Annotated in this window: 61 protein-coding genes and 2 tRNA genes (2 of these 63 running past the window's edge); 44 read left to right on the top strand and 19 right to left on the bottom strand. The window is 69.6% G+C overall.

Going from position 1 to position 55,709, the window contains the following annotated elements:
* Positions 1-261, top strand: the end of a protein-coding gene (gene ffh, locus J2X55_RS10035) for a signal recognition particle protein (protein ID WP_309823189.1). Its footprint begins 1,284 nt before the window's first position; only the last 261 of its 1,545 coding nucleotides appear in the window; its start codon lies off the left edge, out of view; its stop codon occupies positions 259-261.
* A gap of 31 nt (positions 262-292) precedes the next feature.
* On the opposite strand, the gene J2X55_RS10030 is transcribed toward ffh, so the two are convergent.
* Complete coding sequence (locus J2X55_RS10030) at positions 293-1,009, bottom strand: SGNH/GDSL hydrolase family protein (RefSeq protein WP_115917983.1); 717 nt, start codon at positions 1,007-1,009, stop codon at positions 293-295.
* 49 nt (positions 1,010-1,058) lie between these two features.
* The gene (locus J2X55_RS10025) at positions 1,059-2,222 is read right to left on the bottom strand and encodes a glutamate--cysteine ligase (protein WP_309823187.1); all 1,164 of its coding nucleotides are present in this window, start codon (positions 2,220-2,222) and stop codon (positions 1,059-1,061) included.
* A gap of 233 nt (positions 2,223-2,455) precedes the next feature.
* Between J2X55_RS10025 and rpsP the strand changes: the two genes are divergently transcribed.
* Genes rpsP through trmD form a run of 4 tightly spaced genes read left to right on the top strand, consistent with a single transcriptional unit; the run spans position 2,456 to position 4,443 of the window.
* On the top strand, positions 2,456-2,869 hold the full coding sequence (rpsP, locus tag J2X55_RS10020; protein ID WP_115917985.1) for a 30S ribosomal protein S16: 414 nt from the start codon (positions 2,456-2,458) through the stop codon (positions 2,867-2,869).
* A 5-nt stretch (positions 2,870-2,874) separates the two neighbouring features.
* Positions 2,875-3,105 (top strand): RNA-binding protein, encoded by a 231-nt coding sequence (locus tag J2X55_RS10015; protein WP_094736438.1) that lies wholly within the window; start codon positions 2,875-2,877, stop codon positions 3,103-3,105.
* Positions 3,105-3,752 carry a ribosome maturation factor RimM gene (gene rimM, locus J2X55_RS10010; protein WP_309823186.1) on the top strand — a complete coding sequence of 216 codons (648 nt, stop codon included), beginning with the start codon at positions 3,105-3,107 and terminating at the stop codon, positions 3,750-3,752. Before J2X55_RS10015 ends, rimM begins: the two co-directional genes overlap by 1 nt.
* A 1-nt stretch (position 3,753) precedes the next feature.
* Positions 3,754-4,443, top strand: coding sequence for a tRNA (guanosine(37)-N1)-methyltransferase TrmD (gene trmD, locus J2X55_RS10005; RefSeq protein ID WP_309823185.1), 690 nt, complete (start codon positions 3,754-3,756; stop codon positions 4,441-4,443).
* A gap of 221 nt (positions 4,444-4,664) precedes the next feature.
* Here trmD and map read toward each other — a convergent pair whose 3' ends face one another.
* Entirely contained in the window at positions 4,665-5,447 is a 783-nt protein-coding gene (gene map / locus J2X55_RS10000; RefSeq protein ID WP_309823184.1) for a type I methionyl aminopeptidase, read from the bottom strand.
* A gap of 118 nt (positions 5,448-5,565) precedes the next feature.
* Here map and J2X55_RS09995 point away from each other — a divergent pair, with 118 nt between their 5' ends.
* From J2X55_RS09995 to J2X55_RS09950, 10 genes are all read left to right on the top strand, one after another.
* A complete protein-coding gene (locus J2X55_RS09995) occupies positions 5,566-6,057 on the top strand; it encodes an MFS transporter permease (RefSeq protein ID WP_309823183.1) in 492 nt (163 codons plus the stop codon).
* 186 nt (positions 6,058-6,243) lie between these two features.
* Positions 6,244-6,591 (top strand): 50S ribosomal protein L19, encoded by a 348-nt coding sequence (gene rplS, locus J2X55_RS09990; RefSeq protein ID WP_094736597.1) that lies wholly within the window; start codon positions 6,244-6,246, stop codon positions 6,589-6,591.
* Between the two features lie 145 nt (positions 6,592-6,736).
* Positions 6,737-7,486: a signal peptidase I gene (gene lepB / locus J2X55_RS09985; protein ID WP_309823182.1), complete on the top strand. Its 750-nt coding sequence runs from the start codon at positions 6,737-6,739 to the stop codon at positions 7,484-7,486.
* Positions 7,483-8,136, top strand: coding sequence for a ribonuclease HII (locus J2X55_RS09980; RefSeq protein ID WP_309823181.1), 654 nt, complete (start codon positions 7,483-7,485; stop codon positions 8,134-8,136). Before lepB ends, J2X55_RS09980 begins: the two co-directional genes overlap by 4 nt.
* A gap of 84 nt (positions 8,137-8,220) precedes the next feature.
* Positions 8,221-8,544: a DUF2469 family protein gene (locus J2X55_RS09975; RefSeq protein WP_055836674.1), complete on the top strand. Its 324-nt coding sequence runs from the start codon at positions 8,221-8,223 to the stop codon at positions 8,542-8,544.
* 92 nt (positions 8,545-8,636) lie between these two features.
* Complete coding sequence (locus tag J2X55_RS09970; protein ID WP_115917991.1) at positions 8,637-8,999, top strand: YraN family protein; 363 nt, start codon at positions 8,637-8,639, stop codon at positions 8,997-8,999.
* Positions 8,996-10,519: a YifB family Mg chelatase-like AAA ATPase gene (locus J2X55_RS09965; RefSeq protein WP_115917992.1), complete on the top strand. Its 1,524-nt coding sequence runs from the start codon at positions 8,996-8,998 to the stop codon at positions 10,517-10,519. The genes J2X55_RS09970 and J2X55_RS09965 overlap by 4 nt, the downstream gene beginning before the upstream one ends.
* Positions 10,516-11,670, top strand: coding sequence for a DNA-processing protein DprA (gene dprA, locus J2X55_RS09960; protein WP_309823178.1), 1,155 nt, complete (start codon positions 10,516-10,518; stop codon positions 11,668-11,670). The genes J2X55_RS09965 and dprA overlap by 4 nt, the downstream gene beginning before the upstream one ends.
* A 66-nt stretch (positions 11,671-11,736) precedes the next feature.
* Positions 11,737-12,738, top strand: a complete 1,002-nt coding sequence (locus J2X55_RS09955; RefSeq protein WP_309823176.1) for a tyrosine recombinase XerC — start codon at positions 11,737-11,739, stop codon at positions 12,736-12,738.
* A gap of 110 nt (positions 12,739-12,848) precedes the next feature.
* Positions 12,849-13,466 (top strand): hypothetical protein, encoded by a 618-nt coding sequence (locus J2X55_RS09950; protein WP_309823174.1) that lies wholly within the window; start codon positions 12,849-12,851, stop codon positions 13,464-13,466.
* A 7-nt stretch (positions 13,467-13,473) separates the two neighbouring features.
* Here J2X55_RS09950 and J2X55_RS09945 read toward each other — a convergent pair whose 3' ends face one another.
* On the bottom strand, positions 13,474-13,971 hold the full coding sequence (locus J2X55_RS09945; protein ID WP_309823172.1) for a M23 family metallopeptidase: 498 nt from the start codon (positions 13,969-13,971) through the stop codon (positions 13,474-13,476).
* A 315-nt stretch (positions 13,972-14,286) separates the two neighbouring features.
* On the opposite strand from J2X55_RS09945, the gene rpsB reads away from it, so the two are divergent.
* The 9 genes from rpsB to J2X55_RS09900 all read left to right on the top strand — a co-directional run bounded on the left by rpsB (position 14,287) and on the right by J2X55_RS09900 (position 21,043).
* Positions 14,287-15,156 (top strand): 30S ribosomal protein S2, encoded by an 870-nt coding sequence (rpsB, locus tag J2X55_RS09940; RefSeq protein ID WP_115917999.1) that lies wholly within the window; start codon positions 14,287-14,289, stop codon positions 15,154-15,156.
* A gap of 153 nt (positions 15,157-15,309) precedes the next feature.
* Positions 15,310-16,137, top strand: coding sequence for a translation elongation factor Ts (gene tsf, locus J2X55_RS09935; RefSeq protein WP_103208967.1), 828 nt, complete (start codon positions 15,310-15,312; stop codon positions 16,135-16,137).
* 144 nt (positions 16,138-16,281) lie between these two features.
* A complete protein-coding gene (gene pyrH, locus J2X55_RS09930) occupies positions 16,282-17,001 on the top strand; it encodes a UMP kinase (RefSeq protein ID WP_115918001.1) in 720 nt (239 codons plus the stop codon).
* 75 nt (positions 17,002-17,076) lie between these two features.
* On the top strand, positions 17,077-17,631 hold the full coding sequence (frr, locus tag J2X55_RS09925; protein ID WP_056230923.1) for a ribosome recycling factor: 555 nt from the start codon (positions 17,077-17,079) through the stop codon (positions 17,629-17,631).
* A gap of 5 nt (positions 17,632-17,636) precedes the next feature.
* Complete coding sequence (locus tag J2X55_RS09920) at positions 17,637-18,689, top strand: phosphatidate cytidylyltransferase (RefSeq protein WP_309823169.1); 1,053 nt, start codon at positions 17,637-17,639, stop codon at positions 18,687-18,689.
* Positions 18,686-19,261 (top strand): DivIVA domain-containing protein, encoded by a 576-nt coding sequence (locus J2X55_RS09915; protein ID WP_309823167.1) that lies wholly within the window; start codon positions 18,686-18,688, stop codon positions 19,259-19,261. Before J2X55_RS09920 ends, J2X55_RS09915 begins: the two co-directional genes overlap by 4 nt.
* A 49-nt stretch (positions 19,262-19,310) precedes the next feature.
* Positions 19,311-20,024, top strand: coding sequence for a transglycosylase SLT domain-containing protein (locus J2X55_RS09910; RefSeq protein ID WP_309823165.1), 714 nt, complete (start codon positions 19,311-19,313; stop codon positions 20,022-20,024).
* Between the two features lie 9 nt (positions 20,025-20,033).
* Positions 20,034-20,321: a hypothetical protein gene (locus J2X55_RS09905; RefSeq protein WP_115918004.1), complete on the top strand. Its 288-nt coding sequence runs from the start codon at positions 20,034-20,036 to the stop codon at positions 20,319-20,321.
* Positions 20,321-21,043 carry an alpha/beta hydrolase gene (locus tag J2X55_RS09900; RefSeq protein WP_309823163.1) on the top strand — a complete coding sequence of 241 codons (723 nt, stop codon included), beginning with the start codon at positions 20,321-20,323 and terminating at the stop codon, positions 21,041-21,043. Before J2X55_RS09905 ends, J2X55_RS09900 begins: the two co-directional genes overlap by 1 nt.
* A gap of 50 nt (positions 21,044-21,093) precedes the next feature.
* On the opposite strand, the gene J2X55_RS09895 is transcribed toward J2X55_RS09900, so the two are convergent.
* Positions 21,094-22,170, bottom strand: a complete 1,077-nt coding sequence (locus J2X55_RS09895) for an AI-2E family transporter (RefSeq protein ID WP_103209927.1) — start codon at positions 22,168-22,170, stop codon at positions 21,094-21,096.
* A 170-nt stretch (positions 22,171-22,340) separates the two neighbouring features.
* On the opposite strand from J2X55_RS09895, the gene J2X55_RS09890 reads away from it, so the two are divergent.
* Both J2X55_RS09890 and J2X55_RS09885 read left to right on the top strand, forming a co-directional pair.
* Positions 22,341-24,158 carry a glycosyl transferase gene (locus tag J2X55_RS09890; protein ID WP_115918006.1) on the top strand — a complete coding sequence of 606 codons (1,818 nt, stop codon included), beginning with the start codon at positions 22,341-22,343 and terminating at the stop codon, positions 24,156-24,158.
* Complete coding sequence (locus J2X55_RS09885; protein WP_309823160.1) at positions 24,155-25,105, top strand: tetratricopeptide repeat protein; 951 nt, start codon at positions 24,155-24,157, stop codon at positions 25,103-25,105. The genes J2X55_RS09890 and J2X55_RS09885 overlap by 4 nt, the downstream gene beginning before the upstream one ends.
* Positions 25,106-25,236: 131 nt before the next feature.
* Here J2X55_RS09885 and glgB read toward each other — a convergent pair whose 3' ends face one another.
* The 3 genes from glgB to glgX all read right to left on the bottom strand — a co-directional run bounded on the left by glgB (position 25,237) and on the right by glgX (position 31,603).
* A complete protein-coding gene (gene glgB, locus J2X55_RS09880; protein WP_115918008.1) occupies positions 25,237-27,375 on the bottom strand; it encodes a 1,4-alpha-glucan branching protein GlgB in 2,139 nt (712 codons plus the stop codon).
* Positions 27,372-29,339 (bottom strand): maltotransferase domain-containing protein, encoded by a 1,968-nt coding sequence (locus J2X55_RS09875; protein ID WP_309823564.1) that lies wholly within the window; start codon positions 29,337-29,339, stop codon positions 27,372-27,374. Before J2X55_RS09875 ends, glgB begins: the two co-directional genes overlap by 4 nt.
* 185 nt (positions 29,340-29,524) lie before the next feature.
* Positions 29,525-31,603 (bottom strand): glycogen debranching protein GlgX, encoded by a 2,079-nt coding sequence (glgX, locus tag J2X55_RS09870; RefSeq protein WP_309823157.1) that lies wholly within the window; start codon positions 31,601-31,603, stop codon positions 29,525-29,527.
* A gap of 46 nt (positions 31,604-31,649) precedes the next feature.
* Here glgX and J2X55_RS09865 point away from each other — a divergent pair, with 46 nt between their 5' ends.
* The 3 genes from J2X55_RS09865 (at position 31,650) to ligA (ending at position 36,454) form a co-directional block, all read left to right on the top strand.
* Positions 31,650-32,834, top strand: coding sequence for a cysteine desulfurase family protein (locus J2X55_RS09865; protein ID WP_309823155.1), 1,185 nt, complete (start codon positions 31,650-31,652; stop codon positions 32,832-32,834).
* Positions 32,835-32,843: 9 nt separating this feature from the next.
* Positions 32,844-33,941, top strand: a complete 1,098-nt coding sequence (gene mnmA / locus J2X55_RS09860; protein ID WP_115918011.1) for a tRNA 2-thiouridine(34) synthase MnmA — start codon at positions 32,844-32,846, stop codon at positions 33,939-33,941.
* Positions 33,942-34,006: 65 nt separating this feature from the next.
* Positions 34,007-36,454, top strand: a complete 2,448-nt coding sequence (gene ligA / locus J2X55_RS09855) for an NAD-dependent DNA ligase LigA (protein ID WP_309823154.1) — start codon at positions 34,007-34,009, stop codon at positions 36,452-36,454.
* A gap of 60 nt (positions 36,455-36,514) precedes the next feature.
* Here the strand turns inward: ligA and J2X55_RS09850 are convergent, their stop codons facing one another.
* On the bottom strand, positions 36,515-37,015 hold the full coding sequence (locus J2X55_RS09850; protein ID WP_115918012.1) for a hypothetical protein: 501 nt from the start codon (positions 37,013-37,015) through the stop codon (positions 36,515-36,517).
* 136 nt (positions 37,016-37,151) lie between these two features.
* A complete protein-coding gene (locus J2X55_RS09845) occupies positions 37,152-38,831 on the bottom strand; it encodes a long-chain-fatty-acid--CoA ligase (RefSeq protein WP_309823151.1) in 1,680 nt (559 codons plus the stop codon).
* 73 nt (positions 38,832-38,904) lie between these two features.
* Between J2X55_RS09845 and gatC the strand changes: the two genes are divergently transcribed.
* The 7 genes from gatC to J2X55_RS09810 all read left to right on the top strand — a co-directional run bounded on the left by gatC (position 38,905) and on the right by J2X55_RS09810 (position 45,077).
* On the top strand, positions 38,905-39,204 hold the full coding sequence (gatC, locus tag J2X55_RS09840; RefSeq protein ID WP_056230955.1) for an Asp-tRNA(Asn)/Glu-tRNA(Gln) amidotransferase subunit GatC: 300 nt from the start codon (positions 38,905-38,907) through the stop codon (positions 39,202-39,204).
* Positions 39,201-40,721, top strand: a complete 1,521-nt coding sequence (gene gatA / locus J2X55_RS09835; RefSeq protein WP_115918014.1) for an Asp-tRNA(Asn)/Glu-tRNA(Gln) amidotransferase subunit GatA — start codon at positions 39,201-39,203, stop codon at positions 40,719-40,721. The genes gatC and gatA overlap by 4 nt, the downstream gene beginning before the upstream one ends.
* Entirely contained in the window at positions 40,721-42,235 is a 1,515-nt protein-coding gene (gatB, locus tag J2X55_RS09830) for an Asp-tRNA(Asn)/Glu-tRNA(Gln) amidotransferase subunit GatB (protein WP_309823150.1), read from the top strand. The genes gatA and gatB overlap by 1 nt, the downstream gene beginning before the upstream one ends.
* Before the next feature lie 118 nt (positions 42,236-42,353).
* Positions 42,354-43,610, top strand: coding sequence for a DNA polymerase IV (locus J2X55_RS09825; protein WP_115918016.1), 1,257 nt, complete (start codon positions 42,354-42,356; stop codon positions 43,608-43,610).
* Between the two features lie 97 nt (positions 43,611-43,707).
* Entirely contained in the window at positions 43,708-44,028 is a 321-nt protein-coding gene (locus tag J2X55_RS09820) for a hypothetical protein (RefSeq protein ID WP_246078284.1), read from the top strand.
* Positions 44,003-44,596, top strand: coding sequence for a hypothetical protein (locus J2X55_RS09815; RefSeq protein ID WP_309823148.1), 594 nt, complete (start codon positions 44,003-44,005; stop codon positions 44,594-44,596). The genes J2X55_RS09820 and J2X55_RS09815 overlap by 26 nt, the downstream gene beginning before the upstream one ends.
* Positions 44,597-44,612: 16 nt before the next feature.
* Positions 44,613-45,077, top strand: coding sequence for a hypothetical protein (locus tag J2X55_RS09810; RefSeq protein WP_309823146.1), 465 nt, complete (start codon positions 44,613-44,615; stop codon positions 45,075-45,077).
* A 12-nt stretch (positions 45,078-45,089) separates the two neighbouring features.
* On the opposite strand, the gene J2X55_RS09805 is transcribed toward J2X55_RS09810, so the two are convergent.
* From J2X55_RS09805 to J2X55_RS09780, 6 genes are all read right to left on the bottom strand, one after another.
* On the bottom strand, positions 45,090-45,572 hold the full coding sequence (locus J2X55_RS09805; RefSeq protein ID WP_309823144.1) for a DUF2017 family protein: 483 nt from the start codon (positions 45,570-45,572) through the stop codon (positions 45,090-45,092).
* A complete protein-coding gene (gene clpS, locus J2X55_RS09800; RefSeq protein ID WP_309823143.1) occupies positions 45,569-45,877 on the bottom strand; it encodes an ATP-dependent Clp protease adapter ClpS in 309 nt (102 codons plus the stop codon). The genes J2X55_RS09805 and clpS overlap by 4 nt, the downstream gene beginning before the upstream one ends.
* Positions 45,868-46,209, bottom strand: coding sequence for a metallopeptidase family protein (locus tag J2X55_RS09795; RefSeq protein WP_210112970.1), 342 nt, complete (start codon positions 46,207-46,209; stop codon positions 45,868-45,870). Before J2X55_RS09795 ends, clpS begins: the two co-directional genes overlap by 10 nt.
* Positions 46,210-46,387: 178 nt before the next feature.
* A tRNA-His gene (locus J2X55_RS09790) sits at positions 46,388-46,463 on the bottom strand.
* Between the two features lie 36 nt (positions 46,464-46,499).
* Positions 46,500-47,126, bottom strand: coding sequence for an oligoribonuclease (gene orn / locus J2X55_RS09785; protein WP_115918021.1), 627 nt, complete (start codon positions 47,124-47,126; stop codon positions 46,500-46,502).
* Positions 47,127-47,161: 35 nt separating this feature from the next.
* Positions 47,162-47,237, bottom strand: a tRNA-Arg gene (locus J2X55_RS09780).
* 101 nt (positions 47,238-47,338) lie between these two features.
* Between J2X55_RS09780 and J2X55_RS09775 the strand changes: the two genes are divergently transcribed.
* Positions 47,339-47,548, top strand: coding sequence for a methyltransferase (locus tag J2X55_RS09775; RefSeq protein WP_115918022.1), 210 nt, complete (start codon positions 47,339-47,341; stop codon positions 47,546-47,548).
* 10 nt (positions 47,549-47,558) lie between these two features.
* Here J2X55_RS09775 and J2X55_RS09770 read toward each other — a convergent pair whose 3' ends face one another.
* Positions 47,559-48,167, bottom strand: coding sequence for a hypothetical protein (locus J2X55_RS09770; protein ID WP_309823140.1), 609 nt, complete (start codon positions 48,165-48,167; stop codon positions 47,559-47,561).
* Between the two features lie 61 nt (positions 48,168-48,228).
* Between J2X55_RS09770 and J2X55_RS09765 the strand changes: the two genes are divergently transcribed.
* On the top strand, positions 48,229-49,647 hold the full coding sequence (locus tag J2X55_RS09765) for a PLP-dependent aminotransferase family protein (protein WP_115918024.1): 1,419 nt from the start codon (positions 48,229-48,231) through the stop codon (positions 49,645-49,647).
* A gap of 52 nt (positions 49,648-49,699) precedes the next feature.
* On the opposite strand, the gene J2X55_RS09760 is transcribed toward J2X55_RS09765, so the two are convergent.
* Positions 49,700-49,957 carry a hypothetical protein gene (locus J2X55_RS09760; RefSeq protein ID WP_103209032.1) on the bottom strand — a complete coding sequence of 86 codons (258 nt, stop codon included), beginning with the start codon at positions 49,955-49,957 and terminating at the stop codon, positions 49,700-49,702.
* Between the two features lie 206 nt (positions 49,958-50,163).
* On the opposite strand from J2X55_RS09760, the gene J2X55_RS09755 reads away from it, so the two are divergent.
* The 4 genes from J2X55_RS09755 (at position 50,164) to J2X55_RS09740 (ending at position 53,561) form a co-directional block, all read left to right on the top strand.
* A complete protein-coding gene (locus tag J2X55_RS09755) occupies positions 50,164-50,697 on the top strand; it encodes a single-stranded DNA-binding protein (RefSeq protein WP_115918026.1) in 534 nt (177 codons plus the stop codon).
* 91 nt (positions 50,698-50,788) lie between these two features.
* Positions 50,789-51,286 (top strand): DUF6993 domain-containing protein, encoded by a 498-nt coding sequence (locus J2X55_RS09750; RefSeq protein WP_210112659.1) that lies wholly within the window; start codon positions 50,789-50,791, stop codon positions 51,284-51,286.
* Positions 51,287-51,343: 57 nt separating this feature from the next.
* A complete protein-coding gene (ettA, locus tag J2X55_RS09745) occupies positions 51,344-53,023 on the top strand; it encodes an energy-dependent translational throttle protein EttA (RefSeq protein ID WP_103209039.1) in 1,680 nt (559 codons plus the stop codon).
* Between the two features lie 10 nt (positions 53,024-53,033).
* Positions 53,034-53,561 carry a thioesterase family protein gene (locus J2X55_RS09740; RefSeq protein WP_309823136.1) on the top strand — a complete coding sequence of 176 codons (528 nt, stop codon included), beginning with the start codon at positions 53,034-53,036 and terminating at the stop codon, positions 53,559-53,561.
* Positions 53,562-53,616: 55 nt separating this feature from the next.
* Here J2X55_RS09740 and J2X55_RS09735 read toward each other — a convergent pair whose 3' ends face one another.
* Positions 53,617-54,486: an acyl-CoA thioesterase II gene (locus tag J2X55_RS09735; protein WP_309823135.1), complete on the bottom strand. Its 870-nt coding sequence runs from the start codon at positions 54,484-54,486 to the stop codon at positions 53,617-53,619.
* Between the two features lie 53 nt (positions 54,487-54,539).
* Between J2X55_RS09735 and J2X55_RS09730 the strand changes: the two genes are divergently transcribed.
* Together J2X55_RS09730 and J2X55_RS09725 are read left to right on the top strand one after the other, a co-directional pair.
* Positions 54,540-55,208, top strand: a complete 669-nt coding sequence (locus tag J2X55_RS09730; RefSeq protein ID WP_115918029.1) for a hypothetical protein — start codon at positions 54,540-54,542, stop codon at positions 55,206-55,208.
* A 171-nt stretch (positions 55,209-55,379) separates the two neighbouring features.
* A protein-coding gene (locus tag J2X55_RS09725; RefSeq protein ID WP_115918031.1) for a cation-transporting ATPase crosses the window boundary here: on the top strand, positions 55,380-55,709 show its start. It continues 498 nt past the right edge of the window; only the first 330 of its 828 coding nucleotides appear in the window; the start codon lies at positions 55,380-55,382; its stop codon lies off the right edge, out of view.

Raw genomic sequence — 55,709 nt, 5'->3', positions numbered from 1 at the left:
ATGAAAACCGTGGCGCGCGGCGGTGTGCCCAACATCCCCGGAATGGGTCCCGTCGGCGGCAAGCCCGGAGCGTCGTCGAAGCGCGGCAAGCAGCAGAAGGCCAAGGGCTCGCGCTCGGGCAACCCCGCCAAGCGGGCGGCCGAGAACGCCGGCATCGCGGCGTCCGCTCCGGCCACGGGCTCGGGCTTCGGTCTGGGCGGTCAGGCGGCGCCGAGCGAGGCCGACCTCGCCGAGCTGCAGAAGATGCTCGGCCGCGGCTGACCCGAACCTCCGGGTCGCCCCGGCAGCGGCGTCAGGGGAGGACGTCCGCGTCCTGCAGGGCTGACATGACCGTCTGCTCGATCGCGCGCTGGCCGCGCGGTGTGGGGTGGACGTCGTCCTCTTGCATCCATTCCGGGTGACCGGCGAGCGGTTGCCCGATGTCGATGAACGTTCCGCCCGCCCTGTCGACGGCGTCTTTCAGCGCGTCGGAGGTGACCTTGGTGTCGGAGGGGACGTCGGGGTCGTCGTTCCAGATGGTGCTCAGCCCGACGATGCGCGCATCGGGGGCGGCCGAGTGGAGCTGGTCCACCGTGTCGACCGTATCTGTGCGGATCTCGTCCTCGTCCTCCCAGAAGTCGTTGCTCGACGACTCGACGATGAGCAGCTGCGGCTGGAGGGCCGCGACCGCGGGGATGAGACCCGCGTAGGTCGTACCGCAGTCTCCCTGGACGACGAAGCCCATGCCCGGGCAGGCGAGGTTCGTGAGCCAGACGTGGGCCCGCCCCGCGAGGAGCGTCGGCCAGGCCTGCTGCGGTTCCAAACCGAAACCCGACATGAGGGAGTCCCCGAGCGTCACCACGCGCAGCGGGGTCGTCGAGGGCGACGGGCTGGGCTCGAGCACGGGCGCGGCAAAGGTGGGCTCGGCCGCGGACGGAGCGGCATCGGAAGCGCACCCGACCAACGTCACGAGGACGCCCGCTGCGAGGGCGGCCAGCGTCGCCGATCTGGCGCGGCGTCCGAAGGTCATGTCGCGATCCTACGAGCGCGCACCTATGAACGAGCGCCGAGGTCGCCGCCTAGACGCGCAGGGCGGCGAGGTGCTCCCGCAGCGTGGGACCTGCGCGGAACTCGCGGATGAGGTGCTGCACGACTTCGCGCAGGTCTCCGTCGGCGGCCTCGGCCACCGCGATCTGCCGCGTGGAGCTCCCGCCCGTGGCCAGGATGGTCTCGAGGCTCGCGAACTCCTTCGCGCACTTCAGCTCCAGCGCCACGTCGGCGAGCTGCTCCATCGTCTCGCGCAGGTGCTCGACGACCGGGCGCTGCGTTCCCTCGCGGTTGACGATCACGCGGGCGTCGAGGCCGTACCGCGCCGCGCGCCACTTGTTCTCTCGGGCATACCAGGGCGGGATGCCGGGAAGTTCGCGCCCCTCGTCCAGCAACCGCGAGAAGTGCTCGACGAGCGTCTGCGCGAGGGAGGCGACCGCGGCCAGCTCCGGGAGGGTCGACATCCCGTCGCAGGCGCGGATCTCGACGGTGCCCCACTTGGGCGCCGGACGGATGTCCCAGCGCACTTCGCTGGCATCCGCCATCACTCCCGTCCGAACCATGTCGTCGAGGTAGCTCTCGAAGTCGCCCCAGGAGTCGAGCTGCCAGGGAAGCCCCGCGGTGGGCAGCTGCTGGAAGACGAGGGCTCGGTTGGAGGCGTAGCCGGTGCGCTCGCCCGCCCAGAACGGACTGGATGCCGACAGCGCCTGCAGGTGCGGGAGGTACACGTTCAGCGCGTTGACGATGGGGATGACCTTCTCGACGTCGTCGACGCCGACGTGCACGTGGATTCCCCAGATCATCATGTTGCGCCCCCACCACTGGGTGCGCTCGATGAGCGAGTGGTAGCGCGTCTTGTCGGTGACCTGCTGGTCGAACCACTGGGCGAAGGGGTGGCTGCCGGCGCAGAGGATCTCGACGCCGCGCGGCTCGGTCTCTTCCCGGAGCGCGCAGATTGCGTCGGCGATGTCGTCGACGGCCTCGGCGACGGTGTGTCCGACGCCGCTCGTCACCTCGACGGTGTTCGTGAGAAGCTCGCCGGTGACGGTGAATCGTTCGAGGGCCGTCTTCTCCTCGAGCTGATCGAGGATCTCCGGCGCGCGGGGGACCAGGTCGCCCGTCTCGCGGTCGGCGAGCATGAGCTCCCACTCCAGACCCACGGACGAACGCGTCGATGCAGCGAACGGCAGCCTCATGCGGCTCAGTCTGACACGGGGGCCGGATGCCGGGATCCTCCGCTACCCTTCGAGACGCTCCGTGTCGCGGCGCGTCTCGTGTCACCGCCGGCCTCGGGTATCTGGCAGAATAGAGGGCTGGACCCGCCACTCGACCCTCTATCCAGTGTCGGTCCACCCTTTTGAGCTTCCGCCGGGTGTGCACCCCACTCTCCAGGCGTTCGGTTCGTTCGTTTTCATCATTTGGAGTCATCGTGGCTGTCAAGATCCGTCTCAAGCGCCTCGGAAAGATCCGCGCGCCCTACTACCGCATCGTCGTCGCCGACTCGCGCACCAAGCGCGACGGTCGTGTCATCGAGGAGATCGGCAAGTACCACCCGACCGAGGAGCCCTCGTTCATCGAGGTCGACTCGGAGCGCGCGCAGTACTGGCTCTCCGTGGGCGCTCAGCCCACCGAGCAGGTCGCCGCCATCCTCAAGCTCACGGGCGACTGGGGCAAGTTCAAGGGCGACAAGGACGCCGTCTCGACCGTCAAGGTCCGCGAGCCCAAGGCCGCGTTCGAGGCGGACGCTTCGAAGAAGTCGGTCGTCAAGCCCAAGGCCGAGAAGAAGGCCGAAGCTCCCGCCGAGGCGCCCGCTGAGGACGCCGCCGAGACCTCGGCCGAGTAATCCCCGTGCTGTCTGCCGCGCTCGAACACGTCGTGAAGGGGATCGTCGATCACCCGGATGCCGTGACCATCCGTTCCAGCTCGTCGCCTCGAGGAGATGTGCTGGAGGTTCGCGTGCACCCCGATGACCGGGGTCGCGTGATCGGGCGCGGCGGACGCACCGCCAAAGCACTGCGCACGCTGGTGTCGGCTCTCGCCGACGGACGCCGCGTGCGCGTCGACGTCGCCGACGACTGATGGCGAACGGCGACACCGCGGGCGCTCAGCCCGCCAAGACCCAGCTCCGCGTCGGACGACTCGTCAAGGCTCACGGCCTGAAGGGCGCGTTCAAGCTCGAGCTGTACACCGACGATCCCGACGGGCGTTTCACGCCGGGGAGCGCGTTCACCCTGCAGGTTCCGGAATCCTCGCCGTGGCACGGCCGCGAGCTGACGGTCCGGGAGTTCCGGTGGATGAACTCGCACCCGGTCGCGTTCTTCGAGGGTGTCGACGACCGCAACGCGGCCGAAGAACTCGTGAAGGCGATCCTCTGGATCGACCAGGACTCCGAGGTGGCGCCCGCCGAAGACGACGCCTGGTACGACCACCAGCTGGTGGGCCTCGACGTCGTTCGCGACGGAGCCGTCATCGGCCGGGTCGCCCGCGTGGACCACTTCCCGGCGCAGGACCTTCTGATCGTCCGCATGGCCGGCGAGGACCGCGAGGTGCTCGTCCCCTTCGTCAGCGCCATCGTGCCCGAGGTCGACATCGCCGGCGGTCGCGTGGTGGTCACGCCCCCGGCGGGACTGTTCGAGGAGCTCCCGGCCGAAGCCGGCGACGAGCCCGAGCCTGCCTCCTCGTCGGACGGTTCCGACGACGAGAACACCGACACGACCGAGGACTGACGTGCGCATCGACGTCGTCTCGATCTTCCCGACGATCTTCGACGCTCTCGAGGTGTCGCTGCTGGGCAAGGCTCGGCAGAGCGGGCTGCTCGACGTACGCGTCCGCGACCTGCGGGACTACACGCATGATCGCCACCGCACGGTGGACGACACTCCCTACGGTGGCGGTGCGGGCATGGTGATGAAGCCCGAGCCGTGGGGTGAGGCACTCGACGACGTGACGCGCGACGCCGAGACTCGACCCGTCATCATCTTCCCGTCACCCGCGGGTGAGCGGTTCACGCAGGCGACGGCCCGCGAACTCGCCACCGCGCCACACCTCGTGTTCGGTTGCGGCCGGTACGAGGGCATCGACGAGCGCGTCTTCGACTACGCCGCCGAGCTCGGCGACGTGCGACTGATCTCCCTGGGCGACTACGTCCTGAACGGCGGCGAGGTGGCCGTCATGGCGATGGTGGAGGCGATCGGTCGTTTGATCCCCGGCGTCGTCGGCAACCCCGAGAGCCTGGTCGAGGAGTCACACGAAGACGGCCTCCTCGAGTACCCCTCGTTCACCAAGCCCGCGGTGTGGCGCGATCGCGAGGTGCCGCCCGTGCTCCTCAGCGGCAACCACGGCGCCGTGGCGACCTGGCGGCGCGAGCAGCAGATCGAGCGCACGCGCGAGCGACGGCCCGACCTGCTCGACGACTGACGCACGGCATCCGGCGTTCGGCAGGCGGGGGCACCTCGGCGCCTCACGACGAAGGCAGGCTGTCGGGAAGTCGTGCTGCGGGGCGGAGATCCCAGGAGCGGAGGATGACGGATACCCTGGCGGTCCTCCCGTCGCGAGATCTCCTCCCCTCGGCGAGCACCTCACCGAGCGGCGGCATAAAGATGCCGCGACCTCGAGGCCGCGGCATCCGGAAGCGTTCTTCAGTCGACGCCGAGGAACGAGCGGTCGGTCAGAACGATGGGCCCGTCGGCGGTGATGGCCACGGTGTGCTCGGAGTGAGCGCCTCGCGAGCCGTCCGCGCTGCGGAGCGTCCAGCCGTCGGGGTCGGTGACGAGCTCGTCGGTCGTCTGCAGGAACCACGGTTCGAGGGCGAGGACGAGACCGGCACGCAGGGGGTAGCCGCGCCCGGCCTTGCCGTCGTTGGCGACGTGCGGGTCACCGTGCATCGTGCGACCGACGCCGTGACCGCCGAAGTCGAGGTTGATGCTGAGGCCGTCCGCGCGGGCGACCGAGGCGATCGCTGCCGAGATGTCGCCGATCTTGTGCCCGACGGTCGCCGCCTCGATCGCCGCGACGAGAGCGCGCTGCGAGGTGTCGATGAGCGCGAGGTCTTCGTCGCGAGCGGTGCCCACGACGAACGACACGGCCGAGTCGGCGACCCAGCCGTCGACGGATGCCGCGAAGTCGAGCGACACGAGGTCGCCGTCACGGAGGGTGTAGTCGTGGGGGAGCCCGTGCAGCACGGCGTCGTTGATCGAGGTGCAGAGCACCTTTCCGAAGGGGCTCGCGCCGAACGAGGGGTGGTAGTCGATGTAGCACGACTCGGCGCCCGCCGAGCGGATCATGTCGTGTGCGCGACGGTCCAGCTGCAGCAGGTTGGTCCCCACCTTGGTCTCGGCGCGCAATGTGGCCAGCACCTCCGCGACGAAGCGTCCGGCGGGGCGCATCGCGTCGATTTCGGCCGGGGTGCGCAGTTCGATCATGGGTGGTTCCTCTCGCGTCGAACCTCCATTCTCCCCGATCTGCGGGGCGGGCGCCGGACCGGTCCGCGCCATAGCTTTCTCAGAGGCGAAGCACATGCTCGAGCCGTAGCATCGGCGCATGGCCCTGCGAAGACTGTTCCTCCACTGGCTGTTCCCGGCCGCCTTCGTTCTGCCGCTGTGGCTGTTCGTGGGGTGGATCGTGTTCTCGGGGGGCAGTGCCTGGGGCCTGCTGTGGCTCCTCGTGGCCGTCCCTGCCGTCTTCGTCTCGCAGCTCGTGCTGTCGTTGCTCATCCGCGCGCGGGGAAGTGTTCGAGAGACGCGCGCGGTGTCGTGGCGTGATCTCGCCGGCCTCGGCATCTGGCACGTGGTGATCGTCGCACTGGGTCTGTTCGACTCGCGCGTCTTCTTCCCCCTGCTCGTTCTGTCGATCGTCGGTGCGCTCGTGCTGTTCTGGTCGACCCTCGCGCAGCTCTGGAGCGAGGCGCGCGGCGCGATGACCGTGCTGCGCACGACCGACGGCACGGCCTACATACCGCCGGTGCGCGATCACGCGTCGCAGCCGGCGAATGCCGACGTCATCGTCGTGTCGGAGTCCCGCCGCCACGAGTGACGTCTGCCCGTCCCGGTCGTTCGACGGCACCGTTTTGGCTGGTCGGCTCGGGCGTGGCACAATGGTCGATTGTGTCCTGACCGGCTCTGCCTCAGGGGAGTCCGCCGCGTTCGCGGCTTCGGGCACGCCTCACCTTTTCCCTCTTATCGTGCGATCGACCTGTGGCGGTCGCAGGAAGTGATGATCATGCAGATCCTCGACTCCGTCGACGCGGCTTCGCTCCGCTCCGACATCCCCGTCTTCGCCCCCGGCGACACCGTCAAGGTGCACGTCAACATCACCGAAGGCAACCGCTCGCGTATCCAGGTGTTCCAGGGCGTCGTCATCGGCCGCTCGGGCGACGGCGTGCGCGAGACCTTCTGCGTCCGCAAGGTCAGCTTCCAGGTCGGCGTCGAGCGCACCTTCCCGGTTCACAGCCCCGTGATCGACCACATCGAGGTCGTCACGCGCGGTGACGTGCGTCGCGCCAAGCTGTACTACCTGCGCAGCCTCCGCGGCAAGAAGGCCAAGATCAAGGAGAAGCGCGACCGCTGAGTCCCGCTCTCTCGAACGCCCCGTGGGTCTCACCCGCGGGGCGTTCGGCGTTCTCACGGCGAGGCCGGTCACGGGGCGGCTCCGCGATGTGCGACCCTGGTTCCTGCGGTTCGGTCGGTGTGCGTCGAACCCGGTGAAGGAACACATGAGCGACCAGACCGCCTCGACCTCGGATGCCGTGGCATCCCGCTCCGCCGGACGGCGTCGACGCGGGTGGGGGGCGTTCTTCCGTGACCTCCTGGTGATCGTGCTGATCGCGCTCGTGGTGTCGTTCCTCGTCAAGACGTTCGTCGTCCGCTCGTTCTACATCCCGTCGGCGTCGATGGAGAACACGCTGATGATCAAGGACCGGATCCTCGTCGACGAGCTGACCCCGCGTTTCGGGCAGTACTCGAGGGGTGACGTCGTCGTGTTCCGCGACCCGGGCGGGTGGCTGCCCGCGAGTCCCACCGAGCAGCGGTCGCCGGTCGTCGAAGGCGCCGACTGGGTGCTGTCGCTCTTCGGGCTGTCGGCTCCCGACAGCGACGACCACCTCATCAAACGCGTCATCGGCACGGCGGGCGATCACGTCGTCTGCTGCAACGCTCTCGGGCAGACGACGGTCAACGGCGTTCCCCTCGACGAGAGCTACGTGCGCCTCGCCCCCGGCGCCACGGGGCCCGAGCCCGTCCCGTACGACATCACCGTGCCCGACGGTTCCCTGTGGGTGCTCGGCGACAACCGCAACAGCTCGCGCGACTCGCGCTTCAACCAGGATCAGCCCGGGCAGGGCTTCGTTCCGGTCGACAACGTCGTGGGCCGCGCGTTCCTCATCACCTGGCCGTTCACCCGTTTCGGCCTCATCGACTTCCATCACGAGGTGTTCGCGGGGGTTCCCGCGCCGGCGGCGAAGTGATCGAACCCACCCTCACCCTCGAGCGTCGCCTGCTGAAAGAGCACGCGATCGTCATCGCGTGCGACGAGGTCGGGCGCGGAGCCCTCGCGGGTCCCGTCGCGGTGGGCGCGGCGGTGATCGACCCCGCGCGCTCGCGCAAACGGGTGCCCCAGGGGCTGCGGGACTCCAAGTTGGTCCCCGAGGCGCGTCGACCCGAGGTCGCCGCGCGAGCGGCCGCCTTCGTGCAGCACAGCGCCGTGGGGTGGGCCAGCTCGGTCGAAGTCGACGAGATCGGCATCATCCGGGCGCTGGGCCTGGCCGCGGTCCGCGCCATCGCCGATCTGCGCGCTCACGGTGTCGTCCCCGAGGAGGCACTCGTGATCCTCGACGGCAACCACGACTACATCACCCCCGCGGGGGAGTCCGGGCTGACCGTGCGTCCGATCATCAAGGCCGACCGCGATTGCGCGAGTGCCGCCGCGGCATCCGTCATCGCCAAGGTGGCTCGAGACACCCTGATGACCGGCCTGCACGACGACCACCCGGCGTACGGGTGGTCGCGCAACAAGGGCTACGCGAGCCTCGACCACCGCGACGCGATCGCCGCGCACGGCATGAGCATGCACCACCGGCACTCCTGGTCGATCGCGGCCGCTCCGACGCTCTTCTGACCTGTACAGAGCTCCGGCCGGGACGCGCCCGAGTGCCGTCACCGTGCGGCCGGGGCGACAGCGCGCGCCTAAGATGGAACAACCATGGATGACGACGTCTTCGAGGACTACGACCGCGAACTCGAGCTGGCCCTGTACCGCGAGTACCGCGATGTCGTGCGCCAATTCACCTACGTGATCGAGACCGAGCGCCGGTTCTATCTCGCGAACGACGTCAACGTCGTCCGCCGCGACACAGAGCACGACTTCTACTTCGAGATCTCGATGACGGACGTGTGGGTGTGGGACATCTATCGCGCCGACCGCTTCGTCAAGTCGGTGCGCGTGCTCACCTTCAAGGACGTGAACGTCGAAGAGCTCTCGCGCCACGACTTCCAGCTGCCCGACGAACTCTCCCTCGATAACTGAGGCTCCTCCCCAACCGGTCCGTCCTCGCCGCCATCCCCGGATGACTGGGCCGGGCCTGCGGGTGACGTGAGCGGGATGCCACGCTTTCGGGCATGGCAGCGAAAGACGACTTCGGAAGAGCCGGTGAAGACCGCGCGGTCGCGTACCTGACGGATGACGGCTACCGCATCCTCACGCGCAATTGGCGCTGTGCCCAGGGCGAGATCGACATCGTCGCCGTGCGCGGTGACACCCTCGTCGTGGTCGAGGTCAAGACCCGGCGCAGCGAGGACTACGGCCACCCCTTCGAGGCGATCGATGCCCGCAAAGCCCAGCGGCTCTGGCGTCTGGCGATGGCGTGGCTCGCGGCCCACCCCGACGAAGCGCGGGGGCGATCACTTCGCGTCGATGCGATCGGCTTGATCGGATCCGATCCCGCGCACGCTCGCCTCGAGCACCTCGAGGACGCGCTGTGACCCTCGCGCGCACGTGGGCCGTCGCCCTGTCGGGCCTGCACGGCGACCTGGTGGAGGTCGAGGCCGATGTGTCTTCTCAGACGCCGGAGTTCTCGATCATCGGTCTCGCCGACAAGGCCCTGGGCGAGGCAGGGCGCCGCGTGCGGGGTGCCTGCACGAACCGCGGCCTCGATCTCCCGAAGCGGCGGATCACCGTCAACCTCTCCCCGGCGAGCCTGCCCAAGCGCGGCTCGGGTTTCGACGTGGCGATCGCGGTCGCCGCTCTCGCCACCTCGATTCGAATGGATGCCGCCCGCGTCGCGCAGACCGTTCACATCGGTGAGCTGGGACTCGATGGACGCCTGCGCCCCGTCCCCGGGGTGCTTCCGGCGGTGGTCGCGGCGCAGCGCGCGGGCCACCGGCGGGTGGTGGTCCCGGCGGCGAATGCCGCGGAGGCCGGGCTCATCGATGGGGTCGAGGTGTTCGCCGCTGTCTGCCTCGCCGAGGTGGTGCGCTGGCACGGCGGGACGAGTGATGCCGCCGACCTCGAGCCCGTCGCGGCGCCCTCCGTCGGCGCCGGTGAAGACGAGTCACTCGAACTCGCCGATGTGGTGGGGCAGGGCGACGCGGTCGACGCTCTGGTGGTCGCTGCAGCGGGTGGGCATCACGTGTTGATGAGCGGGCCCCCGGGGGCGGGGAAGACCATGCTGGCGCGTCGGCTACCCGGCATCCTGCCGCCTCTCGACGACGAGGCGGCCTTGTCGGTCGCATCGATCCGCTCGCTGTCGGGTGAGGCGGTGACGCGGCTGTCGAGGACTCCTCCGTTCGAGAGCCCGCATCACGGCGCAACCGCCGCGGCGTTGATCGGCGGAGGATCCGGAGTGGTCCGGCCCGGGGCCATCGCCCGTGCAAGCGAGGGAGTGCTCTTCCTGGACGAGGGCGGGGAGTTTCCGGCATCCGTTCTCGACGCTCTGCGGCAGCCGCTCGAGAACGGCATGATCCAAGTGCACCGTTCGGGGGTCTCGGCGACATACCCGGCGCGGTTCCAGCTCGTCGTGGCGACCAATCCCTGCCCCTGTGGTCAGTACGGGGTACCGGGCGGTTCGTGCGAGTGCGCTCCGCAGGCGATTCGTCGGTACACACGGCGGTTGTCCGGGCCCTTGCTCGACCGCATAGACATCGACCTGCGGCTCCAGCGTGTGTCGACGGCGCGTCACGAGGGCAGTGCACGATCGGTGTCGTCGGAGCGGGCTCGGGCGACCGTCGCCGAGGCGCGGGCCCGCGCTGCGCGAAGGTGGGCCGAGACGCCGTGGCGTCGAAACGCGGACGTGCCGGGAACCTGGCTGCGCGGGCCCGCGGCGCCGTCCCCCGAGGTCTTGCGGCCCCTCGACACCGCCCTGCGCCGTGGCGCCCTGACGTTGCGCGGATACGACCGGTTGCTGCGTGTCGCGTGGACGGTCGCCGACATCGCCGGTCATGACGAGTTGCGTTCGGATGACGTCGGTCGCGCGCTCTATCTGCGCCGGGGAGCCGGCTCGTGAGCGAGCTCGTCGTCGACTTCGAGGACTCTCGTCGGGCGCTCGCGGGGCTCAGGCCCACCGACGCGCGGGACGATGAGGCGTATGCCCGAGCCGTATGGAGTGTTCTCGCCGAGCCGGGCGACGGGGCAGCGGGTGAGCTCATCGCCGCGCACGGGGCGGCCGGAGCCCTTCGCGTCGCCGTCTCGGCGCCTGGCGAAGCGTTGCGGCCCGCGAGGGCGCGTTGGCTACCGCGGCTGCAGCTCGAGGCGATCGACGCCGTTCTCGAGGCCGCGCGTCGCTCGGGGGCCTCTCTCGTCGTGCCGGGCGATGACCGGTGGCCGACCCGCCTGAACGACCTCGGGTTCCACGCACCCTCGGCCCTGTGGCTCCGCGGTAAGGACACCATGCTCGATCGCCCCGCGGTGGCGCTGGTGGGGGCGCGCGCGTCTACGGCCTACGGCGAGGGCGTGGCGGCGGATCTGGCCGCGGACCTGTCGGCATCCGGGGTCGTGGTCGTCTCGGGCGCCGCGTACGGCATCGACGGGTCGGCTCATCGGGCGGCGTTGTCGACGGGCGGTGCGACGGTCGCCTTCCTCGCCGGGGGTGTGGACCGCGCGTACCCGCGCGGGCACGAGGGCCTGCTGGCGAGGATCGCGAGCACCGGCGCGGTGTGGAGCGAGACCCCGTGCGGCGCGGCGCCGACGAAGTGGAGGTTTCTCGCGCGTAACCGTCTCATCGCGGCGATGGCTGACGCGGTCGTGGTCGTCGAAGCCGGGTGGCGGAGCGGGTCGCTCAACACCGCCGCTCACGCGGCGAGCCTCGGACGAGCGCTCGGTGCGGTTCCCGGCCCGGTGGCGAGCGCCGCATCGGCCGGCTGCCACCGCATCCTCCGCGAGTACGACGGGGTGTGCGTGACATCCGCGGCGGACGTCCTCGAAATGCTCGGTGCACGCGGACAGGATCCGCAGAGCACGGCGGAGCGGACGGACGACACGACGAGGGTCTTCGACGCCCTGTCCCCGCGATCGGCTCGTTCGACGTCCGAGATCGCACGTCGCAGCGGCCTCTCCCCGGAAGAGGCGGGCGTGCTCCTCGGATTCGCCGAACTCGAAGGCAAGGTCCGGCGCGACGATGACGGCCGGTGGACGACGTCGCGCCCGGGCGCCGAGTGATGCGCAGAGTGCGGACGGTCGCGCGTCCTCCCGCCCTCGCTGCCGTGCGGCGGGCACTCTGGAGCAATGAACCTGACGGAAGCCGTGGAGGGGTACCTCGTCAACCTGGCCGACGTGCGTCGGCTGTCCGCCGCGACGGTACGGGCCTATCGGTCCGATCTCGCCGACCTCGTCTCGGCTCTGGGCGATCGCCCCCTCGCGGACGTCGACGTCGAACACCTGCGCGAGTGGCAGTGGCAGGCGGCGAAATCGGGTCAGTCGAAGGCGACCGCGGCGCGTCGAGCATCGACGGTGCGAGGACTCTTCGCCTGGGCGGTCGAGGAAGAGATCGTCGGCACCGACCCCTCGCGTCGGCTCGTGTCGCCGAAACGCGGTCGAACTCTCCCCGCCGTCGCGACGGCCGATGCCTTGGAGCAGGTACTCGCCACCGCCGCCGAACACGCCACCAGCGGGGATCCCGTCGCTCTACGCGATCACGCCCTGCTCGAGATCCTGTACGGCTCCGGGGCGCGCGTGTCCGAAGTGTGCGGCCTGGACCTCGACGACGTGGACCACGAGCGACGGACCCTCCTGCTTCGGGGAAAGGGGGACAAGGACCGGGTCGTCCCGTTCGGTCTCCCCGCCGCCCGGGCGCTGGAGGCGTACCTCGTGCGGGCGCGGCCGGTGCTGCGAGCCCGCGCGCTCGAGGCCTCCCCGTCGACGGCGCAAGTGCGGGACGAGAGCCTTCCGACGCACGGGCGCGGAGGACGCGGGACACGACGCACAGCGAACGCGGAGGACGGCGCCTCCGCTCGGGCCGTCTTCCTCGGCGCGAGAGGAGCTCGACTCGGACCGCGGGCCGTTCACGCGCTCGTCACGAGAACGGTCGCTCCCCACATCGGCACGGAGGTGCTCGGCCCGCACGCTCTCCGGCATTCCGCCGCGACGCACCTGCTCGACGGGGGAGCGGACCTGCGCGCCGTTCAGGAGATCCTCGGTCACGCGAGCCTGGGAACGACTCAGATCTACACGCACGTCTCGGCGGAACGCTTGCGCGAGGCCTACCGTCTCGCCCACCCCAGAGCCTGACCGGCGCATCTCGCGTGTCCTCCGCACCCCGCGCGCACGGGCAGCAGCCCCGCACCCGGGGTGGCGATCGATGGCGTGCGAACCCGTCCTCCACGCCCTAGCGTGGAGCCGTGAACCTCCACCGCACGGTATCCGCCGCGATCGGCGTCATCGTCCTGGCCGGTGCGCTCAGCGCCTGCAGCCTGACACCCGAGCCCGTCGAGACCCGGCTCCCTCCCGGTCTCGCCGCCGCGAGCCCCACGCCGTCGGTGGCGGTTCCCTCCCCATCGGTCGTGACGGTCTCGCCCGCGCCCGTGCAGACGGCCGCGCCCAGCACGCCTCCTTCGGACGCGTCGGGGGATGCCGTGTCCTGCGGTGGCGGGGGTACCCAAACGGTGTCCGGAGCCGAGCAGATCGTCCGGGTGGTCGGCACCTGCGCGCAACTCACCGTCTCGGGCTCCGCCCTCACGGTCGATGCCTCGGCGGCATCCATCGGCACTCTCCGTATCTCCGGAGACCGCGCCCGGGTGGATGCCTCGGCGATCGACACGCTCGTCCTCCAGGGCAACGACGGTTCGGTCCGATCGGCGGGCGCGATCGGCAGCATCGATGTGAGCGGCGACCGCTCGACGATCGACGCGGGGGGCGCGGTGGCGTCCGTCACCGTACGCGGTCAGGACAACATCATCCGCGCTGCGGGCGGCGTCGGCGCTCAGACGGTCGAGGGCCGCGGTAACCAGATCGGCTGATCTCGAGTCAGCAGCAGGGCAAGAGGACGGCCCGTGGCACCCCGCCCAGCAATCGCAGCGGATTGACGTACTCACCGTGCAGTCGGACGCCGAAGTGGACGGTCCCGGACACGGTATGACCTGCCGCGGAGACCCGGCCCACCGGAGCGGCGCGCGCGAGCAGGTCGCCCACCTCGACGTCGCTGACGACGGACTCGAGCGTCGTCACGAGCCCACCGCCGTGGTCGATCGTGACGATGTCGCGACCGGCCACCCTTCCGACGAAAGCCACCCGTCCGTCCGCGGGGGAGCGCACCGCGTCTGCCCGCAGATCGACGCCGCGGTGCCCCGGGCCGTAGGCGTGAGCGGGCGCGATGAACGGTCGGGTCACCTCGACCGGCGTCGTCGGCCACACCCACCCGAGACCGGCGAGCCGATCCTCGGTCGCCGCCACCGCACGCGGTGACGCGAGCACTACCGACAACAGGACGAGGACACTCAGAGAGCGGAGGGATGCCGTGACCATCGGGGCAGTCTGGCGCGCTTCGCCTCATGCGCGGCGACGTCGACGCGGAGCCGGGGACAGTCCGCTCCCCGCACGCGGCTGGGGAGGAGCTGTCCTGTATGCTGGACCCTGCATCTCGTACATCGGGATGACTCCGCGTGCCCACAGCGCACCGCGTCGCCCCTCGGGGCAGCGCACCGCGCGGCATCCACACCCCCTGGTCCTTCGCTTCGGCGAGTGGCGGGTGTGCGCCGGGCACCAGGCTCGTCAGACGGACCGTCTGGCGCGAACAACCCCAACCACGGCGCGAAAGCGCTCAGAAACAGGAGTACGACCATGGCCGTCGTCACCATCCGCCAGCTGCTCGACAGCGGCGTTCACTTCGGACACCAGACCCGCCGGTGGAACCCGAAGGTGAAGCGCTTCATCCTCACCGAGCGCTCGGGCATCCACATCATCGACCTGCAGCAGTCGCTCGGGTACATCGACAAGGCGTACGAGTTCGTCAAGGAGACCGTCGCGCACGGCGGCACCATCCTCTTCGTCGGTACCAAGAAGCAGGCGCAGGAAGTCCTCGCCGAGCAGGCGACCCGCGTGGGCCAGCCCTACGTCAACCAGCGCTGGCTCGGTGGCCTCCTCACCAACTTCCAGACGGTGTCGAAGCGCCTCGCCCGCATGAAGGAGCTCGAGGAGCTCGACTACGAGAACCCCGCCGAGAGCGGCTTCACCAAGAAGGAGCTCCTGCTCAAGAAGCGCGAGCTCGACAAGCTGCACAAGTCGCTCGGTGGTATCCGCAACCTGCAGAAGACCCCCTCGGCCATCTGGGTCGTCGACGCCAAGCGCGAGCACCTCGCGGTCGACGAGGCCAAGAAGCTCGGCATCCCCGTGATCGGCATCCTCGACACCAACGCCGACCCCGACGAGTTCCAGTACCCGATCCCCGGCAACGACGACGCGATCCGCTCGGTGAGCCTGCTCACGCGCATCATCGCCGATGCCGCCGCCGAGGGTCTGATCCAGCGTCACCAGCCCGCCGGTGAAGAAGAGGCCGCCGAGCCCCTCGCCGAGTGGGAGCGCGAGCTCCTCGAGACCCCGGCCGAGTCGACCGAGGCTCCGGCCGCCGAGTCGACCGAGGCTCCCGCGGCCGAGGCGACCGACGCCGCCGAGACCGAGGCTGCCGACGCCGAGGCCACCGACAGCAAGTAAGCCGCGAGGCATTCCGTTCGCCTCCGTGTGAACGGCGCGCCACCCGCACAGGCTACGATCCGGCGGGGTCGTGACAGCTCCCTCTTCGCAGGGCAGCGACACGGCCCCGCCGGGCTCACATCTAGAACGCAAACGACAAGGAGACGCCACACCATGGCAAACTTCACGATCGCCGACATCAAGGCGCTGCGCGAGCAGCTCGGCACGGGCATGGTCGACACCAAGAAGGCGCTCGAAGAGGCTGACGGCGACGTCGAGAAGGCCGTCGAGATTCTGCGCCTCAAGGGTGCCAAGGGCAACGCCAAGCGTGCCGACCGTTCGACCAGCGAGGGCCTCGTCGCCGCTCGCGAGAACGACGGTTCCGTGACGCTGCTCGAGCTCGCCTGCGAGACCGACTTCGTCGCCAAGAACGAGCGCTTCATCGCACTGGCCGACAAGGTCGTCGACGCGGCTGCCGCTGCCGGCGCCGACTCGGTCGAGGCCGCCCTCGCCGCCGACGCCGACGGCAAGACCGTCGAGCAGCTCATCTCGGACGAGGCCGCGATCATCGGCGAGAAGGTCGAGCTCCGCCGCGTGCGCACCATCTCGGGCGACAAGTTCGAGGTCTACCTGCACAAGACCAGCAAGGACCTGCCCCCGCAGGTCGGCGTCGTCCTCGCCTACTCGGGCGACGACGCGGAGACCGCTCGCTCGATCGCGCAGCACATCTCGTTCGCGAACCCCTCGTACCTGACCCGCGACGCCGTGCCCGAGGCGGACGTCGAGAAGGAGCGCGAGATCGTCACCGAGATCTCGCGCAACGAGGGCAAGCCCGAGGCCGCCCTGCCGAAGATCGTCGAGGGACGCGTGAACGCGTTCTTCAAGCAGGTCTCGCTGCTCGACCAGGACTACGCGAAGGACAACAAGCTGTCCGTCGCCAAGGTCGCGTCCGACGCCGGTCTCACGCTGACCGACTTCGCCCGCTTCAAGGTCGGCGCGTAACCCTTCGACAGGCTCAGGGCCCGTCATGAGGCCCGGGATGCCACGGCATCCCGGGCCTTTTCCCTGCCCGCGCCACATGTCGCTTTCCGCGTATCGGTCGCGGGTGCGGGCAGCTAGTTTGTTCAAGACGAGAGGACATCACACGTGATCGATGAAGCCACCAAGCGCCGCCGAGTTCTGCTGAAGCTGTCGGGGGAGGCGTTCGGCGGCGGCCAACTGGGCGTCAATCCCGATGTCGTGGGGCAGATCGCCCGCGAGATCGCCGAGGCGGTCGACCGCGTCGACGTCGCCATCGTCGTCGGGGGCGGCAACTTCTTCCGTGGGGCCGAGCTGAGCCAGCGCGGCATGGACCGCGGTCGCGCCGATTACATGGGCATGCTCGGCACGGTGATGAACTCCCTCGCGTTGCAGGACTTCCTCGAGCAGGCCGGCGCCGCGACGCGCGTGCAGTCGGCCATCTCGATGACCCAGGTCGCCGAGCCCTACATCCCGCGCCGGGCGGTGCGCCACCTCGAGAAGGGCCGCGTCGTCATCTTCGGGGCGGGCGCGGGCCTTCCGTACTTCTCGACCGATACCGTCGCCGCGCAGCGCGCTCTGGAGATCGGCGCGAGCGAGGTCCTCGTCGCCAAGAACGGCGTGGACGGCGTCTACACCGCCGACCCCAACCAGGATCCGACGGCGACCAAGCTCGACCACGTCACCTACGGTGACGCCCTGCAGAAGGGACTCAAGGTCGTGGACTCCACGGCTTTCAGCCTGTGCATGGACAACGGTATGGACATGCGCGTCTTCGGGATGGAGCCGGCCGGAAACGTCACCCGGGCCCTGCTCGGCGAGACGATCGGCACCCTGGTCACAGCGTGACGCGCCGCGCGGGCCCGGGGAGCCGGGCCCGCGCGCGACTAGACTGAACTGTCAGTCCCAACGAATGGAGTCACCGTGATTTCCGATGTCCTCGCCGATGCCGGAGCGCGCATGGATCGCGCCGTGGAGGCCGCCAAGGAAGACTTCGCGACGGTCCGTACCGGGCGCGCGAACCCCCAGATGTTCCAGAAGGTGCTGGTCGACTACTACGGTTCGCCCACCCCGCTCGCTCAGCTCGCCTCGCTCAACAACCCCGAGGCCCGCACGCTGGTCATCAACCCCTACGACAAGTCGGCGCTGAAGGCGATCGAGCAGGCGATCCGCGACATGCCGAACCTCGGCGTCAACCCGACGAACGACGGCAACATCGTCCGCGTCACCATGCCCGAGCTCACCCAGGACCGCCGCAAGGAGTACGTCAAGATCGTCCGCGGCAAGGGCGAAGACGCCAAGGTGCAGGTGCGCAACCTGCGCCGCAAGGCCAAAGACGACCTCGACGCGTTGAAGAGCGACGTCGGCGAAGACGAGCTGGTCCGCGCCGAGAAGGAGCTCGACACCGTGACGCGCACGCACGTCGACCTGATCGACGAGGCGCTCAAGCGCAAAGAGGCCGAGCTTCTCGAGGTCTGATCCCGATGCCCGACGCCCCTGAGATCGGCGAGAGCGAGCCGGTCGATCCGCCCGGCTCGCCACGCCGGCCCGAACCGGCACGCCGCTCGCCCAACACGGGCGAGGGTGTGACCGCGATCGAGTCGCAGTTGCGAGCGATGAGGTCGGATGCCGAGCAGCACATCGCTCACGCGCGTGCGGAGTTCGATCAGGCGAACGAGCGGCTCAAGCAGCGCACGGGTCGCGATCTCATCGTCGCGACACTGATCGGCGTGGGCATCGGTGCGATCGTCGTCGCCTCGCTCATCTTCATCAAGTGGTTGTTCGTGCTGTTCGCGGCCGCCGCGATGGTGCTCGGCGTCCTCGAATTCTCGCGCGCTCTGCAGGTGTCGGGTCGTCGGGTCGACATCGTGCCGCAGCTCGTCATGGGTTTCCTCCTGCTGCTCAGCGGCTTCTTCCTCGGGCCGTGGGTGCACTGGATCGCGACCCTCGTCGCCATCGTCGTGGTGATCGTGTGGCGGCTCACGGCGCAGATGTTCGCGTCCGACGGGCGCGCCCACATCGAGGTCATCGGCGACGTGCTGGTCGCCGGTTTCGTGCAGCTGTACGTGCCGTTCCTCACGAGCGTCGCGATGATCCTCCTCGCGCAGCCTCGCGGCGAGTGGTGGGTGCTCGCCTTCCTCATCCTTGCGGTGGCCGCCGACACCGGTGCCTACGTCTCGGGGTTGACGTTCGGTCGCGGCGGGCGGCATCCGATGGCCCCGCGCATCAGCCCCAAGAAGACGTGGGAGGGCTTTGCCGGCGCGTGCGTCGCGGCTCTCGTCGCCGGCGCCCTGCTGGCCGCCTTCATGCTGCAGGTGCCGTGGTGGGCCGGTCTCATCTTCGGGGCGGTGGTCCTCGCGACGGCCACCGTCGGCGACCTCGGTGAGTCGATGCTCAAGCGCGATCTCGGGATCAAAGACATGAGTTCGTGGCTTCCCGGTCATGGGGGAGTCCTCGACCGACTCGATTCGATCCTTCCGTCGGCGACCGCCGCCCTCGTGATGTTCTACCTGCTCGCCCCGTTGGGAGTGTCATGACCGAGACGCCGATCCACGACACCGTCGCCGCGACACCTTTCCCCACGACCTCGGGTCGTCAAAAGGGGTATGAGAAGCGGGCCGTCGACGTCTTCCTGGCCCGCGCCCGCGAGGCTTTCGAGGCCGACGACCTCGGTGCCCTCCGCTCCTCCGAGGTGCGCGCGGCCGCCTTCCCGCTGGTGAAGGGCGGCTACCGGATCGACGCGGTCGACGCGGCTCTGGGTCGCGTCGAAGACGCCTTCGCGGCGCGGGAGCGCGAGTACGCCCTGTCTCGTCTCGGCGCACGTGCCTGGGTCGCCGAGACGCGCGATACGGCGCAGGTGGTGCTCGACCGCCTCCGGCGACCGCGGGGGGCGCGGTTCGATCGTGTCGGCTTCCTGCGCTACGGGTATCGCGTGGACGAGGTCGACGTCGTGGCCGACCGCGTCGCCCGCTACCTCGCCGCGGGCGACCCGGTCACGCCCGAGCAGGTCCGCTCCGTCGCCTTCCGGGTGCAGCGGGGTGGCTATCGCGAGACGCAGGTCGACGCGGTGCTCGATGCGGTCGTCGAAGTGATGCTCGCCGTCGGATGATGCCCACGCGTGGCATCCTCGCTCGGGCCTCGGTAGAATCGGGCGCACTGTGACTTCTGGTTCGGAACTTTCGCGTGCATCCGCCTCCCGTCTCGCCCGCGGGGGCGCGTCGGTCGATGTGATCCCGCCGACGCTTCCTCATCGATCCGGTCCCCGCTGGTCGCGTCGCCGCGGGGTGGTGGGCGTCTTCGGCGCCGCCGCCGCGGTGCTGTTCGCGGGGGCGTACGTGGGCCCGATGGGTGCCTCCCTGCTCCCCGCACAGGCCGAAGAGCCGCACACCGTCACGCTCTACGCCGAGGGACTCGACGACACGCAGGCCGTCTCTACGTCGGGCGAGAAGCAGGCCCCGCAGCTCGATCGCGCGAGCTACAACGTCTACGTCAAGCCCAAGCCGACCCCCACACCCACACCGACCCCGTCACGCTCGAAGGATTCCGGTTCCGGGTCGTCGTCCGGGGGATCCGGCCCGGTGCTGTACTCGGGCGGCGGTGCTCCCGCCGAGTGGATGGCCGCTGCCGGCATCTCCGAGGCCGACATGGGGTACGTCGACTACATCGTCAGCCGCGAGAGCGGTTGGAACCCGAACGCGACCAACCGTTCCTCGGGTGCGTGCGGTCTCGTCCAGGCTCTTCCCTGCAGCAAGGTGCCCGGCAACGGGTACGACCCCGTCGACAATCTCCGCTGGGGCACTGGCTACGCCACCGGTCGGTACGGCGGGTGGGCCGGCGCCTACGCCTTCTGGACAGCCAACCACTGGTGGTGAGCGGCATCCATGCCCCGCTCCCGTAAGAGACGCCCCGATTCATCGCGCAGCGACGAGTCTTTCGACCGTCTGCTCGCGGGCTGGAAGCGCACCGAGGTCAAGCGCGGTGGCGAATGGACGGTTCAGCCCCTCTCGGCTCCCCAGGCGGTTAAGGACTATCTCTGCCCGGGCTGCGGCCGCACGGTCGAGGCCGGGACCGCCCACCTGGTGGTGTGGCGCGCAGACGGTGTTCTCGGAGACGCCGCCGATCTCGCTGCTCGCCGTCATTGGCACACGCACTGTTGGAGGATCGCCTGATGGAGATTCGCGGACCCGTCCTGCTCCCCGCCCGCCGGGAGGACATCGAACTGCGCACGGTCGACGAGCTGACACTCGTGGGGGAGCTCGCTTCCCCCGCGCACCGTCCGGCGGTGGCGACGCTCATCACCCTGCACCCCCTGCCCACCGCGGGCGGCTTCATGGACTCGCACATCCTGCGCAAGGCCGCCGGTCGTCTTCCGGCACTGGCCGACCTGGCGGTGCTGCGGTTCAACACGCGCGGCACCACGTCTCCGCGAGGCACGAGCGAGGGCTCCTTCGACGGGGGAGCGAACGAGTGCTTCGATGTGGCCGCGGCCGTCGACTTCGTGCGTGAGCGCGGGCTCCCGCGTCCGTGGCTGGTGGGGTGGTCGTTCGGCACCGAGCTGGCGCTCAAGTACGGGCGCGACCACGACATCGAGGGCGTGATCCTGCTCTCGCCCCCGCTGCACCGCGCCACGGCCGATGAGGTCGCCGCCTGGGCGGGCGATGCGCGCCGGATGGTCGTTCTGGTGCCGGAGTTCGACGATTACCTCCGTCCCGACGAGGCCCGAGAGCGTTTCGCCTCGGTCCCGGATGCCACTCTCATCGCTGTCGAGGGCGGCAAGCACCTGTGGGTCGGCGAGACGCAGACGCGCCGGGTGCTGACCGAGATCGTCGCCGCGGTGAATCCCGACGCGCTACCGCTGCCCGTGGAGTGGGACGGCGAGATCGCCGGATGAGGTGGGCGGGACCAGCAAGGCGCAGGTCGCGACGGTTGCGGCGCTGAGACTCAGCGCTCGTTCTGCCGCGGGATGATGACCTCGCGGTAGATGATCAGGATGCTCGCCGCCACCGGGATCGCGATGAGCGCGCCGAGCAGGTTCAGCAGTGCCCCGCCGGCCAATGCCGAGATGACGACGACCGAGCCCGGCACCGACACCGCGCGGTTCATGATGCGCGGCGAGATCACGTAGGCCTCGACCTGCATGTAGACGAGGTAGTAGATCGCCGCGGCCAGGATCGCCCACGTCGGCGTCCCGAGGCCCGGGATGAGGCACGTGAGCACGATGATCGTCGAGCCGGTGAGCGTGCCCACCAGCGGGATCAACGAGAAGAAGAACGCGATCACCGCGAGCACGGCGGGGAAGGGCGCGTTGATGATCGACAGGAAGATCGCGCTCAGCACGCCGTTGATGACACCGAGGCTGACCTGCCCCATGACGTAGTAGCCGACGGAGTCGGTGATCTTCTCCGCGAGCTCGATGAAGCGGGCGCGCTTGGATGCCGGCACGAGTTGGTAGACGGCCGACTTCAGCGAGGGGGTGGATGCCGTGAAGTAGATCGTGAGGATCAGCACGATGAACGCACCGCCGAGACCGGCCGCGACGGCGCCGCCGATCGTGAGCAGGCTGTTGCCGATCATGGTCGAGATGCTGCCGACGTCGAGCGTCGAGAACCAGTGCTGGATACCCGCCCAGACCTCGTCGATCTTGAGCCAGGGGAGCGTCTGCGAGACCCAGGTCTGCACGTCGGTGACGATCTCGTTCCACCGGCCGGGCTGCAGCAGCTGCTCGATCTGCGTCACGAGCTGGGCGATCTGACTGACGATGATGGGCACGACCATGAAGATGATGCCGGCGAAGACGCCGAGCACCGCCAGGATCGTCACGAGTACGGCCGCCCACCGCGGGAGGCCGCGCCGCTCGAGGAACGAGACGACCGGGTCCAGGCCGAGAGAGAGGAACAACGCGGTTCCGACGTACAGCAGGATCGTCGACAGGTTCTGCACGCTGCCGATGAGCAGAAGGCCGACCCCGACGCCGAGTGTGGCGAGCAGGGCGACCCGGAAGGGGTTGTGGATCTTCATGCCGAACGACTCCCGCATCAGCCGGGCAGATGCGCCCGTGTCGTCAGGATACTGAGCCGACGACCCGTCCGAGCGCGCGACGGGCCTTGCCGAGAACTTTCAGCCACCCTCGGATAGTCTGAAATGTCGATTCGGTGGCGCCCGAGCCACCGGTGGGGATGGTGTGAAGCGTGAGATTCGTCTGGGCCGTGGTGGCATTCGTCATCGCTGCGGCCATGATCGGTGCCGGTATCGCTCAACGGACCGTGTTCCACGGACCCTCTGAGACCTCCGCGAATGTCCAGACCGAGGGGTCGACGGCGTTCACGTTGATCGACGGCGCTGTGCTCAACAGCGTGCCGGGTGCCCAGACGCTGAACATCCAGGGCGATGGCGCGGTGTTCGCGTCGTACGGTCGTACGGCCGACGTCAAGGCGTGGCTCGCCGACGTCCCGTACACCTCGGTCACCCTCGACGGCGAGGGGACCGTCCAGACCTCCGAGGTCGAGCCGACGGTGACACCCGCCTCCGGGGCCGGGGCCGCGGCCACCGGCCGCTCTCCCGTGGACTCGGACCTCTGGCTCGACGAGTTCGAGCAGACGGGGTCGTTGTCGACCACGCTCCAGCTCCCCAGCGACATGAGCATCCTCGTCGCCTCCGACGGCACCGCTCCCGCCCCCGCGAACATCAGCCTCACCTGGCCGATCGACGACTCCACGCCCTGGGCCGGGCCCCTGATCGTCGGCGGCGGGATCGTCCTCCTGATCGGACTGGTCCTCTACCTGCTCGGCATCCGTCACGTCCGGCGTCAGCGTCGCCCGCGCCGCAAGGGCCTGCCCCTGCCCGTGACCGAGCCCATCTCGACCATCGACGCGGATGCGGAGAGCAAGGGCGTCGTGACCCAGAGCCCCGGTCGCCGGGGTGCATCGCGGGTGCGCGGTGCTCTGGGTGGTCGTCGAGCGCTGGTTGCTGTTCCGGCCCTCGGCGTTTCGGTGGCCCTGCTCGCGGGGTGCTCCGCCGATGCGTGGCCGCAGCTGGCCGCGTCGGAGTCGCCGAGCCCCACCCCCACCGTGATCGTCCCCGAGGGACAGTTCCCGCCCGCGGTGACCGAGGCGCAGGCGCAGCGCATCGTCTCGAAGGTCTCGTCGACGGTCGCTCAGGCGGATGCCTCGCTCGACGCCAACGCCGTCGCGGCGCGACTCTCGGGGCCCGCCCTCGCCGAACGCCAGACCAACTACAAGCTGCGTGCCGCGATCGCCGATCGCCCGGCCCTTCCCGCGATCCCCGCGGAGCCCGTGCAGATCGTCCTCCCGCAGACCACGGGAACCTGGCCCCGCACCCTCATGACCGTCGTGGAGTCGGCGGATGCCGCGACCCCCACGACGACAATCATGATGATGACCCAGCAGACGCCGTGGGAGGAGTACAAGGCCTCCTACGTGGGCAACCTCGAGGCCTCGACGAACCTGCCGGAACTCGCCGCCCCGTACGTCGGCGCGACGCAGGTTCCGCCGGATTCCTCGTTCCTGGTCATGGCACCCGAGAAGGTCGCCGCGGCCTACGCCGACGTCATCAACAACGGGCAGAACAGCGCCTCGTTCGCGAAGTTCGATACGGCCAACGATCTGCTGCTGTCCGCGATCCAGGACAACAAGACCAAGCGCACCGACGAACTGAACCAGACCGGCGCGGGAACGGCCGAGATCAGCTTCTCTGCCTCGGCGGGAGCCGCGACGCCGATCGCCCTCGCCACACTCGACACGGGCGCCATCGTCGCCGTCAACGTGTACGAGAGCGACACGGCCAAGCCGACCAACAAAGACGCGGTGATCAAGCTGGACAACAACCCCGCGGTCAAGGCCCTCACCGGTGTCGACCAGTCCGCGACAGGCTTCACCACGACCTACTCCGACCAGGTCTTCTTCTACGTGCCCAGCCAGGGCTCGGACGACCAGATCCGCCTGCTCGGTTACCGATCCAGCCTCCTCGAAGCGAAGGTGTCCCCGTGAGCACTCCCGCCCCCGGTTCCGTGATGCGCGGTGCCGTCGACCTCTCGTCGCTGCGCAACCGTCCCCAACCGCCCGCCGCTCCTGCAGCCGGCGCTCCCGCAGCTCCCGCACGCCCGGCCGGCGCTCTGCCGCTGGTCTTCGACGTGACGGACGACACGTTCGGCGAGGTGCTCGAGCTCTCGCGCACCGTTCCGGTCGTCATCGATCTCTGGGCCGAGTGGTGCGGGCCGTGCAAGCAGCTCAGCCCCATCCTCGAGAAGGTCGTCACGGAGCTGGCGGGCCGCCTCGTGCTCGCGAAGGTCGATGTCGATGCCAACCCGCAGCTCGCGCAGGGCTTCCGGGCGCAGTCGATCCCGATGGTGCTCGCCCTCGTCGCCGGACAGCCGGTTCCCCTGTTCACGGGCGCCGTGCCCGAGCAGCAGGTGCGCGACGTCTTCGCTCAGTTGCTGCAGCTCGCCGCTCAGCACGGTGTGACCGGAACGGTGCCGGTCGACGGCGCCCTCGCCTCCGACGCTCCGGCGGCAGAGCCCGAGCTGCCCCCGCTGCACGCCGAGGCCTTCGCCGCGATCGAAGAGGGCGACTACACCCGGGCGATCAGCGCCTACGAGCAGGCTCTCGCCGAGAATCCCCGTGACGCCGACGCACGGGCGGGCCTCGGGCAGGTCCGCCTGCTGGATCGTGTCCAGGGAGTCGATCTGCAGGATGCCCGTGCCGCCGCGGCGGCGGACCCGACCGGTGTCGAGGCGCAATTCGTGGTCGCGGACCTCGATGTCGCCGGCGGCCACGTCGACGACGCCTTCGGTCGACTGCTGGATCTCTTCGCGGCTCTGCCGACGGAGGATCGTGCTCCCGTCCGCGAGCGTCTGCTCGACCTGTTCGGGCTCGTCGGCGACGACGACGCTCGCGTCATCCGGGCGCGCTCACGGCTGGCGTCGCTGCTCTTCTGACATCTCGATGACGAACGGCCCCGTGCCCCCTAGGGAAGCCGGGGCCGTTCGTCGTCTCGGGTGCGTTCGAAAAAGCCCGGGTGCCGGACCGAAGCTCTCGGCCGGACACCCGGGCTTTCGAAGCGTTGCGCTCAGCTCCCGGCGCGGTGGTGGAGCCAGAGCACGCCGAGGGGCGGGAGGGTGAGCGTGGCGCTTCCACGACCGTCGGTGTGCACGGCGCCGAAATTGCCCTGACCGGAGCCCCCGAAGGCCTCGGCGTCGCTGTTCAGGATCTCGGTCCACGTACCCGACTCGGGAAGATCGAGCGGGTAGTCGGTCAGCGGCGTGCCGGAGAAGTTGCAGACAACCGCGATGGTGTTGCCGTGGTGGTCCCGACGGGCGAACGCCAGCACGTTCGAATTCCACGCGGGAGCACCGAGACGCGAGAACGCCGCGGCGTCATGATCGCGCGCCCACAGGGCCGCCTGATCCTTGTAGACGCGGTTCAGCTCGGCGACGAAGGAGTGCAGCTGTTTGTGGGAGGGCTGGTCGAGCATCCACCAATCGATGCTGCGCGCCTCCGACCATTCCGACATCTGGCCGAACTCCTGGCCCATGAACAGCAGCTGCTTGCCCGGGTGGCCCCACATGTATGCCAGGAATGCGCGCATGTTGGCGAGCTTCTGCCAGTGGTCACCCGGCATGCGTCCGAACAGGCTCCCCTTGCCGTGCACGACCTCGTCGTGGCTGATCGGCAGGACGAAGTTCTCGCTGAACGAGTACACGAACGAGAACGACAGTTCGCCCTCGTGGTGCGAGCGGTACATGGGGTCGCGCCCGATGTACTGCAGCGAGTCGTTCATCCAGCCCATGTTCCACTTGAACCCGAAGCCGAGGCCCGCGTGCGAGGTGGGGGCGGTGACACCCGGGAAGCTGGTCGACTCCTCGGCGATCAGGGCGATGCCCGGGTAGCGCTTGTAGGACGTCGCGTTGACCTCCTGAAGGAATCGGACGGCCTCCAGGTTCTCGCGGCCACCGAACTGGTTGGGCGCCCACTCCCCGTCGTTGCGGGAGTAGTCGAGGTACAGCATCGAGGCAACGGCATCCACTCGCAGGCCATCGACGTGGAACTCCTCGAACCAGTACAGCGCGTTCGCGACGAGGAAGTTGCGCACCTCGTTGCGGCCGTAGTCGAAGATGAGCGTTCCCCAGTCCTTGTGCTCGCCTCGGCGCGGATCGGGGTGCTCGTACAGGGCCTCGCCGTCGAAGCGCGCGAGAGCGAAGTCGTCTTTCGGGAAGTGCCCGGGGACCCAGTCCATGATCACGCCGATACCGGCCTGGTGAAGGCGGTCGATCAGGTAGCGCAGGTCGTCGGGCGAACCGAAACGGCTGGTGGGGGCGTAGTAGCCCGACACCTGGTAGCCCCACGAGCCGCCGAAGGGGTGCTCGGCGAGGGGAAGGAACTCGACATGCGTGAAGCCCTGGGCCCCGACGTAATCGATGATCTCGTCCGCCGCCTCGCGGTACGACAGGCCCTGCTTCCACGATCCGAGGTGCAGCTCGTAGATCGACATCGGCCGGTCGATGGGCGCGGTGCGCGAACGCTCCTCGATCCACTCGTCGTCGGCCCAGGCATATTCCGAATCGGTGACGACGGATGCCGTGGCGGGAGGAACCTCGGCGAGGCGCGCCATCGGGTCGGCCTTCTCGATCCACTGCCCCGCGCGGGTGAGGATCTCGAACTTGTAGCGGGTGCCGGCGCCAATCCCGGGGACGAAGATCTCCCAGACCCCACTGCCCCCCATCGAGCGCATGGCGTGGCCGGCACCGTCCCAGCCGTTGAAGTCGCCGATCACGCGCAGGGCGCGGGCGTCGGGGGCCCAGACGGTGAACGCCGTGCCGACCGAACCGTCGAGCTCGCGCACGTGTGCGCCCAGGACGCGCCAGAGCTCTTCGTGGCGACCCTCGGTGATCAGGTGCAGGTCGAGCTCGCCGAGGGAGGGCGCGTGACGGTAACCGTCGTCGGACACGTGCTCGGAACCGTCGTACGACGCGCGCACGGTGTAAGCGCCGGGGTAGGCCTCGACGGGTGCTTCCCAGATGCCTTCGCGCACGTGTTCGAACGGCACCGACGTGCCGTCGGCGAGCGAGGCGACCACCTCGCGGGCCAAGGGGCGACGCGTGCGGATGACCCACCCCGCGCCGGTCTCGTGCACGCCCAGCACGCTATGCGGGTCGTGGTGGGCGCCGTGAGCGACGGCATCCAGGATCTCGGGGGGAAGGGAGGTCATCGGTTCTCCTTGACGTGGAGGATGTGCACCGGCTCGACGAAGGCGTCGAGGCGCACGAAGTTGTGGTCGGCCCAGGTCCAGACCTGGCCCGTGACGAGGTCTTCAACCTCGTACGAAGCGCCGGGTTCGACGCCGAAGACGCTCGTATCGAGATGCACCGTGGTCTCGCGAGCGGAGTGCGGATCGACGTTGGCGACGACGATGATCGTGTCGCTCTCACCGGTGGGGGAGAGCTCGGCGGCCAGGTGCTTGGAGTAGACGAGGATCGAGTCGTCGTCGCTCCAGTGGATGTCGAGGTTGCGCAGTTGACGCAGCGCCGGGTGCGAACGGCGCGCCCCATTGAGCATCCGGAGGTACGGGGCGAGCGAGTCGCCCGCAGCCTCGGCGCCGGACCAGTCGCGGAACTTGTACTCGAACTTCTCGTTGTCGATGTTCTCTTCCGCGCCCGGCCGTGCGACGTTCTCGAAGAGCTCGTAGCCGGCGTACACCCCGTAGGTGGGCGCGGCGGTGGCGGCGATCGCGGCGCGGATCTTGTACGCCGGTCGCCCGCCGAACTGCAGGTATTCGGTGAGGATGTCGGGGGTGTTCACGAACAGGTTCGGTCGCAGGAAGTCGGAGGTCTCATGGGCGAGACCGCCGAGGAACTCCTCGAGCTCTTCCTTCGTGTTGCGCCACGTGAAGTACGTGTAGCTCTGCTGGAACCCGGCCATCGCGAGACCCTGCAAGGGGGCGGGGCGTGTGAACGCCTCCGCGAGGAAGACCGCGCCCGGCTCCTCGGCACTGATGGTGGCGATGAGCCACTCCCAGAACTGCAGGGGCTTGGTGTGGGGGTTGTCCACGCGGAAGATCGTGACGCCCTGGGCGATCCAGTGCCGCACGATGCGCAGGACCTCGGCGCGGATACCTTCGGGGTCGTTGTCGAAGTTGATCGGGTAGATGTCCTGGTACTTCTTCGGCGGGTTCTCGGCGAACGCGATCGAGCCGTCGGGGAGCGTCGTGAACCACTCGGGATGTTCGCTGACCCAGGGGTGGTCGGGCGAGGCCTGAAGCGCCAGGTCGAGCGCGACCTCGATGTCGTTCCGGCGAGCGGTCTGCACGAAGGCGCGGAAGTCCTCGAGGGTGCCGAGGTCGGGGTGAACGGTGTCGTGACCGCCCGCTGCGGCGCCGATCGCCCACGGTGAGCCGGGGTCGCCCGGCTCGGTGACGAGGGTGTTGTTCGGGCCCTTACGGTTCGTCTCACCGATCGGGTGGATCGGCGGGAGGTAGAGCACATCGAAACCCATGTCGGCGACCGCCGGAAGACGCTCGGCGGCCGTGCGGAAGGTTCCGCTGATCACGGAGCCGTCCTCACCGCGGCGTGCGCCCTCGGACCGAGGGAAGAACTCGTACCAGGCGCCCACGCCGGCGCGCTCGCGTTCGACGAGCAGCTCGGCATCGCGCCCGACCGAGACCAGGCCCATCATCGGGCGGGCGTCGAACAGCGCGGCGATCTCGGGGTCGCGGACGATCTGGAGGGCGGTGTCGTCGTGGACGTCGGGGTCGCGGAGGGCGCGAGCCGCCTCGTACAGGCGGTCCTTGTCGGTGCCGGGGCGCTTCTTCTCGCCGCGGGCGCGGTCGAAGAGCTGAGCACCCATCTCTCGCATGAGCGCGACGTCGACGCCGGCGGCGATCTTGAGTTCGGCGGCGTGCTCCCAGGTGGCGAAGTCGTCGGCGAACGATTCGAAGCGGAAACGCCAGACGCCCTGTTCGAGCGGTGCCACCAGCGTCGACCACCGGTCGAAGCCGTCGTTCAGCGGGCTGAGGCGGTGCAGCGACTCGTCGCCCGACGGCGAGAAGAGGCGCACCTGCACGCCGATGCGGTCGTGGCCCTCGCGGAACGCGGTGACGGTGAACGGCACGGCTTCGCCGACGTAGGCCGACGGGCGGAACCGGCCGCCCGGCACGCTCGGGTGCGGCAGTGCCATGGGGATGCGCGGAGTGACCACGCTGCGTGAGGTGGGCGTCGGCTTGACCGGACGCACGGGGATCGAGGCGGCGCTGCGCCAGGGCAGCTCGGGCGAGGGGATCGTCGTGGTGGCCACGATCCGAACCTATCGCGGGCCACCGACCTTGCCGTACGGTTTCGCTCGGCCTTGACAGCGGGCCCTGATCAGTCGACGCGGAACAGACGCATCGAGGCACCGGCGACCGGGACAACGTCTCCGGCGGTGAACCGCTCGACCTCTTCGGAGGGCCTCTCGTCGGCGCTCGACCACAGCGAGACGTAGGCAGCTCCTTCGAGATCGGGCAGGACGATCTCGGTGGCCGTCTCGGTGCCGTGCACGACGAGGAGCACGCGATTCGCCTCTTCGTCCTCGGGCGTCGAGGTCGCCAAGTACTGCAGCGTGCGGTGGGCGGGATCGTTCCAGCGGTCGCTGGACATCGTCTCGCCGCGCTCGTCGAACCACTGCATCACGGACGCGGAGGGGATGACCTCGCCCAGACGCGCGAATCGTCGGGGACGGAGCGCGGGATTCTCCCGGCGGAGCTGCGTGAGTCGCTGCGTGTGGGCGAAGAGATCGCGCTGCCAGTCCGCGAGGTCCCACGAGAGCCAGGTCAGAGCGGAGTCGTGGCAGTAGGCGTTGTTGTTGCCGCGTTGGGTGCGGCCCATCTCGTCGCCCGCCGTGATCATGGGCACGCCGGCCGAGAGCAGCAGGGTGCCCATGAGGTTGCGGATGGCCTTACGTCGTGTCGCGAGCACGCGCTCGTCGTCGGTGCGTCCCTCGGCGCCGTGGTTGAACGAGCGGTTCGTGTCGGCGCCGTCGCGGTTCTGCTCGCCATTGCCGAGGTTGTGCTTGACGTCGTACGAGACCAGGTCGCGCAGCGTGAAACCGTCGTGCGCGGTGACGAAGTTGACGCTCGCGAGAGGGCCGCGCTCTTCGCTGAAGGTGTTTGACGAACCCGCGAGGCGCGTGGCGAAGCCGCCGACCCCGACCGGCGCGGTGTCGGCCCGACGCGCGTAGTCGATGTCGCTCAACCAGAAGTTGCGGACGCGATCGCGGTACCGGTCGTTCCATTCCAGCCACCCGTCACCGAAGTTGCCGGTCTGCCACCCGCCCATCCCGACGTCCCACGGCTCGGCGATGAGTTTGGTACCCGACAGTCGCTCGTCGTCGCGGATCGCCCGCAGCAACGGGTGGTCGGGCGTGAACGAGTGGTTCTCGTCGCGGCCGAGCGTGACCGCCAGGTCGAAGCGGAAGCCGTCGATCTGCACCTCGTCGCTCCAGTACCGCAACGAATCGAGCACCAGTCGGGCAGCGGCATCCGTCGAGGTGTTCACCGCGTTGCCGCAGCCGGTCTCGTCGATGTACGCGCCCTCGGCGGTCTGGCGGTAGTACGCCCTGTTGTCGATGCCGCGCAGGCTCGTGCGCGGACCGCCGATGCCCTCTTCGGCGGTGTGGTTGTAGACGACGTCGAGGAGCACCTCGAGGCCCGCCTCGTGGAGCAGCTTCACCATGCCCTTGAACTCGCGCAGCACCGCCTCGGGGCCCTCGGTGCGGCTCGCAGCGGTCGCGTAGGGCGCGTGCGGGGTGAAGAAGTTCAGCGAATTGTAGCCCCAGTAGTTCGACAGGCCCAGCTGCAGCAGACGCGGCTCGGTGGCGAAGGCGTGCACCGGCAGCAGCTCGACGCTGGTCACCCCGAGCGAGAGCAGATGGTCGATCATCGCGGGGTGAGCCAAGCCGGCGTAGGTGCCGTGCAGGGCGGGCGGAATGAACGGATGCCGCTTGGTCAGCCCTTTCACGTGGCCCTCGTAGATGACCGTGCGGTCCAGGGGCACACGGGGTTTCGTCGAGCTGCCCCAGTCGAAGGAGCCGTCCATCACGACCGAGCGCCAGTCGCCGTAGCTGCCCGACACGAGTCCGCGCGAGTAGGGCTCCACGAGGAGCGACTGGGGGTTGAAGGTGTGCCCGGGCCCGTGCGGGCCGCCGACGCGTATCGCGTACCGGGCGCCTGGGCGGAGCAGGGGGGTGGTCGCCTCGAAGACACCCCCTCCGACGGGAGCCATGGTGATGGTCTCGGTCGCCCAGTCGAGGTCGACATCGTCGAAGACGAGCAGCTGCATCGCGTCGGCGGATCCCGACCACACGCGCAGGGTGCCGCCGTCGGGTCCGAGGCGCACACCCAGGGCGTCGAGCGACGAGCTGAGCAGGGCGGGGCGGGCGGACGGGACAGCCTCGGGTCGGGACATGCGTCTTAGGCTAGTGAATGGCGCTGGAGATACCGGGAGGGCGAGGATGCGGGTATACCTCGATCACGCGGCGACCACTCCTCTGCGTCCGCAAGCGCGCGAGGCGTGGCTCGCGGCACACGATGTGCTCGGCAACCCCTCGTCCATTCACGCCGCGGGGCAGGATGCCCGCCGTCTGCTCGAGGATGCACGCGAGGCCGTCGCCGCGGTGCTGGGATGCCAGCCCATCGAGGTGGTCTTCACGTCGGGCGGCACCGAGGCCGTGAACCTTGCTCTCAAGGGCTTGTGGTGGTCGCGTCCCGCGGAGGCGGACGCGATCGTCCTCCCCGACGGAGAACACCACGCGACGCTCGATGCGGTGGCCTGGCTCGCCTCTACGCACGACGCACGGGTGCGCGCGGTGCCCGTCGACACGCTCGGACGCGTCGATATCGAGGCCTTCTCGACCGCCCTGCCCGGTGCCGCCCTCGCCACGGCCCTCGTCGCGAGCAACGAGGTGGGAACGATCCAGGATGCCGCCGACCTCGCACTCCGCGCGAAAGAGGACGGAGTCCCCCTGCACCTCGACGCGGTGTCGGCGCTCGGACAGGTCGCCGTCGACTTCGCCGCGTGGCGAGGGGCGGGGTCGGACCCGTCCGGACTCGTGGCGATGTCGGTGTCGGCACACAAGGTCGGCGGTCCGGTCGGGGTGGGCGCGGCGGTCGTCTCGCGTCACGCTCGACTGACCCCCCTCGTCCACGGCGGCGGGCAGCAGCGCAGCCTGCGCGCCGGTACACAGGACGTCGCGGGGGCCGCCGCCTTCGCCGCCGCGCTGACCGCGGCCGAGCGCGAGCGTCACGACGAGGCGGCGCGGCTCACCGCGCTGCGTGATCGCCTGGTGGCCGGCATTCTGTCGTCCATTCCCTCGGCGCGGTTGCTCGGGCATCCCACCGAGCGCCTCCCGGGGAACGCGCACGTCCTGTTCCCGGATGCCGCGGGCGAGACGCTGCTGTTCCTGCTCGACATGGAGCAGATCGCGGTGTCGACCGGATCGGCGTGCCAAGCCGGCGTCGCGGAGCCGTCGCATGTGGTGCTTGCACTGGGGCTCGACGACCGCGCGGCCCGCTCGGTGCTGAGATTCACCCTCGGGCACACCTCCACGGACGCCGACGTCGACGCGGTCCTCAGCCGTCTTCCCGGCGCCTACGCCCGTGCCGTGGCATCCGGCGCCCGTTCAGACCGACGTTCGTAGACTGGGACGATGCGAGTTTTGGCGGCGATGAGCGGTGGAGTCGACTCCGCGGTGGCTGCGGCCCGCGCGGTGGAGGCGGGCCACGATGTGGTCGGCGTGCATCTGGCGCTCTCTCGCGCCGGCGGCACGCTGCGGGCAGGCAGCCGCGGGTGCTGCACGATCGAAGACGCGATGGACGCCCGGCGCGCGGCCGACAAGCTCGGCATGCCCTTCTACGTCTGGGACTTCTCGGAGCGGTTCCGCGATGACGTCATCGACGACTTCGTGTCGGAGTACCGCGCCGGACGCACCCCCAACCCCTGCATGCGCTGCAACGAGAAGATCAAGTTCGCCGCCCTTCTGGAGCGCGCGCTCGAGCTCGGCTTCGACGCCGTCTGCACCGGACACTACGCCACGCTCATCGACACGCCTGCGGGGCGGGAGCTCCACCGGGCGTCCGACAACGCGAAGGACCAGTCGTACGTGCTCGGCGTGCTCACCGCTGAGCAGCTCGCCCACACGTACTTCCCGCTCGGTTCGACGCCCTCGAAGGCGCTCGTGCGCGCCGAGGCGGAGGAGCGGGGACTCTCGGTCGCGCAGAAGCCCGACAGTCACGACATCTGTTTCATCCCCGACGGCGACACGCGCGGCTGGCTCGCCGACAAGGTCGGTGCCGAGCGCGGCGAGATCCTCGATCGCACCGGAGCCGTCGTCGGGACGCACGAGGGCGCGCACGCCTTCACCGTCGGTCAGCGCCGCGGCTTGCAGCTGGGCGTCCCCGCGGCCGACGGCAAGCCGCGGTTCGTGCTCGAGGTGCGCCCGGTCAACAACACGGTCGTCGTCGGCCCGAAAGAGGCGCTCGCGTGCTCCGAGATCGCGGGGGAGCGCTTCACCTGGGCGGGTCGGGCACCCTCGTCGACGTCTTTCGCGTGTCACGCGCAGATCCGCGCCCACGCCGATCCCGTCCCGGCGACGGCCGAGCTCGTCGACGGTGTGCTGACGGTGCGCCCGGAGACGCCGTTCGACGGTGTGGCGCCCGGGCAGACCGCGGTGCTCTACGACGGGACGCGCGTGCTCGGGCAGTTCACGATCGATCGCACGGTGTCGGCGGTTCCGGTCGAGGCCTGATGTCCGAGCCGTCGGGTCGTGCAAGGCCCTCCGGAGATGTCGGAACCCCTCCCTAAGCTGGATGAGTGACCGAGCACGATCAGCTTCCCGACCTCACTCTCGACGAGGCTCGCGCCGAGGCGGGCGACCTCACGCAGCGCATCGTCGGCGCGCGCGACGCCTACTACGGGCGCGATGCCGAGGTCGTCGACGACGCGACCTACGACGGGTGGATGCACCGGCTCGAGGCGCTCGAACGCCTCTACCCCGAGCTGCAGGGGCAGGACAGCCCCACGCTGTCGGTGGGCGCGGCCGAGGCCACCGATCTCGCGACGATCGAACACGCCGAGCGCATGCTCAGCCTCGACAACGTCTTCTCTCCCGAAGAGCTCCGCGACTGGGCCGTCAAGACCCAGGCTGCCGCGGGCCGCAAGGTGCACTGGCTGAGTGAGCTGAAGATCGACGGGCTCGCGATCAGCCTGCGCTACGAGAACGGCGTGCTCACCTCGGCCGCGACGCGCGGCGACGGGCGAGTGGGCGAGATCGTGACCGAGAACGCGCTGCGCCTGGCCGACATCCCGCGTGAGCTCTCGGGCGAGGGCCACCCCGCGATCGTCGAGGTGCGAGGCGAGGTCTTCATCCCCGTCGCGTCCTTCGAGGACCTCAATCGCAGGCAGGGCGAGCTCCGGGAGCGCGCGCTGGCCGAGGCGCGCGAGCGAGCGGCCGGTCGTCGCGGTGGACGCGCGTTCGACGAAGAGAAGGCCGAGATCGCCGCGGCGCGGCGGTTCCCCGCCTTCGCGAACCCTCGCAATGCGGCCAGCGGCGGTCTTCGTCAGCAGATCGAGAAGAAGAGCGGCCTCGAACTCGAGGCGGGGCTCGCGCGGATCGCCTCGCTCAAGCTCTACGTGCACGGCATCGGAGCCTGGCAGAACCCGCCCGTGGCCGCGCAGAGCGAGATCTACGACCTGCTCGCTTCCTGGGGCCTGCCCACCTCGCCGTACAGCCGCGTCGAGTCGTCGGTGGACGGGGTGCTCGCCTTCGTGGCGCACCACGGCGAGCACCGGCACGACGTCGAGCACGAGATCGACGGAGTGGTCGTCAAGGTCGACGAGCTCGCGCTGCACGACGAGCTCGGGGCCACCAGCCGCGCACCCCGCTGGGCGATCGCCTACAAGTACCCGCCCGAGCAGGTGAACACGAAGCTGCTCGACATCGTCGTCTCGGTCGGCCGCACCGGTCGTGCGACGCCCTTCGCGGTCATGGAACCCGCCAAGGTCGCCGGCAGCGTCGTCCGCCAGGCCACCCTGCACAACCAGGACGTGGTGAAGGTCAAGGGCGTGCTCATCGGCGACACGGTGGTGCTGCGCAAGGCCGGCGACGTCATCCCCGAGGTTCTCGGACCGGTGGTCGAGCTGCGTGACGGCAGCGAACGCGCATTCGTGATGCCCGCGGACTGCCCTGAGTGCGGCACCCCCTTGCGGCCGGCGAAAGAGGGCGACATCGACCTGCGGTGCCCGAACGCCCGTTCCTGCCCCGCCCAGGTGCGCGGACGCGTCGAACACATCGGCTCGCGCGGAGCGCTCGACATCGAGGCCCTCGGCGAGGTCACGGCGGCCGCGCTGACCCAGCCCGAGGTCCCCGACCGACCGCCGCTCGATACCGAGGCGGGACTGTTCGACCTGACGATCGACGAACTCGTACCGATCGAGGTGGTCGTGCGCGACTCCGAGACGGGGGAGCGGAAGGTCGATCCCGACACGGGCGAGCTCGTCCGGCGCCTGCCGTTCCAGAAGCTCTCTGCGGCGACCTACCCCCCGGGCACCGAAGACCTCGATCCGGCGGAGCGCCGTCGGCGCGGCATCCGCAAGGACTATCGCGAGGTCCGTCCCTCCGAGCAGGCAACGAAGTTGATCGCCGAGCTCGAGAAGGCCAAGACGAAGGATCTCTGGCGTCTGCTCGTGTCTCTCAACATCCGGCACGTCGGCCCGGTGGCGGCCCGGGCGCTCGCGCAGTGGTTCGGGTCACTGGATGCCATCCGCGCGGCGTCGCGCGAAGACCTCGCCGCCGTTGAGGGTGTGGGAGGGATCATCGCCGATGCCGTGATCGACTGGTTCGAGGTGGACTGGCACCGCGAGATCGTCGAGCGATGGGCGGCCGCCGGGGTGCGCTTCTCGATCCCCGGCCACCCCGGCCCGGGGGCGGCGGCGGCCGCGGGCGGGGTGCTGACGGGCCTCACCGTCGTCGCGACGGGCTCCCTCGACGGCTACACCCGCGAGGGGGCGCAAGAGGCCATCCTGTCGGCGGGCGGCAAGGCCGCGTCGAGCGTGTCGAAGAAGACCGACTTCGTCGCGGCGGGTCCGGGCGCCGGGTCGAAGCTGGCGAAGGCGGAAGAACTGGGCCTGCGGATCCTCGATGCCGCACAGTTCCGCATCCTCGTCGAGCAGGGCCCCGCGGCGCTCGACGCGGCGACGGGTGCAGCAGCCTCGGAAGCTTCTGAGGCCGACGCCGACGGACCGACGACGGCCGAGAACTGAGAAAGGAAGAGAGGGTGGGAGCCCGAGCCCCCACCCTCTCTCACCCTGCGAAGGGTCGCGTCAACCGGCGCAGGCTGTCGCGGCTTCGGTGAAGCTCGCCTGGAGCGTGCTGATCTGGTCGCTCAGGCCGCTGGCCTTGGACGGGTCGGCGATGACGGTCTCGAGGTACGCGGCGTAGTCGTTCAGCGCACCGCTGGCCTTCTGCGCAGGGGCCGCGATCTCCTCGTTCGTGATCGACGAGAACTGCGTGCCGACGTCGGAAGCGAGCTGCTTGAACGCCGTGAGAGTCGCCTGCGGGTCGGAGCTGTCGACCGTGCTGCCCGCACCGCTGACCGCCTGGAACTGCTCCCGGACGATGTCGCAGGCCTCGGCCTTGGACTGGTCTCCGGCGGCAGCCGCGGGCGTCGTGGGCGCCGTGGTTTCCTGCGTGGTCGTGGTGCCGCCGTCGACCGAGCTGTCGTCGCTCGACTCCGCGGTGTTCGATCCGCCGCCGGAGCATCCGGCGAGAAGGAGCAGCGCCGAGGCTGCGACGAGAGCGAACGGAACGCGCTTGGTGATCATGTGATTCCCCCCAAAGGTCACGTCCGGGCGCAACACGGCCCGGAGTTCTTCCACGCTATCGATGGCCGGTCGGAAGGCGCCAATTCGCCCGCACCCTTGCGCGGCAGGGCCGGGGTGTAGCAGGGGAGAGAGCCCTTCAGCCTCCGAGGAGCGTGTCGCGCACCTGGCGCCGGAGCACTTTGCCGATCAGCGAGCGCGGAAGCTCGTCGACGACGACGATGCGCTTGGGCACCTTGTAGGGGGTCAGGATGCCGCGCGCGAAGGCCCGGACCGCCTCGGCGTCGAACGCACCCGGTGCCGACGGCACCACCGCGGCGACGACGTCCTCGCCGGAGTGCTCGCTCGGCACGCCGACGACCGCGACATCCGCGACCGACGGATGCTGACGCAGGACGTTCTCGACCTCGGTCGGGGCGACGTTGAAACCGCCCGTAATGATGAGCTCCTTGATGCGGTCGACGATGCGGACGAAGCCGCCGTCGTCGATCGTCACGATGTCTCCGGTGCGGAACCACCCGTCGACGAAGACCGCCTCGGTCTCTTCGGGCTTGCCGTAATAGCCCGAGAAGACCTGGGGACCGCGGACCAGAAGCTCCCCGCGCTCGACATCGGTGCGGGGGTCGTCCGGGTCGACGACACGGCACTCGGTGCCCGGGAGGGGCAGGCCGACGGTGCCCGCGACGCGGTTGTCGGCGACGGGGTTGGCCATGAGAACCGGGGAGCACTCGCTCAGCCCGTACCCCTCGACCAGGAACCCGCCCGTCGCCTGTTCGAACGGCACGACGAGAGAGTGCGGGAGTGCCATGGCCCCCGAGATCGCGACGTCGGTGCCGGTGAGGGAGACGCCCTTCTCGTTCGCCGCGGCGAGCAGCCGCTCGGCGATCGGCGGCACGAGCGGCAGGAACGTCGCGGGGTGCTTCTTCGTCACCTCGAGCACGAGGCCCGGGTCGAACTTGGGGAACAGCACGAGACGCGCGCCCATCGACATCGCGAAGGTCAGGCAGAGCGTCAGGCCGTAGGCATGGAACATCGGCAGCACGGCGTAGACGACGCACCCCTCACCGCGCACGATCTGCGGCACCCACGCGCGCGCCTGTGCGGCGTTGGCGAGCAGGTTCGCGTGGGTCAGCATCGCGCCCTTGGGGGTTCCGGTGGTGCCGCTCGTGTACTGGATGATCGCCAGATCCGTCGAGCCCGGCCGCGGATGGGACGGAGCAAGGGGGGCGTGGCGCAGCAGGTCGGCCCAGTCGTCGGCATCCCGGGTCTTCGTCGTGAGGGCCGCGCGCGCTGCGCGTGCCTTGGCGACCGGCAGGCGGAGGGCGAGGCGGGTGCGCAGCGGCATGGCCGTGGTCACGTCGACCGACACGAGAGTGTCGACACGCAGATCGGCGGGGAAGTCCTGCACGGTGGCGACGACCTTGCTCCACACGATCGCGTGCTTCGCCCCATGGTCCTCGAACTGTTTGCGCAGCTCACGCGGCGTGTAGAGCGGGTTGTGCTCGACGACGACCGCACCCAGACGCAAGACGGCGTAGAACGCCACGATGTGCTGCGGGCAATTGGGCAAGACGATGGCGACGGGGTCGCCCGCCTTCACCCCGCGCTCCTCGAGAGCACCGGCGACGCGGGCGATCTCGGCGGACATCTCGGCGTAGGTGGTCTCGCGTCCGAAGAACTGCAGGGCCGGGGCGTCGGGGTAATCCCGTACCGAGGCGTCGACGATGTCGACGAGCGACCCGCTCTGGGGATCCAGGTCTTCGGGCACCCCCGCGGCATAACTCGAGGTCCAGGGGCGCGGCGGATCGAAGCTCGTCACCCGGCCAGCCTAGGGGCGGGTGCACGGCGGGGTCGAGGCGGGCGCAGCACTGCGCGCGAACTAGACTTGCGGGGTGTCTGAAATCACTCCTGATCTCGTGCGCCATCTCGGTGTGCTCGCCCGGATCCAGTTGAGCGACGAGGAGGTCCAGAGCCTGACCGGTCAGCTGGATGCCATCGTCGACAACATCGCGAAGGTGTCCGAGGTGGCGACCCCCGAGGTCGTCGCGACGAGCCACCCGATCCCGCTCGAGAACGTGTTCCGCCCCGATGTCGTGCAGCAGCAGCTCACGCGCGAGCAGGTGCTGCAGAATGCTCCCGACCAGGCCGACGGCCGATTCCGCGTGACCGCGATCCTGGGAGAAGAGCAGTGAGCGATCTGACCCGTCTGACCGCGGCCGATCTGGCCGCCAAGCTCTCGTCGTCCGAGGTGTCGAGCGTCGAGGCGACGCAGGCCCACCTCGACCGCATCGCCGCCGTCGACGGTGACGTCCACGCGTTCCTGCACGTGAGCGACCACGCTCTCGAGGTCGCGGCCGACATCGACCGCCGCCGCGCCGCCGGCGAGCAGCTCCACGAGTTGGCCGGCGTGCCGCTCGCGGTGAAGGACGTGCTCGTCACGACCGACATGCCCTCGACGAGTGGTTCCAAGATCCTCGAGGGCTACATGTCGCCCTACGACGCCACGGTCGTCGCGCGCTCCCGCGCCGCGGGCCTCGTGCCGCTCGGCAAGACCAACATGGACGAGTTCGCCATGGGCTCGTCGACCGAGTTCTCCGCCTACGGTCCCACCCGCAACCCGTGGGACCTCGATCGCATCCCCGGCGGCTCCGGCGGAGGCTCCGCCGCGGCCGTGGCCGCGTTCGAGGCGCCCCTCGCCCTCGGCTCCGACACGGGTGGATCGATCCGCCAGCCCGCGCACGTCACCGGAACGGTGGGCGTCAAGCCCACGTACGGCGGGGTGAGCCGCTACGGCGCGATCGCGCTGGCATCCAGCCTCGATCAGGTCGGACCGGTCACGCGCACCGTCCTCGACGCGGGGCTCCTGCACGACGTGATCGGCGGCTACGACGCGAACGACTCCACCTCGTTGTCGGACGAGTGGCCCTCGTTCGCCGCGGCCGCCCGGGAGGGCGCGACCGGTCAGGTGCTGAAGGGGCTGAAGGTCGGCGTCATCCGCGAGCTCGACGACCGAGGCTTCCAGAGGGGTGTGTCCGACTCGTTCCGCGCGTCTCTGGCGGCCATGGAGGCGCAGGGTGCCGAGATCGTCGAGATCAGCGCCCCGCACTTCGAGTACGGCGTCGCCGCGTACTACCTGATCCTCCCGGCCGAGGCTTCGAGCAACCTCGCGAAGTTCGACTCCGTGCGCTTCGGCCTGCGCGTGAACCCGCAGGGGGCCGCAACCGTCGAGAACGTCATGGCCGCCACCCGCGACGCCGGCTTCGGCCCCGAGGTGAAGCGCCGCATCATCCTCGGCACGTACGCCCTCTCGGCCGGGTACTACGACGCCTACTACGGCAGCGCCCAGAAGGTCCGCACGCTGATCCAGCAGGACTTCGACGCGGCGTTCGCACGGGTGGACGTCATCGCCACGCCGTCGGCGCCCACCACCGCGTTCCGCCTCGGCGAGAAGATCGACGACCCGCTGCAGATGTACCTCAACGACATCACGACGATCCCGGCGAACCTCGCCGGCGTCCCGGGCATCTCGATCCCGAGCGGCCTGGCCGAAGAAGACGGCCTGCCCGTCGGCATCCAATTCCTGGCCCCCGCCCGCGAGGACGCTCGTCTGTACCGCGTCGGCGCGGCGCTCGAGGCGCTCCTCGTCGACCGCTGGGGCGGACCGCTCCTCGACAAGGCCCCCTCCCTCACGAACGGAGCGTCGCTCTGATGGCGAAAGACGCACTCATGGACTTCGACGAGGCGCTCGAGCTGTTCGAGCCCGTCCTCGGTTTCGAGGTGCACGTCGAGCTGAACACCGCGACGAAGATGTTCTCGGCCGCGCCGAACCCCGCCAACGAGGCGAACCACGGTGCCGAGCCGAACACGCTCGTGGCGCCCGTCGACATGGGCCTGCCCGGAGCCCTGCCGGTGGTCAACGCCGAGGCGATCCGTTCCTCGATCAGCCTGGGCCTCGCCCTCGGCTGCTCGATCGCACCGTCGAGCCGGTTCGCGCGGAAGAACTACTTCTACCCCGACCTCGGCAAGAACTACCAGATCTCGCAGTACGACGAGCCGATCGCCTTCGAGGGCTCGGTCGAGGTCGAACTCGAGGACGGCACCATCGTGACGGTGCCGATCGAGCGAGCACACATGGAAGAGGATGCCGGCAAGCTCACCCACATGGGCGGCTCGACCGGTCGGATCCAGGGCGCCGAGTACTCGCTCGTCGACTACAACCGCGCCGGCGTCCCGCTCGTCGAGATCGTCACCAAGCCGATCTTCGGCGCCGAGCACTCCGCCCCGGCCCTTGCGAAGGCCTACGTCGCGACGATCCGCGACATCGTGCGCGGTCTCGGGATCTCCGAGGCCAAGCTCGAGCGCGGAAACCTCCGCTGCGACGCCAACGTATCGCTGCGCCCCCGCGGGCAGGAGAAGCTCGGCACGCGCACCGAGACGAAGAACGTCAACTCGATGCGATCCGTCGAGCGCGCGGTCCGCTACGAGATCCAGCGTCAGGCGGCCATCCTCGCCAAGGGCGGCACGATCACGCAGGAGACCCGCCACTGGCACGAGGACACCGGCCGCACGTCCCCGGGTCGTCCGAAGTCCGATGCGGACGACTACCGCTACTTCCCCGAGCCCGACCTGCTGCCGGTCGTGCCCGCGCCCGAGCTGATCGACGAGCTGCGCGCTGCTCTTCCCGAGCCCCCGGCCGCGCGCCGACGCCGTCTGAAGGGCGAGTGGGGCTTCACCGACCTCGAGTTCCAGGACGTCGCGAACGGCGGTCTGCTCGACGCGGTGGCCGACACCATCGCCGCGGGAGCTGCGCCCGCATCTGCGCGTAAGTGGTGGACGGGTGAGATCACCCGCGTGGCCAACGCGCAGGAACGGGACGCCGCTGATCTCGTGTCGCCCGAGAACGTCGCCGCGCTGCAGAAGCTGATCGACGTCGGAACCCTCACCGACAAGCTCGCGCGTCAGGTGCTCGAGGGCGTCATCGCCGGCGAGGGTACCCCGCAAGAGGTCGTCGACGCGCGCGGCCTCGCCGTCGTCTCCGATGACGGAGCGCTCATCGCCGCGATCGACGAAGCCCTCGCGGCCCAGCCCGATGTGCTCGCCAAGATCCGCGACGGCAAGGTGCAGGCCGCCGGTGCCGTCATCGGTGCGGTCATGAAGGCGATGAAGGGCCAGGCCGACGCCGCGCGCGTGCGCGAGCTCGTCCTGGAGCGCGCCGCTCAGTAGGACACCGGATGCCACGACCTCGACCGTCTCGTACGGCTCGGGGTCGTGGCATCCGTCGTTCCGGGCTCCGACGCCCGCACCGGGGCCGATGTCGGAGGTCCGGGAGAGAATGGATGCCATGGGACGAGGCGACGGATCAGGACGCATCGTCTCGCGCCCCGACGCCGACGACACGGGTACCGGCATCCTGCACGTCGACATGGATGCGTTCTTCGCGTCGGTCGCCGTGCTCGACGATCCCTCGCTCGCGGGGAAGCCGTTGATCATCGGCGGGTCCGAGGGCCGCGGTGTCGTCTCGAGCGCCTCGTACGAGGCGCGCCGCTACGGGGTGAGATCGGCCATGCCGGTCGCCATCGCCCTGCGCCTCTGCCCGACGGCGATCGTCGTGAACCCGCCGTACCACCGGTACACCGAGATGTCGCGTCAGGTCATGGCGATCTTCCACGACGTCACGCCGCTCGTCGAACCGCTGTCGATCGATGAGGCCTTCCTCGACGTCCGCGGCGCACGCCGGCTGTGGGGGAGTCCCGGCAGGATCGCTCGCGATCTCCGCGCCCGGGTGAAGGCCGAGACGGGTCTGACCTGCAGCATCGGTGTGGCCGCCACGAAACACGTCGCCAAGATGGCCTCGACGATCTCGAAGCCCGATGGACTGCTCGTCGTCGCCGCCGCCGACACCGAGGCCTTCCTCCGGCCTCGCTCGGTGCGCGCGCTGTGGGGCGTCGGTCCGAAGGCGGCCGAGGCGCTCGAATCACGCGGCATCCGTCTCGTCTCCGACATCCTCGACACCCCGCGGCACGCGCTCGACCAGGTCCTCGGGTCGGCGATGGGGGAGCGCATCTGGCACCTCTCCCGCGGGATCGACGCGCGCGAGGTGCACACGGGGCGTTCCGAGAAGAGCATCGGACACGAAGAGACCTTCCACACCGACATCTCCGACACACGCCTGCTGCACGTCGAGCTGAGACGATTGGCCGACCGCGTCGGAGCCCGCCTCCGCGGCCAGCAGTACGAGGCGTCGACGATTTCGATCAAGGTCCGCTTCTCCGACTTCACGACGCTGAGCCGCTCGCGAACGCTGAAGGAGCCGACGTCCGTCGGCCAGCGCATCGGCGACGCCGCGATCGAGCTCTTCGACTCCCTCGATCGTCGTCAGGCCGTGCGCCTGGTCGGTGTGCGCGGCGAGAAGCTGAAGCCCGCGGCGATGGCCGCGACCCTGTGGGACGACGATGCCGAGTGGCGCCGCGTCGAGGGAGCTCTCGACGGCGCGACCGCGCGCTTCGGCCGCGGGGCGGTGACGAGGGGATCGCTCCTGGGCCCGTCGCGCGGCGGGGGAGCCCTGCCGACGAACCCGCGACCGTCCTACGACCACTGAGGCGACGCCGGGCGCGGTCCGTCGTGGCCGGTGGCACGGGCGGACACCGGATGCAACGCCCCTGGGCCGGTCGCCGGCGGGCCGCTACGGTGGGCTCATGCCCAACATCGCATTGGAACTCGGCAAGCAGGCCACGAGCTTCGGCGTCACCTCCGCCTACGGCGAGCAGCAAGACGTCGACGGCGTGCGCATCGTCCCCGTCGCCCTCGTCTGGGCCGGATACGGCGGCGGCTCCGACGAGCAGGGGAACGGCGGCGGCGGCGGGGGCGGTTACACCCTTCCGCTCGGCGCCTACATCCGTCGCGGCGACGACCTGCGGTTTGACCCGAACCTCGTCTCGCTGCTCGCCGTCGGCATCCCGTTCGTGTGGGTGGCCGGTCGCGCCCTCAGCCGTGTCATCCGCGCTCTCAAGAAGTAGCGCAGACCCGGTCGACGACGCCCTCACCGCGGCCGTGGCCGCGGTGTCGGCGCGCGTCGTCGCGGTGGGCGCCGCGAACCCGGTCGTCGTCCTCGACGGCCGCAGCGGCGCGGGGAAGAGCTCGCTGGCCCGGCGCCTCGTCGCGGCGTGGCCCGGGCGCGGTCGCGTTCAGCTCGTCGCGCTCGACGATGTCTACCCGGGGTGGGACGGGCTGGCCGACGGCGTCGACTACGCCCTGCGGACGATTCTCTCGCCGCACGCGCGCGGTCTCGTCGGCGTCTGGGAGAGATGGGATTGGGAGACCGGCTCGCGCGCAGAGGCGTACGCCGTCGATCCCTCGCTGCCGCTGCTCGTGGAGGGCGCCGGTGTTCTGACGCCCGAGGTCGCCCGGGTCGCGGACGTGTCGGTCTGGGTGGACGCCCCGCTGTCGTCGCGGAAGCCGCGTGCCCTCGGCCGCGACGGCGATACCTATCGCCCCCACTGGGACCGGTGGGCCGCGCAAGAGGAGCACCACCTCGCCGCCCACGATCCGGCGCACCTCGCCGATCTCGTCGTATCGGTCCCGTGACGATCGGGAACACGGCATGGCGCAGTTGAGCAGGACGAAGCGCGTGTGGCTCACGTCGATGGGCATCGTCGTCGTGGTGGCGTCGATCTCGTCTCGTGCGGTCGCAGAACCGCCTGCCCCGCTCGAGCGCGAGGGCGACCGGGCCGCGTCGGCCTACGCGGACGGGGAGGTTCTCGAGCAGCTGCGACGGCTGGCCGCCGTCCCCGGTGAATCCTCTCGCGACATCGCCGCCTTCCTCGCCCATCCCGCATCACCCGGGGAGACGCTCTTCCCCTTCGACCTGCTCCTGCTGTCGCAGAAGGGCCACGAATTCGTGACGGCCGCTTATCGATTCGAACGGGATGCCAGCCTCATCTGGCGGACGGGCGACTACTGGGGGCGTGTCTGCCGGCAATACGTGGTCCAGCCACCTCGTGTCACGAGTGAGACCGTCGAGTGTCCGCCGAATACACCGGAATGGCCGGCCGGTCGGGGCGACTGACGAGAACGGGCGTCAGGACCCGTCGAGTGCGGCCACGAGACCGTCGAGGCGGTAGCCGATCCAGTCGTACACCCCGTACCGGGGATCCTCGGGATCGTGGTCGTCGTCGTTCCGGATGCCGAGACGCGTTGCCATGACCAGCCGCAGAGCCGACAGGGTCCGCATCCAGGCGAGCGCCTCCGTCTCACCGAGGGCCACGGCGATCGTCGCGTCGGGGTCGCTGTCGGGATCGAGGTCGGCGCCGTCGAGCCCCAACGTGTGCAGCACCGTCGCGACATCCTGAGATCGGCGTTCGAGGATGTCCGCGCCCGTGAGACGACGGAACTCGCGGCTTGCGGCGGCGTCGTCGGGGTAGGCGTCGGGAAGCAGGCGTTCGATGGCGGGGTCGTCCTCGGAGCGTGAGTCCGCCAGCAGATCGCGGAACTGGCCGACGATGCCGGCCAGGTGAAGAGCCTCGAGCCCGCTGATCTCGAGGACGACGATGCGCTCGCTCACGCGGGATCCTTTCGGACGGTGGCCCACAGGCCGAAGTCGTGCATCGCCTGCACGTGCGCTTCCATGACCTCTTGGGGCCCGCGGGCGACGACCGCATGACCGTCGTGGTGCACCGCGAGCATCAGTCTCTTCGCGGTGGGGGCGTCGTAGCCGAAGTACGTGCGGAAGATGTGGGTGACGTAGCTCATGAGGTTGACGGGGTCGTTCCACACGACCGTCTGCCAGGACGACGGGGGTGCGGCGGACAGGTTCGTTTCGGGTTCGAGGTCGAGATCGGGAGTCGTCAGGCCTGCCATCATGCCCATCCCAGTTCGTGCAGGCGCTCGTCGTCAATTCCGTAGAAGTGCGCGATCTCGTGCACCAGCGTGGTGTGAATCTCGTCTCTCAGCTCGGTCTCGTCGTCGCACGCGGCGAGGTGCGGCTCGCGGTACAGGATGATGCGGTCGGGGAGTTCGCCGACCCCATACCGCTCGCGCTCCGTGAGCGCCCAGCCGTCGTACAGCCCGAGCAGATCGAGCGAGCCGTCCTCCGGGCGGTCTTCGACGACGAAGACCACGTTGTCGAGCCCGTCGACCATGTCATCAGGAAGGCGGTCCAGCTCGTCGACCACGAGCTTCTCGAACGTCGTGGCGTCCATCTCGAGCGCCGGGCGCGCGTCGACGTCGTCGTTCACGGCGGGCCTCCCGGGGGTCTCGAGCCGTCAGCGGGAGGCCGGCGTCTCTCTTGGCATCCCTCGTCGATTCTACGGCTCGGGGGAGTGCCGGTCTCGAACGACGAAGGCCCGGAGAGCGATGCTCTTCCGGGCCTTCGAATGTTGGGGTGGCTAACGGGACTTGAACCCGCGACCCCCGCGACCACAACGCGGTGCTCTACCGACTGAGCTATAGCCACCATGTGCCTGCCGAAGCAGACAACTGAACGATTATGTCATACGTCCAGCGCGAACGACGACACGGCCGACGCCGAGACCGCCTTCGCCTCTTCGCTCGTGGGGCCCGGCTGCGGCACGAAGACCGCGGCGCGGTAGTACGCGAGTTCGCGAATCGACTCACGGATGTCGGCGAGGGCACGGTGCCCGCCGTTCTTGGTCGGCGCCTGGAAGTAAGCACGCGGATACCACCGGCGCGAGAGCTCCTTGATGCTTGAGACATCCACGTTGCGGTAATGCAGCCAGCGGTCGACCCGCGGCATGTACTTGGCCAGGAACATGCGATCGGTACCGATCGTGTTGCCGGCGAGGGGTGCCTTGCCCTCGACAGGTGCGAAGCGCTGGATGTACTCGAGCGTCTGGAACTCGGCATCCGCCAGGCTCACGCCGTTCGGGATCTCGTCGAGCAGTCCCGACGAACGGTGCATGTCGGTCACGAACTCGCCCATGTTGGCGAGGGCGGAGTCGTCGGGCTTGATGACGATCTGAAAACCGGGATCGAGCACGTTGAGCTCGAAATCGGTGATGACGACCGCGATCTCGACCAGCTCGTCGACGCCGAGGTCGAGGCCCGTCATCTCGCAGTCGATCCAGACGAGCCGGTCGTTCTCGGAGGCGTTTACCATCCCCACATTCTAGTGAGGGGTACCGACGCCGGCCCTGGTCCCCCAGACACGATTCGAACGTGTGACCGGCGGATTAGAAGGCCGCTGCTCTATCCACTGAGCTACTGGGGGTCGCTCTCAGGATATCGTCCGACCTCGCCGCGCCGAACCAGCCCCTGGTGCGCCCGTCCGGGCGGCGGTACATTCCCGGCATCGAGAGCAAAGGAGCACTCATGTCCGAGACGGCGACACGACGTATCTGGGTGGCTTACGGGCCCAATGGTGTGGTCGGGAAGATCCAGAAGGATGCCGATGGCTACCGCGTCCACATGGCGGGGAAAGACGATCCGCTGGGCGTGTATCCGACGATGGAGATCGCGAAGAATGCCGTGCACTCGCACCTGAAGCCCGGGAGCGAGCGGCCGGAGTTCCGCGAGCACTGAGGTCGTGCGGTCAGGCGTTCGCCACGTCGTGGCGACGCGCTACGGGCTGCGGTGTGGCCAAGAGCGGGAGAGCGAGGTGGACCAGCGGGCCGATCCCGACGGCGAAGACCACGGTGCCGATTCCCACGGTGCCGCCGAGGAGCCATCCCAGGGCCAGGACGGATCCCTCGACGGACAGTCGGCACGCCCAGATGGGCCAACCGAAGCGCGCGTTCATTCCGGTCATGAGGCCGTCGCGCGGTCCGGGTCCGAAGTGGGCTCCGATGTAGAGACCGGATGCCACGGCCACCAGCACGACGCCGAGCACCAGCATCAGCGCCTGGAGCCAGAACGCGTCGGGGTGGGGGAGGAACCCGAGGGTGAGCTGGAGGCTCGTGCCGACCAGCAGGATGTTCGCGACGGTTCCGACACCGGGCTTCTGTCGCAGCGGGATCCACAGGAGGAGGACGCCCAGGCCCACGATGTTGGTGATCCAGCCGATGCCGATTCCTGAGACGCGCGACAGTCCCTGCGCGAAGACGGTCCAGGGGTCGACACCGAGACCGGCGGCGACGGTGACGGCACAGCCGAAGCCGTACAACACGAGTCCGACGAAGAGGCGCACGATCCGAGAAGGCATGGGCCAATCCAATCATCAGATTGGCTATCGACAAGGATGCCAATTTGACTATCGTGGCCGTATGGACTCCCGCGTATCCGCTCGCACCCTCGCTTCCTCTCTCGGCGGCTGGCGGGGGAACGGCCCGGCGTACGAAGCACTGGCGGATGCGGTCCGCCTGCTCTGCCTGGACAACCGCCTCGCCCCCGCCACCGCGCTTCCCGCCGAACGCGAGCTCGCCGCAGCCCTCGGGGTGAGCCGGACGACCGTGGCGGCCGCGTACCAGAGCCTCCGGGACAGCGGGCACATCGAGAGTCTCCGCGGCAGCGGCAGCGTGACCCTGCCCCTGCGCCGCACGGATCCCGGTCGTCACGAGCCCGACGCCGAGACCATCGACTTGCAGCAGGCGAGTCCGGCGGCGTGGCCCGGCCTTCCGGGAGTCATGGCCGAGGTCGTCCACGACGCTCCCGCGCTCGTCGCGCGGATCGGCTACGACGTCGTCGGCGACCTTGGGCTGCGTTCGGCGATCGCCGACCACTATCGCGAACGGGGCTTCGCGACCTCCCCCGACCAGATCCTCGTCACCACGGGCGCGCAGAGCGCCATCCACCTGATCGCCTCGGTGCTCCTTCACCGTGCCGACCGGGTCATGATCGAGACGCCCACCTACCCGCACGCCGCTGATGCCTTCCGCCGCGTGGGCGCTCGCCTGGTGGGTGTGCCCGTCGACTCCGCTCACGGATGGGACCTGGAACGAGCGGAGCAGACATTCGCGAGAACTCTGCCCTCGCTGGCGTACCTCATGCCCGACTTCCACAACCCGACCGGGCGCACCATGGACATCGCCGAGACGGAGGCATTCCTGTCCGGCGCGCGGTCGGTCGGCACGCTGCTGGTGATCGACGAGACGACGGCCCAACTGGACATCGACCGAGCAGCAGGCCCGGCGCCCTTCGTCGACGACGAGCGCGTCATCCGTGTCGGATCCCTCGGCAAGACGGTGTGGGGTGGGTTGCGCGTCGGATGGGTGCGGGCCGCCCCCGATATCGTCCGCCGATTGGCGAGCGGTCGTCCGGTACACGACCTGGGGACCCCCGAACTCGAGCAGGCCATCGCTGCTCGGCTCATTCCTCGTCTCGGCGAAATCGCCGCACAGCGAGGGACGCTGCTGCGCGCGGGTCGTGACGGTGTCGTCGAGGAACTGCGCCGGGTGTTCCCCGAGTGGGACGTTCCGGAGGTTCACGGGGGTGTGTCCCTGTGGGTCGGGATCGGAGAGCCGCTGAGCACTCCGCTGGTCATGGCGGCGCGTGCTCGAGGACTCGCTCTGTCGGCCGGTTCTCGGTTCGCGGTCGAGGGCGGGCACGATCGACGGCTGCGGGTGCCGTTCACGGCGTCGCCGGCAACACTGCGCCGAGCGGTCGGCATTCTTCGTGAGGCGTGGGACGACGTGCGAGGGGGGAGCGCGGTGACGTCACGCACCGACTTCGCGACGGTGGTGTGACGACCGTTGCGCTCCCGTCGGAGGTGCGGCGCCGCGCCCACCGGCTGACGGCTCAGCGCAGGTAGCGCAGGCACTCGACGGCGTCGGCGGACGACCAGAACTCTCCCAGCCGTCGGAAGCTGCCGGAGGCGGTGTGGAAGCGCTCCGCGGCATAGCGCCAGCCGCCCTCGGCGGCGATCGCGCGAACGTGGCCGACCACGATGCCGCGCGGGTCGGCGATGCGCCACAGGCCCGCGGCGACGTGCGTCGCCGCTCCCCACCCGGCCGGACGCGGAGCCGGAGCGAGGTCGTTCCACAGTGCGGTGCTCATGCCATGACGGTAGAACCAACCTCCGACATTGACGGGGCGTTGTGATCAGACGCTTCCTCCCCAGGCGCCAAAGGTGGCGATCCCTCCACCGAAGTGCGGAGTGGGCGGTTCGAGAGCGGGCGGAGAAGGTCATCCTGGGCGTGGCTCCGGCATCCGTCGGGCACACGGATGCCGGAGCGCACACCACGTCGAGAGGAAACACGGACATGAGCGATCACATCACCCTGGTAGGGAACATCGTCGGCGAGCTGGAACAGCGCTCGACACGCGGGGGAGGTCCCATCGCGGCCTTCCGTATCGCGGTGAGCGAGCGCAAGCTCGACCGCGAGCGCGGAGAGTGGGTGGACGGCCACACCAACTACTACAACGTCTCCGCCTTCGGCGACCTCGGCGCTCACGCCCTGCACTCGCTGCGAAAGGGGCAGCGGGTGGTCCTCGCCGGTCGCTTGCGCCTTCGCGAGTGGGAGAACGAGTCCAAGCGCGGGGTCAGCGCGGATGTCGTGGCCGACGCCATCGGCCACGACCTGCGCTGGGGCACCACACGGTTCGAGAAGGCGGCGAGGTCGTCGGGTTCGTCCTCCACCGCGAACAGCGAGGCCGCGGACGAGGCGAGCGATGAGGCCTGGGCCCTCCCCGGCGGAGGGGACGAGGGCGCGGTCGGTGCCGAGATGGTCGGTGCGGAAGCGGGCACGGGAGGGGGCACCCCGCTGTCGGTCGCGGGGGAGAGCCGTCCGTTCTGAGGCGCTCGTCGAGGCGGCGCGGGGGTCGATTCGGCGCGCGTGCGCGTGCGGCGGCCCGGAGCGGCGAGGGAGGGTCCGTAGACTCGGTCGCGTGTCTCGCCTTCTCGGTCGCCCCCTCGCCGCCCTGACCCTCGTCGCGGCGCTGGGCCTCGCCGGGTGCACCGGCCCGTCGCCCACCCCTGCGCCCGTCGAAACGACGGAGCCGTCGGCGTCAGCGAACGACACGCCGTCGTCTGCACCCACGACCCCCGCGGCTCCGACGCTGATCCCGGGGGGATCGGCTGCCGAGAACCTCCCGTTCTTCACCCAGGTCGTCGACGGTGTCTGGTCCGGGCCCGACCAGGTCGCCGGGCGGGCGTACATCGACGCCCTGACGGCGGCGGGCTTCGACAAAGCCGCGATGCAGGTGACTGCCGACCGGACCACCGTCGACAACCCGGCCGAGAGCATCGAGTTCTCCGTGCGCATCGGCGATCAGTGCCTCGTCGGCCAGGTCGGTCCCTCCATCGGCAACCCCGTGACCGCCGTGCTGCCGGGATTGTCCTCCGGAGGGTGCCTGATCGGTCAGACACGGGCGATCGACTGGTGACCCCGCCGCCGTCGACCCGTCGGCGGAATGCTCTGCCGCCCCTAGACTGAGAGGGTTATGGCGGAATACATCTACTCCATGGTCCGCGCCCGCAAGTCTGTGGGCGACAAGCTGATTCTCGACGACGTCACCATGTCGTTCCTGCCCGGTGCCAAGATCGGCATGGTCGGGCCGAACGGTGCGGGTAAGTCGACGATCCTGAAGATCATGGCCGGGCTCGACGTCCCGTCCAACGGAGAGGCGCGACTGAGCCCGGGCTTCACCGTCGGGATCCTCATGCAGGAACCCGAGCTCGACGACACCAAGACCGTGCTCGAGAACATCCAGGACGGTGTCGCGATCAAGCCCAAGCTCGATCGCTTCAACGAGATCTCCGCCCTCATGGCCGATCCCGACGCCGACTTCGACGCGCTCCTGGCCGAGATGGGAACGCTGCAGGAAGAGATCGACGCGGCCGACGGCTGGGACCTCGACTCGCAGCTCGCCCAGGCGATGGACGCCCTGCGCACCCCGCCGGCCGACGCCTCGGTCGTCCCGCTCTCCGGTGGTGAGCGTCGTCGCGTCGCACTGGCGAAGCTCCTGCTGCAGAAGCCCGACCTTCTGCTCCTCGACGAGCCCACCAACCACCTCGACGCCGAGAGCGTGCTCTGGCTCGAGCAGCACCTCAAGGCGTACAAAGGTGCCGTCATCGCGATCACCCACGATCGGTACTTCCTCGACAACGTCGCGGAGTGGATCGCCGAGGTCGACCGCGGTCACCTGTACCCCTATGAAGGCAACTACTCGACCTACCTCGAGAAGAAGGGCCAGCGTCTCGACGTCCAGGGCAAGAAGGACGCCAAGCTCGCCAAGCGCCTCAAGGAGGAGCTCGAGTGGGTCCGCTCGAACGCGAAGGGCCGCCAGGTCAAGTCGAAGGCTCGCCTCGCCCGCTACGAGGAGATGGCCGCCGAAGCCGAGCGCACGCGCAAGTTGGACTTCGACGAGATCCAGATCCCCGCGGGCCCCCGCCTGGGCAGCATCGTGATCGACGCGAAGAAGCTCGAGAAGAGCTTCGGCGACCGCTCGCTCATCAGCAACCTGAGCTTCAACCTGCCGCCCAACGGCATCGTCGGCGTCATCGGTCCCAACGGTGTCGGTAAGACCACGCTCTTCAAGACCATCGTCGGCCTCGAGCCGCTCGACGGCGGTTCGCTGAAGATCGGCGAGACCGTCAAGATCAGCTACGTCGACCAGTCCCGCGCCAACATCGATCCCGAGAAGACGCTGTGGGAGGTCGTGTCCGACGGTCTCGACATCATCACCGTCGGCAAGACCGAGATCCCCTCGCGCGCCTACGTCTCGAAGTTCGGCTTCAAGGGCCCCGACCAGCAGAAGAAGGCGGGCGTGCTCTCCGGTGGTGAGCGCAACCGTCTCAACCTGGCCCTCACGCTCAAAGAGGGCGGCAACCTGCTGCTCCTCGACGAGCCGACGAACGACCTCGACGTCGAGACCCTGAGTTCGCTCGAGAATGCGCTGCTGGAGTTCCCCGGTTGCGCCGTGGTCATCACGCACGACCGGTGGTTCCTCGACCGCATCGCCACGCACATCCTCGCCTACGAGGGCACCGACGAGCACCCCGACCAGTGGCACTGGTTCGAGGGCAACTTCGAGGCTTACGAGGCGAACAAGATCGAGCGTCTCGGTGCCGACGCGGCCAACCCGTCGCGGTCGTCCTACCGCAAGCTCACGCGTGACTGAGAGTTCCGCCGTGAGCACGCCCGACGAGGGTCCGGCCGCCGCCGGGCCCTCGCGGGTGCACGTGCCCATCCACCTCCGCTGGGGTGACCTCGACGCGCTGGGGCACGTGAACAACACCTCGATGCTGAAGCTGCTCGAAGAGGCTCGGCTCCGCGCCTTCTGGTTCAGCGACGGTGAGGGCGAGCCTCTCCCGACCGCGGTGTTCGACATGGACGTGCTCGAAAGCGGAGGCGACCGAGCCACGCTCATCGCTCGCCAGGAGATCGAGTATCTGCGTCCGGTGCCCTACAGCCAGCGTCCCCTCGACGTGCGGATGTGGATCGGCGCGATGGGTGGCTCAAGCGCCGACATCTGCTACGAGGTGTACAGCCCCGTCGGAGACGCCGAGCCCGTGCTCTATGCCCGGGCGACCGCTGTCACCGTGCTCGTCGACACGGCGACCGGCAGACCGACGCGCTGGACCGAGGCGGAGCGAACGGCCTGGGCGCCCTACATCGGCGACCCGATCGAATACCGTCGCCGTTCGTCGCGCGGCTGACGCCGAGTCGCGCGCGCTCGCGCCGAGCGGAGCCGCCGGACCGCCGGCATCCGGATCAGTCGCGCGGGACGCGCACCATGACCTCTTGGGCGACGCTGGCTAGGAGGGCACCGTCGCGCGCGTAGATGCGGCCGGTCGCGAGACCACGGCCACCGCGGGCGTTGGGCGACTCCTGCACGTACAGCAGCCAGTCGTCGACGCGTCCGGGGCGGTGCCACCACATCGCGTGGTCGAGGCTGGCGACCTTCAGGCCGGGGGCGTTCCACGCGACGCCGTGCGCGCGCATGATCGACTCCTGGATCGTCAGATCGCTGAGGTACGCGAGGGCGGCGCGGTGCACGGCCGGGTCGTCCGTGATGGGGCGTCGCAGCTTCATCCACACGGCCTGACGCGGAACGTGCGGGCCTTCCACCGACGCGTAGAGCGGCGAGGTCACGTGGCGGACGTCGACAGGGCTCTCGGAGAAGATCCGGCGGCTGATCGGATGCAGGGCGTCGAGGTCGAGAACGGGGGCATCGTCGGGATCAGGGATGCCGTCGGGCATGGGCTCGAAATGTTCGAGGCCCGGATCCTCATCCTGGAACGACGCGATCATGGAGAAGATCGGTACGCCGGACTGGAACGCCTGCGTGCGCCGGGTCGAGAAGGACCGACCGTCGTGGATCCGATCGACCGAGAAGGTGATGCCGTCGGTGGGGTCTCCGGGACGAAGGAAGTACCCGTGCATCGAGTGCACCGACCGCTCGGGCGGCAGCGTACGAGATGCGGCGACGATGGTCTGCGCCAGCACCTGGCCCCCATAGACGCGCCCCGTCGGCATCGGCTGCGACACCCCGGTGAAGATGTCCTCCGTCGTGCGCGCTCCCGCGTCGCGCAGATCGAGCACGGCGAGCAGGGACGCCACGGGATCGATGGCCTCGGACACACTGACTCCCGTTCCGACGCGATGTGCCCGCGCCGCTTGATAGTTTAGGGCGGGTGTCCGCGCGCCTGTTGTTCCCCGACCCGCAGGCGGCAGCCGACCTGCTCACGTTCTCTGCTCGAACGATCCGTCTCGGCGACGGCACCGTGCGACTGCGTGCAGACGGGGGAGTGCTCGTCGCGACGGCCGCTCCGCTCGCTCCGCGCGGCCTGCTCGATGCGACCCCGACGGTCTTGGGACTGCGCGTGTCCGAGATCGACCCCGAACTCGAGTGCGACCTGGTCGTCGATGCTTCGGCGCTGCTGCCCGCTCCCGACGACGCCTCCGCCGTCGTCCTCCCCGAGACTGCCACGTCTCCTGCGTGGGCCGGTATCTCACCTCCGCGCGGGGGATGGGAGCAGACGGATGCCATCGACGCCGCCGTGTTGGCATCCCGAGCCCAGTACGGGGTGGCGGCCGTCGCCGACGCGCTCCCGGCCGACGCGGGTGAAGACGTCGTGCGGCTCGTGCGGGCGCAGGTCTGGGGCCAACCCGATGACGCTCTCGCCGGCCTGCCGCTCGGCACGGCCTTCGCGGCGTTCGCGCTCGGGTTCATCGCCGGATCCGAGGAGGCGCCGGTGCGTCGCAGCGGGGCATGGACACGCGTGAGTCTGGCGCGTGGCCACGTGCTGGTGCGCGGTCCCGTGCGTTCGGGGCTCACCGCTGTGCGCGCGACGGGTAGCTGATCCAGCAAGCGCACAGGTGGCCCGAATACGCTGGAATCCAGCAAGGGGAGTACTCCCGACGCGATGTATCCGTCATCACGAGTCCACGGTTGGGCTCCGGGTACGTCGGTCCGAACGGGCGGAGGAGACCTTGACGTCGCGGCCGCGTGCCGCCCGTCGAGAGGTTCCCTCATGGTCTCGTTCTCCCGTCTGTTCGATCTCGCCTCCAAGGCCGCAGGTAAGGCCGCGTCGTCGCAGCGCACCCCCGGTGCCGCCGGCGGTACCGACTGGCGCACCATGGTGCGCTCCGCGGCGGACGCGGTCACGGGGGACCGCCGTGCGAACGCGGCGCCGCCTGTTTCGCCCAGCGCCCCCGCCTCGTACGGCCGCTACCCCGCGCCTGCCGCATCCCGCGATGCCTCCGCTCCCTCGGCCGAGGACCGCGCGGCGATCGCGCGGTACGACTACCTGTTGCGCACCGCCGACCCCGACCGCGTCGAGCAGATGCACCGCGAGGCCTTC

Source organism: Microbacterium sp. 1154 (genome assembly GCF_031455375.1).
In the GTDB taxonomy this organism is placed as follows: Bacteria; Actinomycetota; Actinomycetes; order Actinomycetales; family Microbacteriaceae; genus Microbacterium.
This window is presented reverse-complemented; position numbering and strand designations above follow the sequence as displayed.

Coding starts and splice junctions, on each gene's coding strand:
- J2X55_RS10030 (WP_115917983.1), bottom strand. CDS start 1,009: ATGACCTTCGGACGCCGCGCCAGATCGGCGACGCTGGCCGCCCTCGCA.
- J2X55_RS10025 (WP_309823187.1), bottom strand. CDS start 2,222: ATGAGGCTGCCGTTCGCTGCATCGACGCGTTCGTCCGTGGGTCTGGAG.
- rimM (WP_309823186.1), top strand. CDS start 3,105: ATGGCGAACGGCGACACCGCGGGCGCTCAGCCCGCCAAGACCCAGCTC.
- map (WP_309823184.1), bottom strand. CDS start 5,447: ATGATCGAACTGCGCACCCCGGCCGAAATCGACGCGATGCGCCCCGCC.
- J2X55_RS09995 (WP_309823183.1), top strand. CDS start 5,566: ATGGCCCTGCGAAGACTGTTCCTCCACTGGCTGTTCCCGGCCGCCTTC.
- rplS (WP_094736597.1), top strand. CDS start 6,244: ATGCAGATCCTCGACTCCGTCGACGCGGCTTCGCTCCGCTCCGACATC.
- lepB (WP_309823182.1), top strand. CDS start 6,737: ATGAGCGACCAGACCGCCTCGACCTCGGATGCCGTGGCATCCCGCTCC.
- J2X55_RS09975 (WP_055836674.1), top strand. CDS start 8,221: ATGGATGACGACGTCTTCGAGGACTACGACCGCGAACTCGAGCTGGCC.
- J2X55_RS09970 (WP_115917991.1), top strand. CDS start 8,637: ATGGCAGCGAAAGACGACTTCGGAAGAGCCGGTGAAGACCGCGCGGTC.
- J2X55_RS09955 (WP_309823176.1), top strand. CDS start 11,737: ATGAACCTGACGGAAGCCGTGGAGGGGTACCTCGTCAACCTGGCCGAC.
- J2X55_RS09945 (WP_309823172.1), bottom strand. CDS start 13,971: ATGGTCACGGCATCCCTCCGCTCTCTGAGTGTCCTCGTCCTGTTGTCG.
- rpsB (WP_115917999.1), top strand. CDS start 14,287: ATGGCCGTCGTCACCATCCGCCAGCTGCTCGACAGCGGCGTTCACTTC.
- tsf (WP_103208967.1), top strand. CDS start 15,310: ATGGCAAACTTCACGATCGCCGACATCAAGGCGCTGCGCGAGCAGCTC.
- J2X55_RS09920 (WP_309823169.1), top strand. CDS start 17,637: ATGCCCGACGCCCCTGAGATCGGCGAGAGCGAGCCGGTCGATCCGCCC.
- J2X55_RS09915 (WP_309823167.1), top strand. CDS start 18,686: ATGACCGAGACGCCGATCCACGACACCGTCGCCGCGACACCTTTCCCC.
- J2X55_RS09905 (WP_115918004.1), top strand. CDS start 20,034: ATGCCCCGCTCCCGTAAGAGACGCCCCGATTCATCGCGCAGCGACGAG.
- J2X55_RS09900 (WP_309823163.1), top strand. CDS start 20,321: ATGGAGATTCGCGGACCCGTCCTGCTCCCCGCCCGCCGGGAGGACATC.
- J2X55_RS09895 (WP_103209927.1), bottom strand. CDS start 22,170: ATGAAGATCCACAACCCCTTCCGGGTCGCCCTGCTCGCCACACTCGGC.
- glgB (WP_115918008.1), bottom strand. CDS start 27,375: ATGACCTCCCTTCCCCCCGAGATCCTGGATGCCGTCGCTCACGGCGCC.
- J2X55_RS09875 (WP_309823564.1), bottom strand. CDS start 29,339: ATGGCACTGCCGCACCCGAGCGTGCCGGGCGGCCGGTTCCGCCCGTCG.
- glgX (WP_309823157.1), bottom strand. CDS start 31,603: ATGTCCCGACCCGAGGCTGTCCCGTCCGCCCGCCCCGCCCTGCTCAGC.
- J2X55_RS09865 (WP_309823155.1), top strand. CDS start 31,650: ATGCGGGTATACCTCGATCACGCGGCGACCACTCCTCTGCGTCCGCAA.
- mnmA (WP_115918011.1), top strand. CDS start 32,844: ATGCGAGTTTTGGCGGCGATGAGCGGTGGAGTCGACTCCGCGGTGGCT.
- J2X55_RS09850 (WP_115918012.1), bottom strand. CDS start 37,015: ATGATCACCAAGCGCGTTCCGTTCGCTCTCGTCGCAGCCTCGGCGCTG.
- gatB (WP_309823150.1), top strand. CDS start 40,721: ATGGCGAAAGACGCACTCATGGACTTCGACGAGGCGCTCGAGCTGTTC.
- J2X55_RS09825 (WP_115918016.1), top strand. CDS start 42,354: ATGGGACGAGGCGACGGATCAGGACGCATCGTCTCGCGCCCCGACGCC.
- J2X55_RS09820 (WP_246078284.1), top strand. CDS start 43,708: ATGCCCAACATCGCATTGGAACTCGGCAAGCAGGCCACGAGCTTCGGC.
- J2X55_RS09810 (WP_309823146.1), top strand. CDS start 44,613: ATGGCGCAGTTGAGCAGGACGAAGCGCGTGTGGCTCACGTCGATGGGC.
- clpS (WP_309823143.1), bottom strand. CDS start 45,877: ATGGGCATGATGGCAGGCCTGACGACTCCCGATCTCGACCTCGAACCC.
- J2X55_RS09795 (WP_210112970.1), bottom strand. CDS start 46,209: ATGGACGCCACGACGTTCGAGAAGCTCGTGGTCGACGAGCTGGACCGC.
- orn (WP_115918021.1), bottom strand. CDS start 47,126: ATGGTAAACGCCTCCGAGAACGACCGGCTCGTCTGGATCGACTGCGAG.
- J2X55_RS09775 (WP_115918022.1), top strand. CDS start 47,339: ATGTCCGAGACGGCGACACGACGTATCTGGGTGGCTTACGGGCCCAAT.
- J2X55_RS09770 (WP_309823140.1), bottom strand. CDS start 48,167: ATGCCTTCTCGGATCGTGCGCCTCTTCGTCGGACTCGTGTTGTACGGC.
- J2X55_RS09765 (WP_115918024.1), top strand. CDS start 48,229: ATGGACTCCCGCGTATCCGCTCGCACCCTCGCTTCCTCTCTCGGCGGC.
- J2X55_RS09760 (WP_103209032.1), bottom strand. CDS start 49,957: ATGAGCACCGCACTGTGGAACGACCTCGCTCCGGCTCCGCGTCCGGCC.
- J2X55_RS09755 (WP_115918026.1), top strand. CDS start 50,164: ATGAGCGATCACATCACCCTGGTAGGGAACATCGTCGGCGAGCTGGAA.
- ettA (WP_103209039.1), top strand. CDS start 51,344: ATGGCGGAATACATCTACTCCATGGTCCGCGCCCGCAAGTCTGTGGGC.